Origin of the sequence: Streptomyces caatingaensis (assembly GCF_001187435.1) — a bacterium.
Taxonomy (GTDB): Bacteria; Actinomycetota; Actinomycetes; order Streptomycetales; family Streptomycetaceae; genus Streptomyces; species Streptomyces caatingaensis.
In genome coordinates this window covers 114,070-169,983 of the sequence record NZ_LFXA01000018.1, presented here as the reverse complement: position 1 = coordinate 169,983, position 55,914 = coordinate 114,070, and the positions used below count along the sequence as shown (strand labels likewise).

The following is a 55,914-nucleotide window of genomic DNA, read 5'->3' as shown; positions in this document are numbered from 1 at the left end:
ATCCATGGCAGGCGAGACCGTCATCACGGTCGTCGGCAATCTCGTCGACGACCCCGAGCTGCGCTTCACCCCGTCCGGTGCGGCGGTCGCGAAGTTCCGCGTCGCGTCCACCCCCCGCACCTTCGACCGCCAGACCAACGAGTGGAAGGACGGCGAGAGCCTCTTCCTCACGTGCTCGGTGTGGCGGCAGGCGGCGGAGAACGTCGCCGAGTCGCTCCAGCGCGGCATGCGCGTCATCGTGCAGGGCCGGCTGAAGCAGCGGTCCTACGAGGACCGCGAGGGCGTTAAGCGCACGGTCTACGAGCTCGACGTCGAAGAGGTCGGCGCCAGCCTGAAGAACGCCACGGCGAAGGTCACCAAGACCACCGGTCGCGGTGGCCAGGGTGGCTACGGCGGTGGCGGCGGCGGTAACCAGGGCGGCGGCTGGGGCTCCGGCCCCGGCGGCCAGCAGGGCGGCGGCGGTGCTCCCGCCGACGACCCCTGGGCGACCGGTGCTCCGTCCGGCGGCCAGCAGGGCGGCGGAGGCGGCTGGGGCGGCGGCTCCGGCAACTCCGGCGGCTACTCGGACGAGCCGCCCTTCTAGGCCCTCACGGGCCCGGGCCTTCGGCCCGAGGGCGACAGCAACTTCTTGAAGACATAGGGAGAAAAGACAAATGGCGAAGCCCCCGCCGCGCAAGCCCAAGAAGAAGGTCTGCGCGTTCTGCAAGGACAAGACCGCTTACGTGGACTACAAGGACACGAACATGCTGCGGAAGTTCATTTCCGACCGCGGCAAGATCCGTGCCCGTCGCGTGACCGGCAACTGCACCCAGCACCAGCGCGACGTCGCCACGGCCGTGAAGAACAGCCGTGAGATGGCGCTGCTGCCCTACACCTCGTCCGCGCGCTAAGGGAAGGGTGACCGACTCATGAAGATCATCCTCACCCACGAGGTCTCCGGCCTCGGCACCGCCGGTGACGTCGTCGACGTCAAGGACGGCTACGCCCGCAACTACCTGGTCCCGCGCGGTTTCGCGATCCGCTGGACCAAGGGCGGCGAGAAGGACGTGGAGCAGATCCGTCGCGGCCGCAAGCTGCGCGAGATCGCCACGATCGAGCAGGCCAACGAGGTCAAGGGCCAGCTCGAGGGCGTCAAGGTCCGCCTTGCCGTCCGCGCCGGCGAGGCCGGCCGTCTGTTCGGCTCGGTGACCCAGGCCGACGTCGCGTCCGCGATCAAGGCGTCGGGTGGCCCCGAGGTCGACAAGCGCCGCGTCGAGCTCGGCTCGCCGATCAAGACCCTGGGCGCCCACGAGGTGTCCGTGCGTCTGCACGCCGACGTCGTCGCCAAGCTGGGCGTCGAGGTCATCGCCGCCTGAGCCTTCGCTCATCCGGCATGACGAAGGGCCGCACCCCTCGGGGTGCGGCCCTTCTGTCGTTCCCTCCCCGCTCCGGCCGGTCGCCCCTGGTGCTCGGACGTGGTCGCGGGACGGGGTGCTCAGCCGCGTACGGCGCCGGTGACGAGCCAGCGGCCGGAGCGGGCGCGCAGCCACAGGGTCACCAGCCGTGCCGCCATCATCAGCGCCATGGCCCACCAGAGCGCGGTGAGTCCGCCGCCCAGGACGGGGACGAGCAGGGCGGTGGGCGTGAAGACCGCGAGCACCACCAGCATCGCCCCGGCCAGGTACGGCCCGTCGCCCGCGCCCATCAGGACGCCGTCCAGCACGAAGACGACACCGGCCACCGGCTGGCTGAGCGCGGCGACCAGCAGCGCCGGGAGCAGCGCGTCCTGGACGGTGGCGTCCGAGGTGAACAGGGGGACGAGCAGCGGCCGGGCGGCCACCACCAGCACCCCCAGCGCCACACCGGTGGCGATGCCCCACTGGACCATGCGCCGGCAGGCCGCGCGGGCCCCGTCGGCGTCCTCGGCGCCCAGATGGCGGCCGATGATCGACTGACCGGCGATGGCGATCGCGTCCAGGGCGAAGGCCAGCAGGTTCCACAGGGCCAGCACGACCTGGTGCGCGGCCACCTCCCGGTCGCCCAGGCGGGCCGCGACCGCCGTCGCGATCATCAGCACCGCGCGCAGGGCGAGCGTGCGCACCAGCAGCGGCACCCCGGCGCGGGCGCAGGCGCGGATGCCGGCGGCGTCCGGTCGCAGCGAGGCGCCGTGCCGCCGGGCGCCCCGGACGACGACGGCGAGGTAGACGGCGGCCATGGCGCACTGGGCCGCGACGGTGCCCCACGCCGAGCCGGCGATGCCCCAGCCCGCGCCGTAGACGAGGGCGAGGTTGAGGACGCCGTTCGCGGCGAAGCCGCCGACGGCGACGTACAGCGGTGTGCGGGTGTTCTGCAGACCGCGCAGTACGCCGGTGGCCGCCAGGACGGCGAGCATGGCGGGGATGCCGAGCGCGCTGATCCGCAGGTAGGTGATCGCGTACGGCGCGGAGTCCGGGGAGGCGCCGAAGAGGCGGACGAGGGCGGGGGCGGTGGGCAGGACGGCCAGCGCGAGGACGGTGCCCAGCAGCAGGGCGAGCCAGATGCCGTCCATGCCCTGCCGGATGGCTGACGGGAGGTCTCCGGCGCCGACGCGGCGGGAGACGGCGGCCGTGGTGGCGTAGGCGAGGAAGACGAAGACGCCGACGGCGGTGGTGAGCAGCGGGGCGGCCACCGCGAGGCCGGCTAGCTGCCCGGTTCCGAGGTGGCCCACGATGGCGGTGTCGGCCAGGACGAAGAGGGGCTCGGCGACGAGCGCGCCGAAGGCGGGCAGCGCGAGCGCGAGGATCTCGCGGTCGTGCCGCCGGGGGGCGCGCTGCCGGCGCGCGAGGGCTTCGCTCACAAGTTCCATTCAATCGTCCACAGGTAATGAGTGCAACTGCATTTCGTCGCTTACTGTGGGTGGCTGGGTGTGATCTTCTCTGCGTCGTTTGTCGTGATCTCGGGCCGAGCGGGAAAGTTTTTCTCCTCAACAGCCGGTGGACGGCAAAGCCCCAGGTCAGAGCGGGTGGACAAGACCTCTCCCGGGTTTGTCCACAGCGGTTTCCCCCGGCTCGTGCACAGGATCCGGGGGGTTCTCCACAGGAAGTGCCCCGTCGTCCACACCTCCTGTGGATAACCAGATTGGCTGACGGTGCCCGCGGGCCTACCGTGGACCGGCGCCCGCCGTCCGTTTCCGTCTCGCCAGCAGCTCTTCACCGGCGTCACCACAAGCGGAGTCGGGCGTCCTGTTTGTCGGTGGGGTGCCGTAAACAGGGGGAGCACGGCGAGGTCCGCGACGCGGACGGGAGGAGGTGGCGGTGAGCGTCCACGAGCCCATGGACGAGCCCTGGGGCGACGGACCGGGCGACCGCCTGCCGTTCCCCCGGCGCGGGGGCGGGAGCGGGGGCGGCAAGGGCCGTGAGCAGCGCGACGGCGAGGACGGCGGCTCCTGGCAGGGGTCGCAGGGCGGGGGCTTCGAGCGCGTCCCGCCGCAGGACCTCGACGCCGAGCAGTCGGTCCTGGGCGGCATGCTGCTCTCCAAGGACGCCATCGCCGACGTCGTCGAGATCCTCAAGGGCAACGACTTCTACCGGCCCGCCCACGAGACCGTCTACCAGGCGATCCTCGACCTCTACGCCAAGGGGGAGCCGGCCGACCCGATCACGGTGGCGGCCGAGCTCACCAAGCGCGGCGAGATCGCCCGGGTCGGCGGGGCGGCGTATCTGCACACCCTGGTCCAGACCGTTCCCACGGCGGCCAACGCCGAGTACTACGCGGAGATCGTCCACGAGCGCGCCGTCCTGCGCCGCCTGGTCGAGGCCGGCACGCGCATCACGCAGATGGGATACGCGGCCGACGGCGACGTCGACGACATCGTCAACAACGCCCAGGCCGAGATCTACGCGGTGACCGAGCAGCGCACCACCGAGGACTACCTCCCGCTCGGCGACATCATGGAGGGCGCGCTCGACGAGATCGAGGCGATCGGTTCGCGCAGCGGCCAGATGTCCGGCGTGCCCACGGGCTTCACCGACCTCGACGCCCTGACGAACGGCCTGCACCCGGGCCAGATGATCGTCATCGCCGCCCGTCCGGCGATGGGCAAGTCGACGCTCGCGCTGGACTTCGCCCGGGCCTGCTCCATCAAGCACAACCTGCCGAGCGTCATCTTCTCCCTCGAAATGGGCCGCAACGAGATCGCGATGCGTCTGCTGTCCGCCGAGGCCCGGGTCGCCCTGCACCACATGCGCTCCGGCTCCATGACGGACGAGGACTGGACGCGGCTCGCCCGCCGCATGCCCGACGTGTCGGCCGCGCCGCTCTACATCGACGACTCGCCCAACCTGTCGATGATGGAGATCCGCGCCAAGTGCCGCCGGCTGAAGCAGCGCAACGACCTCAAACTCATCGTCATCGACTACCTCCAGCTGATGCAGTCGGGCGGCGCCCGCCGCCCCGAGAGCCGTCAGCAGGAGGTCTCGGACATGTCCCGTAACCTCAAGCTCCTCGCCAAGGAGCTGGAGGTCCCCGTCATCGCCCTGTCCCAGCTGAACCGAGGCCCGGAGCAGCGTACGGACAAGAAGCCGATGGTCTCCGACCTGCGAGAGTCGGGTTCGATCGAGCAGGACGCCGACATGGTCATCCTGCTGCACCGCGAGGACGCCTACGAGAAGGAGTCCCCGCGCGCGGGCGAGGCCGACCTCATCGTCGCCAAGCACCGTAACGGTCCCACGGCGACGATCACCGTGGCCTTCCAGGGCCACTACTCGCGCTTCGTGGACATGGCGCAGACGTAGCGGACGTCGTTTCGGCTGCTGGGCAACGCTTCCGCTGCGGGCTCGCCGGCCTTGTCGGACGCGGCATGCGGCGACTCACCCTCTGCCCGGCCTCCTACCGGACCTTCCGGACGTGGGTGGTCCCGGCATCGAGGGGGGTGCCGTCGGCGCCGGCCGGGACGATCTCCGGTACAGGAGTGCCGTGTTCGTCGACCAGGGTGGAGTGCGCTTCGCCGGGAGCGAAGGCGTGGCGTTCCCCCCACTGCCGCAAGGTGAGGATGACGGAGAAGAGATCGCGGCCGGCGTCGGTGAGCACGTATTCCTGACGGCGGCCCGTCGGCGCGGTGCGCTGGGCGAGGAGCCCGTGAGCGGTGAGCCTGCGCAGGCGCTCGGCGAGGATGTTCCGGGCGATGCCGGTACGGCGCTGGAACTCGGTGAACGACCGCGCCCCGTCCATCGCGTCGCGGATGACGAGAAGGCTCCACCGGTCGCCGACGAGGTCGAGTGTGCGGGCGACGGGACAGTCGGGGTCGGTCCAGTCGGCCTTCGGGGCGCGCGTGGTGGTGCGCGACATGACGCCTCCCAAAGAGTTGCGAAGTGAAACCAGCATGCCCTACCGTCAAAACGGTTGCAATTCGCTACTGATTGGGGGGTGGGGTGCGATGGACGTGTGGCGGCGGCTTCTGCTCGCGGGGGTGTGCGGCGTCGCGGTAGCCGGCGTCTATGCCGCGCAGCCGGTTCTGGAGCCGATGGGACGGGATCTCGGTGTGCCGGCGGCGCACACGGGTTGGATCGTCGCGACCGGTCAGTTCGGCTACCTGGCAGGGCTGGTGCTGCTGGTGCCGCTTGGCGATGTGGTCGTCACCAGGCGCCGGCTCGTCGCCGTGCACCTGGTGATCACCGCAACGGGCCTGATGCTCACGGCCTCGGCGCCGGTCGCATGGGTGGCGTTCGCGGGGCTCGCGCTGGCCGGGCTGTTCGCGGTCGTCGTACAGACCACGGTGGCCTACGCCGCATCGGTCTCGCCGCCTGCCGAGCGCGGACGCACTATCGGCGTCGTGACCTCGGGAGTTGTGGTCGGCATCCTGGGCGCGCGGGTCGTCACCGGCACGCTCGCCGAGGTGTGGGGCTGGCGGAGCGTCTACGCCGTGCTCGCGGTGCTCTCGCTCGGGCTCGCGGCTCTCGTTCTCGTCGCCCTGCCGCCGGAGGAACGTCCCGGCGGGCCCGCGGGATACAGGCAGGCCGTCGCTTCACTCGGCGGGCTCTTTCGCCGGCGCCTGTTGCTGACGCGGGGGCTCATCGCGTTCTTCCTGTTCGCGTCCTTCGGAACGCTGTGGAGCGGGCTCTCCCTGCCGCTTGCCGACGGACCGTGGCACCTGAGCGAAAGCCGGATCGGACTGTTCGGCATCGCGGGCCTCGCCGGCGCCCTTGGCGCCGCACGCGCGGGGCGGTGGGCGGATGCGGGACGGGCGACTCGGGTCGCCGGCCTCGCGCTCACCCTGCTCGTCCTCTCGTGGGCGGCCATCGCACAGTTGTCGTGGACGCTGGGGCTCCTCGTCGTCGGAATCGTGGCCCTCGACTTCGCGGTCCAGGCCGTGCACGTGAGCAATCAGCACCTGCTCACCACCGCGCATCCGGATCGCACCAGCAGCGTCATCGGCGCCTACATGGTCTTCTACTCGCTCGGCTCCGCCCTCGGCGCCGCCGCCACCACCGCCGTCCTCACCGACTACGGCTGGACGGGCTCCAGTCTCCTCGGGGCGGGATTCGCTGTCTGCGCGCTGGCCGTCTGGGCGATGAACAGGCGATCTGCCCTCGATGACGTTCCCCTCGACGGCGTTCCCCTTGATGCCACCGCAAACGTCCGTCGCCCGGGGAATCAGCGAGCGTGTGCGAGCCGTGAGCGGGCGGGTCGGGCTGGACGGTGAGGGCTCGGGGACGGAGCGGCAACTTGCCGCGATCGGACGACCTTTGGGCAGAATCCGGCCGGTGAACCCCTCCCCGGAGACCCCCGTGCCTCGGGGAGGGGAAGCCGGTCACTGGCGGTTGGCCTCGACCTCCAGGGAGATCGTCACCTTCTCGCCCACGACGCCGCCCGCCGGGCCGGCCGTGACGCCGAAGTCGGAGCGGTTGATCTCGGCGGTGGCGGAGAAGCCGGCGGCGGGCTTGCCGTCGAAGCCGGTGCCGAAACCGTTCACCTCCAGGGCCAGGGTGACCGGCCGGGTGACACCGCGCAGGGTGAGGTCGCCGTCGACCAGGAAACCGTCGTCGCCGGCGCGCACGCCGGTGGAGACGAAGGTCATCTCCGGGAACGTCCGGGTGTCGAGGAAGTCCGCGCCGTGGATGTGCTCGTCGCGCTGGCCGTTGCCGGTGGAGACCGAGTCCGTCCGGACGGTGGCCGTCACCGAGGACTCCAGTGGGTTCTCGGCGAGGACGATCCGTCCCTCGAAGGAGTCGAAGCGGCCGCGGACCTTGGCGATCCCCAAGTGCCGGACGGAGAAGGAGACTTCCGAGTGCGCGGGGTCGACGGCCCACGTGCCGGAGGTGTAGCCGGGGACGGCGGCGAGCAGGTCGGAGACGGACGGCGTGGACGAAGCGGACATCAAGTCCCCCCAGGGAATCTGTGGTTGAGGAATCATCTGCTGAGCGCTCAAGCAACATAGCGCTTCCGTGTTGAGAGCTCAACTACTTGTTAAGGTGAGGGCATGACCGAACACTCACAGACCCGCTGGCTCGACGACCGTGAACAGCGGATCTGGCGCACCTTCATGTCGGCGAGCATCGAGCTCCAGGCCCACCTCGACCGGCAGTTGCGCGTCGACGCCGGAATGCCCGTCGCGTACTACGAGATCCTGGTCATGCTGTCCGAGGCCCCCGGCCGGTCCCTGCGGATGAGCCGGCTGGCCGAGCTCTGCAACTCCTCGCGCAGCCGCCTCTCCCACGCCGTCGCCGCCATGGAGAAGTCCGGCTGGGTCAGCCGCTGCGCGATCGAGGGCGACCGGCGGGGCGCCGTGGCCAAGCTCACCGACGCGGGGTACGAGGTGCTGCGGCAGGCCGCCCCGGGGCACGTCACCGAGGTCCGCGAGACGCTCTTCGAGGCGCTGACCGAGGAGCAGGTCCAGGTGCTGGGGGAGATCGGTGCGGCGCTCAAGGCCCGGCTCAAGGAGCGGGGATGTTCGCGCTACGGGCGTGGTGACACGTGTTGACCTGGGCATAGGAGGACGGCCGGCGGCGTTGCTCCTATGCCCACCGGCCTTATGTCCACCGGCCTTATGTCCACAGGCCATGTCTTGTACCTGAGGTTCAGGAGAGGCGGCGAGCATGGAACTCGGGCTCGAAGGCAAGACCGCTGTCGTCACGGGTGCCAGCCGGGGTATCGGTCTGGCCACCGTCCGAGCACTGGTCGCCGAGGGCGTCCGCGTGGTGGGCGGGGCCCGGACGGTCGGTCCGGAGCTGGCGGGGAGTGGTGCCGTCGCGGTACGGGCCGATCTCGGGACGGCGGAGGGGGTCGAATCCTTCATGGCGCGGGCCCTCGAAGCGCTGGGCGGCGTCGACCTGTTGGTCAACAACGTGGGGGCCGGTGACCACCTCACACTCGACGGGTTCCTGGACGTGGACGACGCGCGGTGGCGGGCGGTCCTCGACCTCAACCTGATGAGCGCGGTCCGGGTCAGCCGGCTCGCCATGCCCAGCCTGATCGAGCGGCGCGGTGCCGTCGTCAACGTGTCGTCCGTCAACGGGCGGATGCCGGGGGCCGGTCCGGTCGCGTACAGCGCGGCGAAGGCGGCGCTCACGGCGTTCGGGAAGTCCCTGGCGGAGGAGTTCGGGCCGCGGGGGGTGCGGGTGAACACGGTGTCGCCGGGGGTGATCCGCAGCTCGATCTGGGACGGGCCGGACAGCTTCGGGCGGCGGGCGGCGGCCGCGGCGGGGGTCGAGGACTACGACGCGTTCCTGCGGGAGCTGCCGGGGCTCTTCGCGATCACTGCGGGGCGGGTGGGGGAGCCGGGGGAGGTGGCGGCGTGATCGCGTTTCTGCTGTCGGAGCGGGTGGCGGGGTATGTGACGGGGGCGGAGTATGTGATCGACGGGGGCACGGTGAAGGTGCTTTGAGGGTGCCTTCCCACCGGGCGCGGGACGCGCTGTTTCACGTGAAACAGCGGTAGCCGCACACGCCGTCAGTGAGGGCCATGGGCTCTGCCACGATGGGGACATGCATCGCGTCGGAGTTCTCGCCCTCGATGGTGTCATCCCCTTCGAGCTGGGCATCCCCTCACGGATCTTCGGGGCGGCGCAGGACTCCGAGGGGCGGCCGCTCTACTCCGTCGCCACGTGCAGCATCGACGGTCGGCCGGTCCGTACGGATGCGGACTTCGAGCTGGCCGTCGGGCACGACGTGGCGCTGCTGGCGGAAGCGGACACGGTGGTGATACCGCCGTCGCACAGGCTCAACGCGATCAAGGAAGACGGCGTGCTGCCCGAGGAGCTGGGGCGGGCGCTGGCGGTCGTGCGGCCTGGGACGCGCATGGTGGCCATCTGCAGCGGGGCCTTCGTCCTGGCGGCGGCTGGGCTGCTCGACGGGCGGCCGGCGACGACGCACTGGAGGGAGACCGAGCGCCTGCGGCGGCTGTTCACGACGGTGCGGGTGGACCCGGACGTGCTGTACGTGGACGACGGCGACGTCCTGACCTCGGCCGGTGCCGCGGCGGGCGTGGACCTGTGCCTGCACATCGTCCGCCGCGACCACGGCAGCGCGGTCGCGGACCGGGTGGCCCGCAGCTGTGTGGTGCCGCCCTGGCGGGACGGCGGCCAGGCGCAGTTCGTACGGAGACCCGTGCCGGACCCCGCCACCGGCGGCACGGCCGCCACCCGCGCCTGGGCGCTGGAGCGGCTCGGGGAGCCGCTCCCCCTGTCGGCACTCGCCGCGCACGCGGGGATGAGCGTGCGCACGCTGACCCGGAAGTTCCGCGACGAGGTGGGGATGAGCCCCGGACAGTGGCTGGCGCGGCAGCGGCTGGACCGCGCCCGGCACCTGCTGGAAACCACGGACTGGCCCGTGGACGTCGTCGCCGGACGCTCCGGCTTCGGCACGGGCGCGTCGCTGCGCGGGCACTTCCACGGGGCCGTCGGCGTCTCGCCGCAGGCGTACCGGAAGACGTTCAGCGGCCGCCGGTGAACCGCGTCCCCGGCTGCCGGGGCCGTCCCGCCTCGCCGAGGAGGCGGTCGGCGGCCCCGTCCGCGTCGCCGGGGACGCCGCCGGGCGGGCGCGCGGCCGGTTGATCTACCGTGCCCGGATGGACAGTGCACACGAGGACTTCGACGGTCTGCTGCCCGCCACGCGCCGGGACCTGCTGCACCGCGTCGCGACCGCCCAGGCCGAAGGGCGGACGCCCTCCCTGGTGGCGGCCGTGGTGCGGGAGGGACGCACGGTGTGGTCGGCGGGGCGGGGCGAGGTGGCCGGCGCAGCACCGGACCCCGCCGGCACGCGGTACCGCATCGGTTCGCTCACCAAGTCCCTGGTCGCCGTGGCCGTCCTGCGGCTGCGCGACGAGGGCCTGCTCGACCTGGGCGACCGGATCGGCACGTACCTCGACACGGCCGAGGGTGCCGACGCCACGGTCGCCCAACTGCTCTCCCACCGCGCGGGACTGGCCGCGGAGGCGCGGGGCCCCTGGTGGGAGCGGACGGACGGCGCCCTGCGCGCCGAGCCCGCCGACCTCTTCGGGGACCACCCGCGGCCGCATCCGGCGGGCCGGACGTTCCACTACTCCAACCCCGGTTACGCCCTGCTCGGCGCCCTGGTCGAGCGGCTGCGCGGCGAGCCCTGGTACGAGGTGCTGCGGCGTGAAGTGCTGCTGCCGCTCGGCATGGAGCGGACCACGTACGGTCCCGAGGCGCCGCACGCCGAAGGGTGGGCCGTCCATCCCTGGGCGGACGCACTGCTGCCCGAACCGGCCGTGGACACCGGCCTGATGGCGCCCGCCGGGCAGCTGTGGTCGACGGCCGGGGACCTCGCCCGCTTCGCGGCGTTCCTCCTGGACGGGGACGAGCGGGTGCTCTCCGCCGGGACGCTGGCCGAGATGTGCCGTCCGGCCGTCGAGCCGCAGGGGCCGGAGTGGACCCTCTCCTACGGGCTGGGCGTGCAGCAACTGCGTCACGGTGGGCGGACGTTGGTCGGGCACACGGGCTCGATGCCCGGCTTCGTCGCGGCGATCTGGGCGAGCCCGGACGACGGGGTGGCCGCCGTCGGCCTCGCCAACCGGACGTCCATGGGCTCGCTGGTGCCGCTCACCGCGGACCTGGTCGGTGCCGTCGCGGAGGCGGAGCCCAGGATCCCGGAGGCGTGGCGGCCCGCCGGGGATCTCACCCCGGAGCTGCTGGAGATCGCCGGTCCCTGGTACTGGGGCGCCCAGCCGTTCGCGCTCCGCGTGCGGAAGGGGAGGGTCCTCGACCTGACGCCACTGGGCGACGGCGGCCGCGCCGCGCGCTTCGCGCCCGGGCCGGAGGACGGGACGTGGACCGGGCTCGACGGCTACTACGCGGGCGAGCGCCTCACCGCCGTCCGGCGCCCGGACGGCCGGGTGGGCCACCTGGACATCGGCACGTTCGTCCTCACCCGCGAACCCTACGAGCGCGGTGGCGCCGTGCCGGGCGGGGTGGACGAGGGCGGCTGGCGCTGAGCGCGCGGCCGGGGGGACGTGGCCCGAGCACGCATGTCCTGGGCGCACGCGTCCTGGGCGGGCGGCGGTGCGCGGGCGCGGCGTAGGGTCGGGGCAGTAACTGGCGGCGCCGGGACGCGGCGCGACACCATCTGGGAAGGCATCGTGACTGCGAACCCCGCACCGGCGACCGACACCACCGCACCGTCCCTGCTCGGCCTCGCGCCCATGAGCGCCGCGCACTTCGCCCGCGTCGAGGACAAGATCGCCGCGCTGATGCGCACCCGGGAGACCGTCGTCGCCATGCAGGGCGAGGCCCTGCTGCCGCTGGAGGCGTGCATCCGCTCGGCCGTGCGCCCCGGCAGCACCGCGCTCAACGTCGTCACCGGCCCGTACGGCGAGACGTTCGGGGGCTGGCTGCGCTCCTGCGGGGCGGACGTGGTCACCGTGACGGCGCCCTTCAGCGGGGCGGTGAGCCCGGGCGAGATCGCCGCCGCCCTGCGGGAGCACCCGGCCATCGACTTCGTCAGCCTCGTCCACGCGGAGGCGGCGACGGGCAACACCAACCCGGTCGCGGAGATCGGACGGGTCGTCCGGGAGCACGGGGCGCTGCTGATGCTGGACGCGGTCGCCTCCGTCGCCGCCGAGCCGCTGCTCACGGACGAGTGGGGCGTGGACCTCTGCGTCATCGGCGGGCAGAAGGCGATGGCCGGCCCCGCCGGGGTGTCCGCCGTGTCCGTCAGCGCCCGCGCCTGGGAACGGATCGCCGCCAACGAGGCGGCGCCGCGCCGCTCCTACCTCTCCCTGCTCGACTGGAAGGAGCGCTGGATCGACGGCGGGCGCGCGGTACTGCCGCACGCGCCCGCGCAGTTGGAGATGCTGGCGCTGGAGCAGGCCGCCGACCGCGTCGCGGCCGTCGGCCTGGACGCCGTGATCACCCGGCACCGGGCGGCGCGCGGTGCCACGCGGGCGGGCGTCCGCGCGCTGGGCGGCCTCACGCCGTACGTCGTGCGTCTGGAGGACGCCGCTCCGGTCGCCACGACGCTGCGGGCGCCGGACGGGACCGACGCCCGCGAGATCGTCGCCGCCGCGCTGGCCTCCGACGCGTCCGTCCCGCTCCAGGCCGGGGGCGGCGCGCTCGCCAAGGAGATGATCCGCGTCAACCACTACGGCACGGCGGCGGACCGGGGTGTCGTCCTGGCTTCCCTCGCGGCGCTGGGGGCGGGGCTGCGGACGCTGGGAGTGTCCGGTGGGGTGGATGTGGACGCGGCTGTGGAGGCGGCGGGGGCGGAGTGGGACGCGGTGACGACGGGATGACGCCGGGGTGACCGGGGGCTGAGGGCTCGGCTTCCGGGCTCTGCTCCTGGGGACCGCGGGCTTCTGGGGACCGCGGCCGGGGTGCTGTGCGTGCGTGGAGCGCGTGCGGTGCGCCGGCCGCGGTCTTTTGTTTGCCCCGGCCGGCGTTTGGGATCAAAGCGCACCCGGATGTGAATAAGCGGGCAAAACGCCCTCCCGCCCCCAGCCCATCCCCGCCCCTAGAATCGGAACACACGTCCCGCTTGCCTCCGCTCGCCCCACCCACCCCCGGAGCCCACCCCCATGCCGCCGACCGACCCCCTCCGCTCCGACGCCCGACGCAACCGTCAGCTCGTCCTCCAGGCGGCCCGATCGGCTTTCGAGGAACGGGGGTTGGCGGTACCGCTGGGGGAGATCGCACGGCGCGCCGGCGTCGGTGCGGGCACCGTCTACCGCCATTTCCCGTCCAAGGAAGCGCTGTTCAGGGCGACCGTCGTGGACCGGGTGCGGCTCTTCACCGACACCGCACGGGAGTTGGCGGAGGCGCCGGAGCCCGGAAGAGTCTTCTTCCGCTACCTCGCCGCCGTCGTCCGCCTCTCCGCCCGCAACAAGGGCCTGTGCGACGCCCTGGAGGCCAGTGCGGAGGGCAGGTTCACCCCCTCGCCCGCCGTCGAGCGCGACTTCCGCGCGGCCCTCGGTGTCCTGCTCGCCAGGGCCCAACGGGCGGGCGCCGTACGGCGGGACGTGACGATCGACGACGTGATGGCTCTCCTGCTCGGCTGCCTGGCGATGGAGCAGCGCGGCCCCGCCCGCGGCACGCCCGGCCGGATGACGGCCCTGGTGTGCGACGGCCTCCGCCCGGGCCGCAACGTGACGAAACTCCCCGCTCCAGCGCCTCCGGGTCGTGACGAAACGCGCGCCAGGCAGGGAGCAGAAGCGCGGGAAAGCAACGAGACGCGCTGTGCCGTGTGCGACGGAGCCCTGCCCGCGGCTTCCCGGACCGGCCGCCCGGCCCGCTACTGCGGCGCGGCCTGCCGCCAGAAGGCGTACCGGGCGCGGCGGACGGCAGGAGTGGTACTCGAACCCGAGGTGACTGACGTCGGGAGCGGTACTTGCACCCGAGGTGTGACGTCAGAAGTGGTACTTGAACCCGAGGTGTGAGGCCTCGAACCCCAGCCGCTCGTAGAACCGGTGGGCGTCCAGCCGGGTCGCGTCCGAGCTGAGCTGGAGGAGTACGCAGTCCAGCCGCCGGGCCTCCTCCAGGGCCCACCGCATCAGCCGGCTGCCCAGCCCCTTGCCGCGCTCGTCGGCGTGCACGCGCACCGCCTCGACGAGCGCCCGCCGGGAGCCGCGCCGCGAGAGGCCGGGGATGACGGTGAGCTGGAGGGTTCCTATGGGGCGGCCGTCGCGCGCGGCGACGATCAGCTGCTGGTGGGGATCGGCGTCGATCGCCGCGAAGGCCGCGCGGTAGGGCGCCAGGTCCTCGGGTGTCTCGCGGCGGGCGCCGAGCGGGTCGTCGGCCAGCATGGCCACGATGGCGGGCAGGTCGTCGGCGGTGGCCCGCCGGAACTCGATGTCGTCCATGATCCGGACCCTATGCGCGGGCCCGGCCGTTCACGAGGTCGGAACGAGAGATTCCACCGCGGCGACGAGCGGCGCCAACTCAGGCCGCGCGGACGCCTCCTGGAGCGCCTCGCGCAGCGCGGCCTCGTTCGTCGGCCGGGCCTCGGCGAGGAGCGCGAGGCCGGCCTCCGTGACGTCGGTGTAGATGCCGCGCCGGTCGGTGTCGCAGAGGTAGCGGGTGAGCAGGCCGCGGTCCTCCAGCCGGTTGACCAGGCGCGTCGTCGCGCTCTGGCTGAGCACGACCGCGTCCGCCACCTCGTTCATCCGCAGGTGGCCGCCCTCGCCGCTGTGCTGGCGGCTCAGCACGTCCAGCACGGAGAACTCGCGCACGCTCAGGCCGTGCCCGGCCTGGAGCGCGCGCTCGATGTGCGACTCGATGCGGCCGTGCAGCGCGGAGAGCGCGCACCAGCCCTGGGCCGGTCCGGTCAGCGCGGGATCCGTGGTGCGGGTGCGGGACATGGGCCCTCCTTCGTGACGTCCGCCGCCACCAGGATAGCCCTCCGCCGCAATAGCCCGCGCTTGCAAGTAAAGCGCGTCTGCAATTATTGTCTACGCCGGTAGGGCTCGTGTGCATCGAAGCATGCGGCCGGACGTTCCCGACATCCAAGGACCCCACCCATGCCCCTCGCCCTCCTGGCGCTCGCCATCGGCGCCTTCGGTATCGGCACCACCGAATTCGTCACCTCGGGCCTGCTCCCGGAGGTGGCGGAGGAGTTCGGTGTCTCCGTTCCCACCGCCGGCTACCTGACCACCGGGTACGCGCTCGGCGTCGTCGTCGGCGCGCCGATCCTCGCGATCGTCGGCAGCCGGGTCTCCCGCAAGAAGATGCTGATCTCCCTGATGGGCCTGTTCACGGCGGGCAACGCGCTCTCCGCCGCGGCGCCCGTCTTCGGCGTGATGCTCGCCGGGCGGATCGTCGCCTCGCTCGCGCACGGCGCGTTCTTCGGCATCGGCGCGATCGTCGCGGCGGGGCTGGTCGCCCCGCGGAAGAAGGCGGCGGCCATCTCGATGATGTTCACCGGGCTGACCGTCTCCAACATCGTCGGCGTGCCCTTCGGCACCATGCTCGGCCAGGGCGCCGGCTGGCGCGTCACCTTCGGCGTCATCGCCGGCCTCGGGCTGCTCGCCATGCTGGGCATCGCCGTGCTCGTGCCGCGGCTGCCGATGCCCGAACGCACCCGCGTGAGCGGGGAGATGGCCGCCTTCCGCAACCCGCAGGTGCTGCTCGCGATGGCCATGACCGTCCTCGGCTTCGGCGGCGTCTTCACCCTGAGCACCTACATGGCCCCGCTGATGACCGACGTCGTCGGGTTCGCGCCGTCCTCCGTGACGTGGGTGCTCGTGCTGTTCGGCGCCGGCATGTTCGCCGGCAACCTCGTCGGCGGGCGGTTCGCCGACCGCGCCCTGATGCCGATGCTGCTCACGGCGCTCACCGGGCTCACCGCGGCCCTGGCCCTGATGCCGGTCGCGACCCACAGCAAGATCGCCACGGCGATCGCCGTCCCGCTGATCGGCGCCTTCGGCTTCGCCACCGTTCCGCCGCTGCAGAAGCGGGTGCTCGACCAGACCTCCGACGCGCCGACCCTCGCCTCGGCGGTCAACATCGGCGCCTTCAACCTGGGCAACGCGATCGCCGCCTGGCTCGGCGGCCTGGTGATCTCCGCCGGCCTCGGCTACCGCGTGCCCAACCTGGTCGGCGCGGCCATGGCGGCCGCCGCCCTCGTCCTGGCCCTGGTCTCCGCCGGGCTCGAACGGCGCACGGGCGGCGCGGCGCCGCGCGGCGGACGCGTCGCCGCCCGCTCCGCGGCCCCGGCCGGACGCGACGCGGTGGCCGCCGGACGGTGACGGCGTCCGCGGTACGGGGCGGTGGGGCGCGTTCCTCGGCGGACGCGCCCCACCGCCTACGCTCGTCGCCATGAGCAGACTGCACTTGTTCGACCTGGACGGCACGCTGATCCACGGCTCCGCGGCGGCCATCGAGATATCCCGGCAGCTCGGCATGGAAGCCCAAATCCACGAACTGGAACGGGACTTCGCGGCGGGCCGGCTCGACCCCGTCGGCTTCGCCACGGCCGCCTGCGCGCTGTGGGGCGAGGCCCTGACGGAGGCCGTCGTGACCGCGGCCTTCGACGGCGCGCCCTGGCTGGACGGCGTCCGCGACGTCTGGGCCGACATCGCCGCGCGCAGCGAGCGGTGCGCGGTCATCTCGCTCTCCCCGCACTTCTTCGTGGAGCGCCTGCTCGCCTGGGGCGCCGACGCCGCGCACGGGTCGCGCTGGCCGGAAGTGCCGCTGCGGGGCGCGGTGGACCCCGCGGGCATCCTCGACGCCGCGGCCAAGGTCCGTATCGCGGACGAACTCTGCGCCGGCTACGGGCTGGAGCGCGCGGACTGCGTCGCGTACGGGGACTCCATGTCCGACGCCCTCCTCTTCGCCGCCGTCCCGGTGTCGGTCGCGGTCAACGCCGACCACCACGTACGGGACATCGCCTCCCTCTCCTACACCGGCCGCGACCTCAGGGAGGCGTACGCGCTGGTGGGGGCGCGCGTCCACTGATCCGCGCGCCGCGCAGGTGTCGTACGGCGTCTCGTTCGAGTCGGTCAGCCTAGCCGTAACCCCCCTTCCCGCGGGTGGAGTTCGCCGAATATGCCGGAGGCCCCCGGCCGAGTGGCAAGCTACGCGCACCGGAACGCGGGTACCGCCCGACTCCGCCGGACCACGCACTCCCCCGGCCCCGGAGCCCGCCGACCGCGAGGACCACGGAACGAGCACCGGCGAGCACCGACGAGACGTTCGAGGCGAGTGACGATGAACGGCGGCACCCACGGCAAAGCCACCGACCGGCCCCCGTCCACCCGGACCGCTGCGGCCGCCCCGGCCACCGGGCCCTCGGCCCGCTCCTGCGCGGACGAGGACGCGGACGAGGGCGCGGGCGGGGGCGCGGGCGGGGGTCTCCGTCCGGGTGGGGGCGCCGGCTCCGCTCCGCGCGCGGTCCCCGTACAGGGCCCCGCCCCGGAACGGCCGTTCCGCGGCCACCCCGCACCAGCGCCGGACCACGCTGCACCGACCCCGGACCATCCCGCACCAACACCGGACCACCGGGAGCCGGTCGCCGGAACATCGGTACCCGGCGACCCGCTCCCGGGAAGCCCCGGTGCGGGCGTGGACGCCGGGCCCCCGGGCTTCGCGCGCCGAGGCCCGGAGCCGGGCGCGGGCGCGACGCCCCGGCCGGTGCCCGGCCTCCCGCCGGGCACCGGCGCCCCGTCCCCCGACACCGTGCTCATCCGGCGCACGATGGCCGAGCTGGAGCCCGTCGCCGACAAGGCCGTTTCGTACTTCTACGCGCTGCTCTTCCTCCACCACCCCGATCTGCGGGAGCTGTTCCCGCCGGCCATGGACGTCCAGCGGGACCGGTTGTTCAAGGCGCTGTTGACGGCCGCGCGCCACGCCGACGACGCCGGGAGGCTCACCTCGTACCTCTCCGCGCTGGGCCGCGCGCACCGCAAGTACGGGACGATGGCCGGGCACTACCCGGCCGTGGGCGAGGCCCTCATCGGGGCGCTCGCCCGCCACGCCCCCCTGACCTGGGGCGAGGCGACGCAGGCGGCCTGGGTGCGGGTGTACACGGTGATCTCGCAGATCATGATCGACGCGGCGGCCGAGGACGAACGCACCTCCCCTCCCTGGTGGTCGGCCGAGATCGTGGGGCACGAACTGTGCGGACCCGACGCCGCCGTCGTCACCCTGCGCCCCGACCAGCCGTACCCCTTCCTCGCCGGCCAGTACGCCGGCGTCGAAACCCCCTGGTGGCCGCGTGTCTGGCGGCACTACTCCTTCTCCTCCGCCCCTCGCCCGGACGGTCTGCTCTCCTTCCATGTGAAGGCCGTGCCCGCCGGCTGGGTCTCCGGCGCCCTCGTCCACCGCGCGCGCCCGGGCGCGGTGCTGCGGCTCGGTCCGCCCACCGGTTCCATGATTGTGGACCACAGCACTGACAACGGCCTGCTGTGCCTGGGCGGCGGCACGGGCATCGCCCCGATCAAGGCGCTCGTGGAGGACGTGGCGGCGCACGGCGTCCCGCGCCCGGTCGAGGTGTTCTACGGGGCCCGGCGCCACGGCGAGTTCCACGTGATGGACGCCCTGCGGGGGCTGGAGCGGGAGCACCCCTGGCTGTCCGTCCGGCCGCTGGTCTCCGACGGCCCGGACCGCGCCCTCCGCGGTCAACTGTCCACCGTCGTCCGCGCGTACGGTCCGTGGAAGGACTGCGACGCCTATCTGTCCGGACCGCCGGAGATGATCCGCAGCGGCGTGGACACCCTGGTCGGCGTCGGCATACCGTCCCACCGCATACGCCACGACTCCCTTCACGAGCTCCTGGCGGTGACCTGATGACCGACGTCACGGCGGACCGGATGACGCCCGGGGACGGGGAGCGCGCCCTCCGGCTCCGCCACGGCACCGCCGGGCGCGCCGCCCGCTTCCGCGACGAGCAGACGCTGACCCATGTCAACGCCAGGATGCGGGAGTTCGTCGAGCGCCAGGAGATGTTCTTCCTGGCGACCGCCGACCGGCACGGCGCGTGCGACAACACCTTCCGGGCCGGGCCGCCCGGCTTCCTGCGGGTGCTGGACGAGCACACGCTCGCCTACCCCGAGTACCGGGGCAACGGCGTCCTGGCCAGCCTGGGCAACATCGAGGAGAACCCGCACGTCGCCGTCCTGCTGGTCGACTTCCTGCGGGACGGGATCGGGCTGCACGTCAACGGACGGGCCCGCCTGGTGGAGGACGCCGTCATGCGAACCGCCGTACCCGGCCTGCCGGTTGACGCGGTTCCGGGGCGACGCCCCGTCCTCTGGGTGGAGATCACGGTGGAGGAGGCGTACGTCCACTGCGCCAAGCACATCCCCCGCCTGCGGAAGGCGTCGCGGGACGGGGAGCCCGACGGGCGGGCGTGGGGCACGGACGACGCCCGCCGCAAGGGCGGCGACTACTTCGGGGTGCGCGCGGACCGCCGCCGAGGGGGCGCGGACCGCGGCTGACGGGCGTCAGCCCAGGTCGTCGGCGAGCAGCGCCCGGACGCCCTCGATGTTCTCCGCGAGGTAGGAGCGCAGCGAGGGCGGCACGACCTCGACGGAGGCGATGCCCTCGCGGGTGAAGGGCACGCGGACGACCTCGTAGGTGCCGGTGGGCTCGTCCACCTCGGGACCGTGGCGGCGGGAGAGGTCCATGGAGGCCAGCCGGCAGACGAAGAAGTGCTGGACCTTGACGCCGTGCGCCGCGTGGTGGGCGGAGTGGGGGACGGTGTCGACGAAGGCGGGGACGACGTCGGTGACCTTGCCGCCCAGCTCCTCGTCCACCTCCCGGTGGAGGGCGGCGACGACCGTCCCGTCCTCCGGCTCCATCCCGCCGCCGGGAGTGATCCAGTAGGGCTCCTGGCCGGGCTTGGTGCGTTTGATCAGGATCATCTCCAGCTCGTCGGAGCCGGGTTCACCGGTGAGCAGGATGGCGCGGGCCGTGCGTTTGACCACGGGGCGTACGGTCATAACCGACATCTGCCGCGTGCGGGGCGGGGTGAAACCCCTTTCCCGGCGGAACCCGGCTTCCCGGCGGCTCCCGGGTTTCCCGGGGGAAGCGGATGTCCCGGCGGAGCCCGCGGGACGCCCCCGGCGCACGGGGCTCACCAGGAAACCGCGGCCCGCAGCAGCCACTCGTGGGCCCGCGCGAGGTGCGGGTGGGCGAGCGCGCCCGCGCGGGCGACGAGGAAGTAGGTGCGCAGCGGCGGGACCGGCGGGTTGAGGAGGGCGACGACCTCGCCGGTGTCCAGGGCGTCGGCGCACAGGTAGCGCGGCAGCACGCCGATGCCCGCCCCGGCGGCCACGCAGGACAGCACGGCCCGCAGGTCGGGGGCGATGACCGCTCCCGTCGCCACGGGCTTGCTGTCGAAGACGGCGGCCCAGTAGCGGGTGACGAACGGCAGGCTCTCGTCGACCTCGACCACCGGCAGGTGTTCCAGGACGCCGACGCCCTTGTCGCGGACGACGGCCGCGCCGCCGAGCCGGGCGGCCCACCGCGGGGCGCCGACCAGGACGTGCTCCTCGTCGCAGAGCGGGGTGGCGGTCAGCAGCCGGCCGCGCGGCCGCGCGGTGGTGACGGCCAGCTCGTGGTGGCCCTGGGCCAGGCCCTCGAAGAGCTCCTCGGACATGCCGTGGGCGGCGCGCACGGCGAGCCCCTGGGTGATCAGCGGGCCGAGCGCGGGCAGGACGCGCAGGGCGGTGAACTCCGGCGGGCCGGCGAGGTGCAGGGTGCGGTGCGGCCACTGCTCGTCGAGCCCGGATTCGGCGATCTCCACCAGGGCGTCGAGGTGCGGGGCGACGCGGTGGGCGAGTTCGTCGCCCGCCGTGGTGGGGGTGACACCGCGGGCCCGGCGGAGGAACAGGGGGCGGCCGAGCCGGCGCTCCAGGGTCCGTATCTGGCCGGTCACCGCGGGCTGGGAGAGGCCGAGGAGGGCGGCGGCCCGGGTGAAGGAACCCGCCCGGTGCACGGTGACGAACGTACGCAAGAGGGTCAGATCCATGCCGTCTCCCCGGCTCGTCCGCCACCGACCGTGGAGGAACTATAAATAAGTCGATAGGGCTGTGTCGCCAGGGTGATTGGACACTGACGCAGAGTCAACTAGCCTTGTGCGCACGGCCCTTCCTTCGCGCGGGACCGCGGCGGCTCAAGTCATGAGGGGGGAGACTTGAGCCGTCCTCGCGCTGCCCGGACGCCGGAAGCCGTGGCAGTCTGGGAGGCATGGAAGAGCACTCCGGGGGCGGGCTGCCCGCCGTCCCCCCGCACAGTCTGCGGTCCCCGGCCCTGCCGGGTGAGCCGCCGTACTACACCACGGACACGTGCGCCGGCTGCGGGGCCATCGTGCATGGCATCCACGGGCGTTGGACCTGTGCCGCCTGCGGGACGTGCAGCCCGTACCAGGAGCCGCCGGAGGGCTGGGCCTCGGAGATCACCCCGGAGGAGCTGGCCACCAACACGGTCGGCTACGACGTCCCGCCGGACCCCCGGGGCTGACGGATCCCGGACGGTCAGTCCTTCTCGTCCGGCAGGATCATGTGCATCGCCCAGGCGACGATGGAGACGATCACGCCGCCCACCAGCGCCGAGCCGAAGCCCGCGACGTGGAAGGCCAGGTCCAGCCGGTCCGCCAGCCAGCTCGTCAGCAGCAGCATCAACGCGTTGATCACCAGGGTGATCAGGCCGAGCGTCAGGACGAAGAGCGGGAACGACAGCAGTTTGACGACCGGCTTCACCACAAAGTTGACCAGGCCGAAGACGAGCGCCACCCCGAGCAGCGTGAGAGCCTTCGCGGCGGTCGTGTCGCCGCGCAGGGTGATGCCCTTGAGCAGCCAGATCGCCGCCGCCAGGGCCGCCGCGTTGGCGATCGTCTTGACTACGAAATTCTTCATACGTGAGATCGTGGCAGACGGGACCGACAGGTGGGATCGGCGTTCGGCGGCACGGCCGGCGCCCGGAGGAGGAGACGGCGGATGAAGGCGTTCCGGCTGGACGAGCTGGAGGCGGAGCGGGCCGCGAACGAAGGGGCGTACCTGCAGTTCCTGCGGGAGCGGAACATGTCCGCCGGGCTCTACGCGCTGGACGCGGGGGACGCGGATCCGCAGGGCCCGCACGAGCAGGACGAGATCTACTTCGTGGTGAGCGGCCGGGCGTCGATCACCGTGGGGGACGAGACGACGGAGGTCGGGCGCGGCAGCGTGGTCTACGTCCCGGCGCGCACGGTCCACCGTTTCCACCACATCAGCGAGGACCTCAGGGTCCTGGTGGTCTTCTCTCCGCCGGAGAGCTGAGGGCGGGTCCCGCTTCCCGTAGGGGGAGGTTCAGGGGCGTACGGGGGCCGTGGGGCCCCCGCGGGCGCCCCGGCCCGACCTAGCATCGGACCAGGCCCGGGGCGACCGCTCCGGACGACGACGACGCGCTAAGCGGAGAGCAGGGAACGACATGGCTCAGAAGGGGATACTCGCGGGACTGCCGTGGTGGGTGAAGTGGATCGCCATCCCGGTCCTCGTGTGCGTGGTGTTCGGCAGCTTGATCGTCAGTGTGCTCGGGGTCGTCATCGACGTGCTTTTCAAGGCGCTGCTGCTGGTGGCCCTCATCGGTGGTCTCGTCTTCGTCGTCAAGAAGTTCACGGGCTCGTCGTCGAAGGGCGGCGACTGGTAGGCCGGCCGCCCCGGCGAATTCGCCGGCTCAACTTCGTCAACTCAACGAAGCGGGACGCGGGGAGTAACTTCTTCCGTCAGCCGGTACCGCTCGTTCACCCCGGCACCGCGTGTGCGAGGAGGGGCGTGAAGTACGCCCCTCCTGCCCGTCCTCCGGTGATTCCAACCGGTTTGCGCGGGGCAGGAGTAGGCCCGTAGAAGCCCCTGTCCCGGCGTCGCGCCGCAGCGCACCGCCCTCTTCGCCGCCCTCGCCGCAGCCCCGCGACGGGCGGCGCCACTTTGGCCAGTTCTCGGATTGTGCCCGCCCGGAATCCGGCGGAACGACTCCGCCCCGTAGTCGAGTCGCTACGCTCCAGAGTCGAAGAGCCGTAAGCTCCCACTCGATCTCTATCGGTAACTGAAAAATCACTCCTTGTGATCCGCGGGACGTTGTTGTCAGACTATGGCGTCATGAGTAGGGCCATGAGGATCCAATCCCGGCCAAACCGACAAAGACGGGGCATTGGGCGATGCGCGACACAGTTCAGGCAGAAGTGATCATGACGTTCCTCGTCTCCGAGGAGCTGTCCTTCCGTATCCCGGTGGAGCTGGCCTATGACAGCAGCGATCCCTATGCGGTGAAGTTCACCTTTCACCTGCCCGGTGACGCCCCGGTGACCTGGGCGTTCGCAAGGGAGTTGCTGCTCGACGGGCTGAGCCAGCCCTCCGGCGAGGGCGATGTGCACATCGCCCCCGCCTCCGCGCAGCACCTCTCGGACGTCTTCATCCGCCTGCAAGTCGGCGGCGAGGGCGCCCTGTTCCGGGCCGGCGCGGCACCGCTGGTCGCCTTCCTCGACCGGACCGACCGCGTCGCCCCCCTCGGCGAGGAGCGCTCGGTCGCCGACTTCGACTACGACCTGGCGGCGGCGCTCGACAGCATCCTCGCCGGCAACACCGAGGGGCAGAACGCCGGTTAACGGCCCGGACCGGCACCGCCCTCCCCGGGCACCGGCCCGGCGGGCCCGTCGACCGGCACCCGCCGGGTGCGCGGGCCCGGGCCCCGGTCCGGGGCGTCGTCCCCGCCGCCGGACCGCCCGTCCGCCGCTCCCCGGCCGTCCGCCGTCCGCCGCCCGTCCGAGCCGCCGCCGTCGTTCATGGCCGCCAGCAGCTGCCGCGCCAGCCCCAGACCCGTCCCGCCCATCGTCAGCGCCTTGGCGAACAGCTCCGACATACCGTCGGCGCCGTTCAGCAGCACCATGTGGTCCACGCTTCCGAACGCCTGGGCCCCCGCGCGGACGATCTCGGGCCAGTTCTCCGCGAGTTGCTGGGCGACCACCGCGTCCTGGTTCTCCGCCAGGGCCGCCGCGCGGGCCTTGATGGCCTCGGCCTCCGCCAGCCCCAGGGCCCGGGCCGCCTCCGCGTCGGCCAGGCCCCTCGCCCGCGCGGCCTCGGCCTCGGCGATGCCCAGGGCCTTCGCCGCCTCCGCGTCGGCCACCCCCCGCGCCCGGCTCGCCGCGGCCGTCGCCTCACCGGTCGCCCGGGTCGCCTCCGCGTCCGCGGCGGCCGCCGTCTTCACCCGCGTCGCCTCGGCGGCGGCCGCCAGCTCCGTCTCCCTGGCCTGCGCCTGCGCCGCCGATATCCGGGCGTCCCGCTCGGCCTCCGCCAGCGTCCGCTTCTCGTACGCCGCCGCGTCGGCCGGCTTGCGGACGTCCGCCTGGAGCTGCTGCTCGCGGCGCTGGGCGGCCAGCTCCGCCACCCGGGTCTCCTGGACCACGACCTCCTGCCGCGCCGCCGCCTCCGCCAGCGGACCGGCCTGCCGGGCCTTCGCGGCCGCGCTGTCGCGCTCCGCCTGGTAGCCGGCCTGGAGGATCTCGCTGTCCCGCGTGGCCTCGGCCATCCGGGCCGCCGCCTGCTGCTCCGCCTCCGTCGCCGCCCGGTCCGCCGCCGCCTGGGCGATGCGGGCGTCCCGCTGGACGGCCGCGGCGTGCGGCGCGGAGAGGTTCTTGATGTAGCCGGTGGGGTCCTGGATCTCGTGGATCTGGAGCGAGTCGATGATCAGGCCCAGCTTCTCCATCTCCGTGCCGGAGGCTGCCCGGGTCTCGCCCGTCAGCCGCTCCCGGTCGCGGATCATGTCCTCCACGGTCAGCCCGCCGACGATCGAGCGCAGATGTCCGGCGAACACGTTGTGCACCCGTTCCGCCATGTGCTTCTGCTGGTCGAGGAAGCGGCGGGCCGCGTTGGCGATGGAGACGAAGTCGTCACCGACCTTGAATATCACCACGCCGTGCACCTTGAGCGGAATGCCCTGGTTCGTCACGCAATCCACGTGCAGCTCCGCCTCGTTGAGGTCGAGCGACAGCTTGCGGACCACCTGCACGCCGGGCAGCACCAGCGTGCCGCGCCCGGTGACGATCCGGAAGCCCATCCCCTCGCCCAGGCCCTCCGTGCGGTGCTTGGAACCGGAGATGACGAGCGCCTCGTTCGGCTCGGCGACCCGCCACATCAGCTTGAACAGACCCACCACGACGGCGACGGCCACGACCACGGCCCCCGCCAGGATTCCGATGAACACGTTCCCGTTCCCCCCTCTGCCCCGGGACGTCCGTCCCAAGGGCCCCCGGCCCGGGGACCTTTGCCGCCCCGGACCTCCGTCCGCGGGGACCGCCGCGCGGTCCCCGCGGTTCCCCGTCAGCGATAGGCCGCCGACACGTACACCGTGCGTGGCGGCTGGTACTCCACGACCACCACGAGGGTGCCCCGCGGCAGACGCTCCCCCTCCTCCGCCGCGTACGCCAGGAACGCCTCGGCGCCGCCCCGCACCCGCAGCATCACCTCGCCGACCAGCCCGGGGCCGACCTCCCCCGTCACCCTGCCCAGCTCACCGACCACCGACTGCCCCCCGTCCTCATCGCCGCGCGCGGCGGCGCCGTCCTCCCCCGGCCCGCGCACGGCCCCCCGCCGCGGTCCGGGGACCCGTACCGGCAGTCTGCCGGTCGGCACTGACAACGAGCGCCGCCAGCACGGTCGTCACCGGCACCGAGAGCACCAGACCGATGCTCCCGACCAGCGTCCGCACGATCTCCTCGGCCACCACCTCGCTGGTGGCCACCGTGCCCACCCCGCTGTCCGCGATCGAGAACAACAGGAGCAACGGCAGTGACGCACCGGCGTACGCCATCACCAGAGTGTTGACGACAGAGGCGATATGATCCCGCCCGATGCGCATCGCCGCACCGTACAGTTTCCGCCAACTCGCGTGCGGATCGGCCTCCTTCAGCTCCCACACCGCCGACGTCTGCGTCACCGTCACGTCGTCCAGCACGCCCAGCGAACCGATGATGATCCCCGCGAGCAGCAGGCCCTTGATCTCGATCCCGGGGTAGAGGCCGTGCACCAGGCCCGTCTGGTCGTCCGTGTTGCCGGTCAGGTGGGCCCAGTCGATGAAGCCCGCCCCCAGCAGGCCGATGGCCGCCAGCGACGTCAGCGTCCCCAGAACGGCGACGGACGTACGGGCGTTGACGCCGTGGCACAGGTAGAGCGCGATCAGCATGATCGCACCGCCCCCGACCACGGCGACCAGCAACGGGTCCGAGCCCTGGAGGATCGCCGGCAGGATGAACAGCGTCAGCACCCCGAAACTGATGGCGAGGGCCACCAGCGCGAAGACCCCGCGCAGCCGGCCGATGACCACCACCGCCAGCGCGAACACCCCGGCCAGCAGGGCCATCGGCACGTCCCGGTCCACATCCGTGACCGAATAGCGCAGATTCTCCGGCGCCTTGGGTGCGTACGCGAGCACGACACCCTGCCCCACCGCGTACTGCCGCGGCGCGTCGGGGTGCACGACCTCGGTGAACGAACGCCCCTGGTCCGGACCGGACGTGACCTCGACGACCGCCGACCGGCAGGGGCCCTGCTTCCCGTCGGCCGGACCCGGCGCCCCCTGCTGTCCCTGCGGTCCCGCCCGCCCCGCACCGGACTTGGCGCAATCCGTCTCCTCCACCTTCACCACCCGCCCCGACTCCGTGTGCTGATCCAGGCCGACACCGGTGTGGTGGTGCGGCGGCGCGCCCCCCGGCCAGAGCACGACCAGCCCGGCCGCGACCGCGGCGGCGAAGGGGATCAGCACGGCCGCGATCACCTTGCGCAGATGGGCGGAGACGGGCGCGACGGGCCCGTGCCCGTGTCCGTGCGCATGACCGTGGCCATGCCCGTGACCGTGTCCGTGGTCGTGCCCATGGCCGTGACCGTGGCCGTTCCCGCGACCGCGGCGGTGTCCGGGAGCGGTGGAGGGCTGCCGAGGGGGCGGCAGCGGGTCGCTGGTGCTCATCGCCCGATCATCGCAACCCCCTCTGGCCCTCCGGCGCGGGAAGGCGCTAGCGTTGTGGCACCTTTGCAATCGCGGGAGCTCGGAGCACCGGGCTGAGAGGGCGCTGACCTCCGTACGAACGGTACGGGAACCGCTGCGTCGACCGCCGAACCTGTTACCGGGTAATGCCGGCGTAGGGAGTTACGGTCTCATGACCACGCAGGACGCACGCACGTCTGCCGACCTGTCCACCGACGGCACGGTGGGGGAGCGGAACGGGCAGACCGGACAGATCGGCTGGCACAAGGACTACGTCACCGGTTCCCGCCCGGATCTGAGGGTTCCCGTCCGCCGGGTCCACCTCACCAACGGCCGGGACGTCCGCCTGTACGACACGTCCGGTCCGTACACCGACCCGGCCGTCGACACGGACGTCCGCCGGGGCCTCGCACCGCTGCGCGAGAACTGGATCATCGGGCGCGGCGACACCGAGGAGTACGCGGGACGCCCCGTGCGCCCCGAGGACGACGGCATCAAGCACACCTCGCCGCGCGGTGGCCTCAGGAACCTCGACGCGGTCTTCCCGGGCCGCCCCCGGCTGCCGCGCCGGGGCCGTTCCGGCACCGCCGTGACCCAACTCGCCTACGCCAGGCGGGGGGAGATCACCGAGGAGATGGAGTTCGTCGCGCTCCGGGAGAACGTCTCCCCGGAGACCGTGCGCGAGGAGATCGCCGCCGGCCGCGCCGTGCTGCCGGCCAATGTGAACCACCCCGAGTCCGAGCCGATGATCATCGGCAAGAAGTTCCTCGTCAAGGTGAACGCCAACATCGGCAACTCGGCCGTCACCTCCTCCATCGAGGAGGAGGTCGAGAAGATGACCTGGGCCACCCGCTGGGGCGCGGACACGGTGATGGACCTGTCCACCGGCCGCAACATCCACACCACCCGGGAGTGGGTGCTGCGCAACTCCCCCGTCCCCATCGGCACCGTGCCGCTCTACCAGGCGCTGGAGAAGGTGGACGGCAAGGCCGAGGAACTCACCTGGGAGATCTACAAGGACACGGTCATCGAGCAGGCCGAACAGGGCGTGGACTACATGACCGTCCACGCCGGTGTCCTGCTCCGCTACGTCCCGCTGACCGCCCGCCGCAAGACCGGCATCGTCTCGCGCGGCGGCTCGATCATGGCCGCGTGGTGCCTCGCGCACCACAAGGAGTCGTTCCTCTACGAGAACTTCGAGGAGCTCTGCGAGATCCTCGCGGCCTACGACGTGACGTACTCGCTCGGCGACGGCCTGCGCCCCGGCTCGATCGCGGACGCGAACGACGAGGCCCAGTTCGCCGAACTGCGCACGCTGGGCGAGCTCAACGCGATCGCCAAGCGGCACAACGTCCAGACGATGATCGAGGGCCCGGGCCACGTCCCGATGCACAAGATCAAGGAGAACATCGACCTCCAGCAGGAGATCTGCGAGGAGGCCCCGTTCTACACCCTGGGCCCGCTGACCACGGACGTCGCCCCGGCCTACGACCACATCACCTCCGGCATCGGCGCCGCGATGATCGCCTGGTGGGGCACGGCGATGCTCTGCTACGTCACGCCCAAGGAGCACCTGGGCCTGCCGGACCGCGACGACGTGAAGACCGGCGTCATCACCTACAAGATCGCGGCACACGCCGCGGACCTGGCCAAGGGCCACCCCGGCGCCCAGGAATGGGACGACGCCCTCTCCGACGCCCGTTTCGAATTCCGCTGGGAGGACCAGTTCAATCTGGCCCTGGACCCCGACACGGCCCGCGCCTTCCACGACGAGACGCTCCCGGCGGAGCCGGCGAAGACGGCGCATTTCTGCTCGATGTGCGGTCCGAAGTTCTGCTCGATGAAGATCTCCCAGGACATTCGCCGGACGCACGGCGGAGACATGGGAGCCGCCGAGATCGAGGCCGGAATGGCGGAGAAATCACGGGAGTTCGCGGAAGCGGGCGGCAGGGTCTACCTGCCGATCGCCGACTAGGCCCGGCACCGGGGAACTCGGCGTTTCCGCAGGCGGTGGGGCCGAGAACCGCTGGCGTCCGGACGGGCCCGACGCCGCAACGTGGGTTTGCGGCTTCGGGCCCGACGCGCGTCCTCCCGCCGTGCGGCCCACTGCACGGCAGAACTGGAAACCTGGGACGTCGGGTTGTTCCAACCGGCGGCGCGCAAAGGGACGTTCGCCGGCGGATTCGCCGTGGGCGGCGCGCGTTCCTCAATCCCTCCGGCGCTCCTGCCCGCCGAACTCCGGACCCGTGAAATCCGGGCTCGTGAAACTCGGCCGGGTGTGCGGGCTCGGGCTGTCCTCGTGGCTGGAGAAGCCGGGCGGTGTGTAGCCGAGCCGGCTGTGGCTCTCGTCCGGCTCGCGGCCGTACGAAGTGGCGGGCCGGTCCGGCGCGTTGGCCAGCGTACGGCGCAGGAACGGCAGCACGCCCTGACGCAGCAGCGCCTCGCGCCAGACCTCGCGGGCGCGGTCGGCCTCCGCGGCGAGGGCGTCGCCCTCCGCCACCGCGCCGTCCGTCCCGCCGTGGCCGTTGCGCAGCGCCGTGAACAGCAGCGCCCCCATGGCGACCAGCGCCGTCGCGGCGGTCAGGCCGGCGAACCACCAGCCGGCGGTGACCATCGGGCCGGCCACGGGCTCGTCCGTGCCGACGGCCTTCAGGGCGTAGCCGATGACGAGGAAGAGGAGCGCGGCTATGCCCGCGAGGACCGGCGCCAGCACGGTGAGCATGGCGGCGGCACCCGCGCCCCCGGAGTCGTGGCGGGGCGCGGTGGAACGGCCGCGCAGGCCGTCCCGCAGCCGGACGTAATCCCGGTATTCCGTCATGGCGCAGGCGGAAATGGCGGCCATGGCCTCGATGGCCATGAGGCGCAGCTGTTCGACGTCGAGGCGCTGTCCGGTCGCGGAGAGCAGGGCCTCGATCTCCGGGTCGCGGTCGGCCGAACGCAGCGCCAGGTCCAGGACGCGCTCGAATTCCGGGCGGTCCTCGGCGGGCAGGTGCGGAGCGCTGTTCATGGTGCATCCCCCGATGCTCCGTAGGGCCCTTGGCGCGGGCGGCGCCGGCGGTGGGCGGAAACGGAGGAGAGCCTGCTACGGATAAGCCGATGGTAGAGCCGCACCGGTGCGGGGTGACAGTGCGTTTCGCGAATTCCCCCGCGGCGGTGGAGTTCTCCGGGAACCCCACCCCTGCCCGCGGAGGGCGCGGCGAATCCTCAGCCGGCCAGTGGGAGTTGCACGACCAGCAGCTTTCCGGCCATCGTGACCCCGCCGTCCATGGCGAGGGCGAGGCCGTCCGCGTAGAGGTGCGGGCCGTCCACGACGGGCGCGCTCTCCTCGCCGTCCGCCTCCTCGCCGGGCACCTCGCCGAGGAGGTACGGGATGGGGCTGTGGCCGTGGACGACGCGGCTGCCGCCGTAGGTGTCGAGCAGCTCGCGCGCCGCCAGGCCGCCCGACTCGTCGCGGAAGGCGAAGCGCTTGGTGAACTTGCGGAACAGCTCCCAGCACTCGTCCGGGTCGTTGCGCTGCAGCGCCTCGGTCACCGCGTCGTTGACGGCCTCGATGGAGTCGCCGTAGTCGAGGTAGGCGGTGGTGTCGGAGTGGACGAGCAGGTGGCCGTCCTCCTGCGCCATGGCGTCGAGCCGGGACATCCACTGGAGGTGGTGGTCCTCCAGGCGCTCCATGTCCGTGCGCTGGCCGCCGTTGAGCAGCCAGGCGGCCTGGAAGGAGGCCGTGCCGGCGCCGGAGTTCACCGGGGTGTCGCCGAACCGCTTGGCGCCGATGAGCAGCAGCTCGTGGTTGCCCATCAGGGCCTTGCAGTAGCCGCCGGCCGCGGCGGCCTCGGCGGAGAGGCGCATGACGAGGTCGATCACGCCGACCCCGTCGGGGCCGCGGTCGGTGAAGTCGCCGAGGAACCAGAGCCGGGTGTTGCCCGCGGCCCAGTGGCCGTTCGCGTCGACGATGCCCTCGGCGGCGAGCGCCGCGTACAGCTCGTCGAGGTAGCCGTGGACGTCGCCGACGACGTAGAGCGGGCCGGGGCCGCTCGGCAGCGGCTGGGCCTGGGGGGCGGTGATGGGCGTCAGCTCGACGGTGGGGACGTCGTGCGGGTCGGCGGCGTAGGGCTGCCGCTCGATGACCGGCAGGTCGCGGGCGGTGGGTGTGTAGCCGCCGAGGTGCGGGTCCTCGGCGCCGAGGTGCGCCGGGGGCAGGGGATGGGTGTATCCCTGCAGGGGAGGATGAGCGGCGTACCCCGGGTACGGCGTCATCGCCTCCGTGGTCCCTGCCACAGGTCCTTGTCCGGCCCCCTGAGCCATCGACCCCTCCACCGTCGCGCCGCAGTGCACCTTGTGGACCCTGCCTGGTCGTGGCGGCCCGTGGTGTCGTGCGCCCATCATAGGAATGACCGTCGCGGCTTGTGACGCACCAGGGGCCGTCAATCGGGGCGGGGGCCCGGGTTCACCTGTCTTTTCTCCCGTATTGTCCGTTTCCTTGGCGTCGGGCGAGGCGTTCCTGTGTGGTGACCCATAGGGTGCGCGCGGTTGACGGCCGTCCGGCGGCGGCCGGTCAGCCGGATGCCGGACCGCGCGGGGGACCGACCGCGGTGCGCGGCGGACGGCGCTCGGAGGAGGTCCGGACGATCAGCTCCGTGGGTATGACCTGCTCCACCGGCCGCCCGTTGTCCAGGCCCTCGATGGCGTCGATGAGGAGCTGGACGACCGCCGTCCCGATGCGCCGCGGCTTGAGGGAGAGCGTGGTGATGGGCGGCTCGGTGGCGGCGTAGACGGCGGACTCGCTGCAGCAGACGAGCAGCAGGTCCTCCGGGACGCGCAGGCTGTAGCGGCGGGCGGCGGCCAGCAGGTCGGTGCCGTTGGGGTCGAAGAGGCCGTAGACGGCGTCGGGACGGTCGGCACGGGCGAGCAGCCGGTCGGCGGCGACGGCGCCGGCGCAGGGGTCGTGGGCCGGGTACTCCTCGTACACCGGGTCCTGGCCGATCCGCTCGCACCAGTGCAGATAGGCGTCGGTGGACAGGCGGGTGTACGTGTCGGTGCTGGTGCCGGTGAGCAGCCCGATGCGGCGGGCGCCGGCGGCGGCGAGGTGGTCGAGGATGCCCAGGACGGCGGCCTCGTGGTCGTTGTCCACCCAGGCGGTGACCGGGAGGGTGCCGGCCGGGCGGCCGTCGGAGACCACCGGGATGCCCTGGCGCACCAGGTCCGAGACGACCGGGTCGTGGTCCGAGGGGTCGATCACGACGGTGCCGTCCAGGGCGACGTTGGACCAGACGTCGTGCCGGGAGGTCGCGGGCAGGATGACCAGGGCGTAGCCGCGGGCGAGGGCGGCGGAGGTGGCGGCCCGGGCCATCTCGGCGAAGTAGGCGAACTCGGTGAAGGTGAAAGGTTCATCCCCGTACGTGGTCACGGTCAGGCCGATGAGGCCCGACTTTCCCGTGCGGAGGGTGCGGGCGGCGGCGGACGGGCGGTAGCCCAGCCGGTCGGCGACCTCGCGGACGTGGCGGCGGGTCGCGTCCGGCAGCCGCCCCTTGCCGTTGAGGGCGTCGGAGACGGTCGTGATCGAGACGCCCGCGGCGGCGGCGACGTCCCGGATGCCCGCCCGTCCCTGCCGGGTGCCTCGCCGGGCGGGATCCGTCCGGCTCACTTGGTGCTTCCCTGCTGCTGTCATGGCGAGCCGATAGTAGGGCTCGGGGGGGCGTCCGGAAGGGCGCCTTATTTTGGAGTTGACAGGCACGTTTCTGCACGAGAATTCCCGACCAATGACCTTGGAATTGCAGGCAGTTAGGGAGGGAAACGGTAAACCGTTGGCCCCTGGCATATCTACGTCCGCTGACGGCACGGGGGTGCGGGGAGCTCTCAACTCACCTTCACGGGGGATGCGCGCCACGGCGCCCGCCAGGGCGCGCGCCAGGGCGGCTGGCGCGGCCGCACATCTGGACGCCACCCGGGGCAATCCTCTTAAGGTGTGCAGTATTCAGGGATGCGAGGAGGACCCGCGGTGACCGAGAAGACCCCGAAGCTGCGCCCCGTGCTGGACAGTGTTCCGTCCTACAAGCCCGGCCGGCCGGCCGCCGCCGACGGGCCGGCCGCCTACAAGCTGTCCTCCAACGAGAACCCGTACCCGCCGCTGCCCGGCGTCATGGAGCGCGCGGTCGCCGCGGCGGCCGAGTTCAACCGGTACCCCGACCTGTCGTGCGCCGGCCTGCTGGCCGAGCTCGCGGACCGGTTCGACGTACCGCTCTCCCACCTCGCGACCGGCACCGGTTCGGTGGGCATCGCCCAGCAGCTCGTCCAGTCCACCTCGGGTCCGGGCGACGAAGTGATCTTCGCCTGGCGGTCGTTCGAGGCCTACCCGATCGTCACGCAGATCGCGGGTGCCACTCCCGTCATGGTCCCGCTGACCGAGGACGAGGTGCACGATCTGGACGCGATGGCCGCCGCGATCACGGACCGCACGCGGCTCATTTTCGTCTGCAACCCGAACAACCCCACCGGCACGGTGGTGCGCCGCGCCGAGCTGGAGGCCTTCCTGGACCGGGTCCCCTCCGACGTCCTGGTCGTCCTGGACGAGGCGTACCGCGAGTTCATCCGGGACGAGGACGTGCCCGACGGCATCGACCTCTACCGGGACCGCCCCAACGTCTGTGTGCTGCGGACCTTCTCCAAGGCGTACGGGCTGGCCGGGCTGCGGGTGGGTTTCGCGATCGCGCACGAGCCGGTCGCCGCGGCGCTGCGCAAGACCGCCGTGCCGTTCGGCGTGACGCAGATCTCCCAGGAGGCCGCCATCGCCTCGCTGCGCAGCGAGGAGGCGCTCGCCGAGCGGGTGGAAGCGCTGGTGAAGGAGCGCGCGCGGGTGGTCGAGGGGCTGGAGGGCCAGGGCTGGACGGTGCCCGAGAGCCACGCCAACTTCGTCTGGCTGCGGCTGGGGGAGCGGACGGCCGACTTCGCGGCGGCGTGTGAGCGCGGCGGTGTGATCGTCCGGCCGTTCGCGCCGGAGGGCGTGCGGATCACGATCGGGGAGCCGGAGGCGAACACCCTCTTCCTGAAGGCCGCGGAGGAGTTCCGCAAGCAGCTCTAGCCGGGACCGCACCGGACGGGCGCCGCACCCGGGGACGGGGTGCGGCGCCCTTCGCATGCCCGGGTCCGGGTGCGGCGCAGCGGCCTCCGGCCCCCGCAAGGGCCCAAGGGGGTACCCCGGATACATGACCGAAAAGGGGGTGCGTCATAATGCTTGTGAATGTGAACGCGTTCACAAGCGCTTCCCTTATGTTCCGCTTTCACCGGGACAAAGGGGGCAAAGTGCTGGCTAAACACCGCCGGCGAAGCACCGGTACGAGACACCGGTGACGCACGACGCAAGGAGGGACCGCGGTGAACCTGGCCCTGGCGCCGGAGACCCTGGCGCGCTGGCAGTTCGGCATCACCACCGTCTACCACTTCCTCTTCGTCCCCCTCACCATCAGTCTCGCGGCGATCACCGCCGGTCTGGAGACGGCCTGGGTGCGCACGGGCAAGGAGAAGTACTTCCACGCCACGAAGTTCTGGGGGAAGCTCTTCCTCATCAACATCGCGATGGGGGTGGTCACCGGCATCGTGCAGGAGTTCCAGTTCGGCATGAACTGGTCGGACTACTCCCGCTTCGTCGGTGATGTCTTCGGGGCGCCGCTCGCGATGGAGGCCCTGCTGGCCTTCTTCTTCGAGTCCACCTTCATCGGACTGTGGATCTTCGGCTGGGACAAGCTGCCCAAGAAGATCCACTGCGCGTGCATCTGGATCGTGTCCCTGGGCACCGTGCTGTCCTCCTACTTCATCCTCGCCGCCAACTCGTGGATGCAGCACCCGACCGGCTACACGGTCGACAAGGCGACGGGCAAGGCCCAGCTCACCGACATCTGGGCGGTCCTCACCCAGAACACCACCCTGGTCGTGGTCTTCCACACCCTCACCGCCGCCTTCCTCACCGGCGCGGCGTTCATCGTCGGCATCTCCTCGCTCCACCTGTGGCGCGCCAAGCGCAAGCAGCTGAGGGGCGAGGAGCTCGACGAGAAGCAGCGCAGGCAACTGCCCGCCATGCTGGCCTCGCTCCGCGTCGGCCTGGTCGTCGCGGTGATCGCCGGGCTGGGCACGGCGATCAGCGGTGACTCGCTGGGCAAGGTCATGTTCGAGCAGCAGCCCATGAAGATGGCCGCCGCCGAGGCCCTGTGGGAGACGCAGGCACCCGCGCCCTTCTCGGTCTTCGCGGTCGGCGACGTCGGCAAGGGCCACAACAGCGTCGAGATCGAGATACCCGGTCTCCTCTCCTTCCTCGCGCACAACAACTTCACCGAGTCCGTCCCCGGCATCAACGACATCGCGGCCAAGGAGGCCGCCCAGTACGGCGGCAAGCCGGACGACTACATCCCCAGCATCTTCATGACCTTCTGGGGCTTCCGCCTCATGATCGGCTTCGGGATGACCTCGTTCGTCGCCGGTGCCATCGGACTGTGGACCACCCGGCGGAAGTTCTGGCTGGCGCCCGAACACCGCAGGGGCGAGGACGAGATCCCGCGGCTCATGCTCACCAAGTCCCGGGAGATGGGCCCCTTCCTGACCAAGTGGTCCTGGCGCATCGGCATCCTCACCATGGGATTCCCGCTGATCGCCAACTCCTTCGGCTGGATCTTCACCGAGATGGGCCGCCAGCCGTGGGCCGTCTACGGCCTGATGAAGACCGGTGACGCGGTCTCCCCGGGCGTCAGCCAGGGCGAAGTCCTCACCTCCCTCGGGGTGTTCACCGCGCTGTACGCGGTCCTCGCGGTCGTCGAGGTCAGGCTGCTGGCCAAGTACGCCAAGGCAGGCCCCGACACGGACGAGAAGCCCCCGGCCAAGGACCCCCGGCTGCGCCTGCCCTCCGGCGGCTCCGGCGAGGACCGGCCCGCCGAGGACGCCGACAAGCCGCTGACCTTCGCCTACTGACGCGACGGCGGAACGGAGAACCGACCATGCACCTCCACGACTTCTGGTTCCTGCTGATAGCCGTCCTGTGGACGGGCTACTTCTTCCTCGAGGGCTTCGACTTCGGCATCGGCGTGCTCACCAAGGCGCTCGCCAAGGACCGCACCGAACGCCGGGTGCTGATCAACACGATCGGCCCCGTCTGGGACGCCAACGAGGTCTGGCTCATCACCGCCGCCGGTGCCACCTTCGCCGCCTTTCCCGACTGGTACGCCACCCTCTTCAGCGGCTTCTACCTGCCGCTGCTCGCCGTCCTGGTCTGCCTGATCGTCCGCGGCGTCGCCTTCGAGTACCGGCACAAGCGCAGCGGCGAGCGCTGGCAGCGCAACTGGGAACACGCCATCTTCTGGTGCTCGTTGATCCCCGCCTTCCTCTGGGGCGTCGCCTTCGCCAACATCGTGCGCGGGGTGCCGATCGGGCCGGACAAGAACTTCAACGGCGGTCTCGCCGACCTGCTGAGCCCCTACGCCCTGCTGGGCGGCCTCCTCACGCTCGTCCTCTTCACCTTCCACGGCGCCGTCTTCGCCGCCCTCAAGACCGTCGGCGACATCCGGTACCGGGCCAGGGCCTTCGCCGCCCGGTCCGGCGTGGTCGCCGGGGTCCTGACCGTCGCCTTCCTCGCCTGGACCCAGGCCGAGGCGGGCAACGGGCGCAGCCTGCCGGCCCTGGCCGTCGCCGTGGCGGCGCTGGCCGGCGCCCTGGTCATGAACCAACGGGGCCGGGAGGGCTGGGCGTTCGCCCTGTCGGGGCTCACCGTCGTGGCCGCCTTCGCGATGCTCTTCCTCGCGCTCTTCCCCGACGTCATGCCCTCCTCCAGCAACGCCGAGTGGAGCCTGACCGTCACCAACGCGGCGTCCAGCCCCTACACGTTGAAGATCATGACCTGGATCGCGGGCTTCATGACGCCCGTGGTCCTCGCCTACCAGGCATGGACGTACTGGGTCTTCCGGCAGCGGATCGGCACCCGGCACATCCCGGCCGCGCACTGAGCGGACGCGCGGTGTGCGGACGTGCCGGGCGAGCGTGCGACGCGCGGACGCGCCGAGCGAGCGGTGTGCGAACGCGCCGGGCGAACGTGCAGTGAGTAAACGCACTGAGCGAACGCACGGAGTGCACGCGCACTGAGCCACCGCACTGCGAGACCACACCGCGAGACCCGCACCAGAGAATCCACTGAAGGAGGATGAGCGGATGAAGCCCGTGGATCCCCGACTCCTCCGGTACGCCTCCGCGACCCGGTTCTTCCTGGCCGCGTCCGTCCTGCTGGGGCTGGCCGGGGCCGGACTGGTCATCGCCCAGGCGATGCTGATCGCCGAGACGGTGACCGGCGCCTTCCAGCGCGGCCGCACGGCCGGCGACCTGGCCGTCCCCCTGGCCCTGCTGGCCGCGACCGCGGCCGGCAGGGCCCTGGTCTCCTGGCTCACCGAGCTCGCCGCGCACCGGGCGAGCGCCGCGGTCAAGTCCGAACTGCGCGGCCGGCTGCTGGCGCACACCGCCCGGCTCGGCCCGGGCGCGGTGAACACCGGCGAGCTGACCGCTCTGGCCACCCGCGGCGTCGACGCGCTCGACGACTACTTCGCCCGCTACCTGCCCCAGCTTGGTCTGGCGGTCGTGGTGCCCGTCGCCGTCCTCGCCCGTATCGTCTCCGCCGACTGGGTCTCGGCGCTGGTCATCGTCCTCACCCTCCCCCTGATTCCGCTGTTCATGGCGCTCATCGGCTGGGTCACCCAGTCCCGCATGGACCGCCAGTGGCATCTGCTGTCCCGGCTCTCCGGGCATTTCCTCGACGTCGTCGCCGGGCTGCCGACGCTCAAGGTCTTCGGCCGGGCCAAGGCCCAGGCCGCGTCCATCCGCGCCATCACCGACGACTACCGGCGCGCCACCCTGCGCACCCTGCGCATCGCCTTCCTCTCCTCCTTCGCCCTGGAGCTGCTCTCGACCCTGTCGGTCGCCCTGGTCGCGGTGGGCATCGGCATGCGCCTCGTCCACGGCGAACTCGATCTCCAGACCGGACTGTTGGTGCTCGTGCTGGCGCCCGAGGCGTATCTGCCGCTGCGGCAGGTGGGCGCCCAGTACCACGCGGCGGCGGAGGGGCTGGCCGCCGCCGACCGGGTCTTCGCCGTCCTGGAGACCGAACCGCCGGCCGAGGGCAGCCGTCCCGCGCCCGACGCGCGGGACGCCGTGCTCCGTGTGGAGCGGCTGGTGGTCCGCCACCCGGGACGGGACCGGGCCTCTCTGCCCGAGACCTCGTTCGAGGTGCGGCCCGGTGAGACGGTCGCCCTGACCGGAGCCAGTGGCTCCGGCAAGTCGACCCTGCTGAACGTCCTCCTCGGTCTCCAACGCCCCGCGAGCGGGCGGGTGTCCGTGGACGGCGTCGATCTGTCATCGCTCTCCCCCGAAAGCTGGCGGGCCCAGGTCGCCTGGGTCCCGCAACGGCCTCATCTCTTCGCCGGCACCGTCGCCGAGAACGTACGGCTGGCACGGCCGGACGCCACCGACGCACAGCTGCGCGACGCGCTCCGCGCGGCGGGTGCGCTCGATTTCGTCTCCATGATGGAGCAGGGCACTGACACTCGCCTCGGCGACGACGGGGCCGGTCTGTCGGCCGGTCAGCGCCAACGCCTGGCCCTGGCACGGGCGTTCCTCGCCGACCGGCCCGTGCTGCTCCTGGACGAGCCGACGGCGAACCTGGACGGCGAGACCGAGGCGGCGGTCGTCGAGGCGGTGCGACGGCTCGCCGAGGGCCGGACGGTGCTGCTGGTCGTGCACCGCCCGGCCCTGCTGGCCGTGGCGGACCGGGTGGTGCGGCTCGGGGAGCCGGGAGAAGTCCGGCCGTCCGGTGCCGTGCCGGGAGGCGCCGGTCGCGCCGGTGCCGCCGCGTCCGGCGGTCCTGCGTCCGGCGGTCCCGCCTCCGTGGGCGCGGACGGTACCGGCCCTGGTGGTGCCGCCCTTCCAGCTGGCGCGCCGGCTCCGGAAGGGCCGGCTCCGCAAGTACCGGCTCGGGAAGTGCCGGCTCCGGACGGGGCGGGATCACACCTGCCGGCCCAGGGCGTGCGGACTCCGGACGCGCCGGCGGGCGGCGCTCCGGGCGCCGGGGCCCCCGCGCCCGAGCCCCCCACATCCGCCCCCCTGGCCCGTGTGCGCGCCGAAGGCCGCCCCTACCGCGGCAGGTTCTGGCTGGCGCTGCTGCTCGGCAGCCTGGCGCTGGCCAGTGCGACCGGCCTGATGGCCGTCTCCGGATGGCTGATCTCCCGCGCCTCCCAACAGCCGCCCGTCCTCTACCTGATGGTGGCCGTCACGGCGACACGCGCCTTCGGCATCGGACGTTCCGTCTTCCGCTACGCCGAGCGCCTCGTCTCGCACGACGCGGTGCTGCGCGCGCTGGCCGGGATGCGGGTCTCCGTCTACCGGCGGCTGGAGCGGCTGGCCCCCGCCGGGCTGCGCGACACCCGCCGCGGCGACCTGCTGTCCCGGCTGGTCACCGACGTGGACGCGCTCCAGGACTACTTCCTGCGCTGGCTGCTGCCGCTGGGCTCGGCCGTCCTCGTGGGCGGGGCGGCCGTCGGGTTCACCGCCTGGCTGCTCCCCGAGGCCGGGGCGATCCTGGCGGCCGGCCTGCTGACGGCGGGCGCGGTGGTGCCCGTCCTGTCGGCCGCCGTCGCCCGGCGGGCCGAGCGGCGACTGGCGCCCGCGCGCGGCGAGTTGTCGGACGGTGTGGTCGGCCTGCTGTCCGGCCTCGCCGAACTCACCGTCGCCGGCGCGCTGCCCGCCCGGCTCGCGGGGTTGCGGCGGGTGGACGCCGCCCTGACCCGGATCGCCCGCCGGGCCGCCGCGGCCACCGCCCTCGGCGCCGGACTGACGTCCCTGGCCTGCGGGTTGACCGTCGCGGCGGCCGCCTGGGCCGGTGTGGGGGCGGTCCACGACGGGCGGCTCGGCGGCGTGTGGCTCGCCGTCGTGGTGCTGTTGCCGCTGGCCGCGTTCGAGGCGGTGACCGGGCTGCCCGCGGCGGTCCAGCACCGGCAGCGGATGCGCCGCTCCGCGGAGCGGGTGTACGAGGTGCTGGACGCTCCGGAGCCGGTGCGCGACGGGACGGGGCCCGCGCCGTCGTCCCCGTTCCCCCTGCGGCTGACGGGGCTGACCGCGCGCTACCCGGGCCGTGCGGAACCGGCGTTGTGCGACGTCGGCCTGGAGCTGACGGCGGGGCGCAGGGTCGCGGTCGTCGGGCGGTCCGGCGCGGGCAAGACGACGCTCGCGCAGGTGCTGCTGCGCTTCCTGGACGCCGGGACGGGGGCGTACGCCCTCGGTGGCCGGGACGCGGCGGGGATGGACGGTGACGCCGTGCGCCGTCTCGTGGGCCTGTGCGCCCAGGACGCGCATCTCTTCGACAGTTCGCTGCGCGAGAACCTGCGGCTCGCCCGCCCGGACGCGGACGACGAGCGGCTGCGCGAGGCGCTGCGCGCCGCCCGGCTGCTGGACTGGGTCGAGGCGCTGCCCCAGGGGCTCGACACGATGGTCGGGGAGCACGGCGCGCGCCTGTCCGGGGGCCAGCGGCAGCGGCTGGCGCTCGCCCGCGCGCTGCTGGCGGACTTCCCGGTGCTGGTGCTGGACGAGCCCGCGGAACACCTGGACGTGGCGACCGCGGACGCGCTGACCGCCGATCTGCTGGCGGTCACCGAGGGCCGGACCACGGTGCTGATCACCCACCGGCTGGCCGGGCTCGACGCGGTCGACGAGATCGTCGTGCTGGACGCCGGCCGCATCGTGGAACGCGGGACGTACCGGGAACTGGCGGCGGCGGACGGAACGTTCCGGCAGATGCTGGAGCGGGAGCGTGCGGAGGCCGACCTGGAGCATTCCGCGCTTTCGGCTCATCAGCCGCTTTCCATGGCAAAAGGTACTTATTAATCTCTGGGTATGCCCGCCACGGAAAACCCCTCCGGTCCCCAGGACACCGCCCCGCCCGGAGGGCCGCTGGACCCGCTGGCCGCCGCCACGGAGGCCACCCGGAGCCTCCAGGGCATGTCGACGGAGCTGACCGCGCGGATCCCTCAACTGCTGGAGGCCATGCGCTCGGTCGGCACCGGTCCGGAGCTGCACGGCACGCTCGACCGGATCGCCGGGACCGCCGCCGAGCTCGCCGACGCCCGCTACGCCGCCATCGCCGTCAGCCAGGCGGCCGACCCCGCCGGCGAGGGGCTCGCCGACTTCGTCACCTACGGGATCCCCGAGGAGGAACACCGCCGCATCGGCGCGGACGACGGCGGCTGGGGACTGCTGGGCGCCCTGCTGAGCCACAGCACGCCCCCCGGTGCTCCCGGTGACTTCCTCGCCGTCCCCATCCGCGTCGACGGCGAGATCTTCGGGAACCTCTACCTCACGGGCAAGCGCGGCGGCGGCGAGTTCGGCGTCGCGGACCTGCACATGGTGAAGATCCTCGCCACCGAGGCGGGCATCGCGATCGGCAACGCCCGGGTGTACGAGGAGGGCCGCCAGCGCATGCGCTGGATCGACGGCTCGGTGGCGGTCACCACGGCGCTGCTGTCCGGCAGCGACGCGGAGGACGCGCTGTCCGTCGTCGCCGAGCAGGCGCGCAGGCTCGCGGACTCGGCCGCCGGGATCGTCCTGCTGCCGGACGACGAGGGCGGGCTGGAGATGGTGGCCGTCGCCGCCGACGACCCGACGGACCTGCTGGGGACGGTGATACCGCCGCACAGCCCGGTCGTCGACCGGCTCCTCGCCGGCGAGCCGGTGTTCGTCGAGGACTCGGCCACCGACCCCCGCATGGTCACGGGCGTGGCCCCGCGCTTCGGGCCCAGCATGCTGCTGCCGCTCAAGAGCGGCGGACGGGTGCTGGGCACGCTCGCCATCCCCCGCGACCGGGGCGCCCGTCCGTACACCGCCGCCGAGCGCACCCTGGCGGGCCAGTTCGCCGCCCAGGCCGCGCTCGCGCTCGTCCTGGCCGAGGCGCAGCGCGACCGCGAGCGGCTCGCCGTCTACGAGGACCGCGACCGCATCGCGCGGGACCTGCACGACCTCGTCATCCAGCGGCTGTTCGCGACCGGTCTGCTGCTGGAGAGCGCCCAGCGCAAGGCGGTGGTGCCGGAGGTGCGCACCACGGTCGGCCAGGCCGTGGACGAGCTGGACGTGACCATCCAGGAGATCCGCACCGCGATCTTCGCCCTCCAGCAGGGGCCCGCCGAGGCGCCCGCCGGGCTGCGCACGCGCGTCCTGCGGGAGATCGGGACCGCGGCCGTGCCGCTCGGTTTCCAGCCCTCGGCGACGTTCGTCGGGGCCGTGGACGCCAAGGTCGGCGAGCGGACCGGGAAGAACCTGGTCGCGGCCTTGCGCGAGGCGCTGTCCAACGCCTTCCGGCACGCCCGGGCGTCGCGGATCGAGGTCGTCGTCGACGCCACGGCGCACCTGCCGGACGGCCGGGAGGCGGTGCGGCTCACCGTCGCGGACGACGGCGTCGGCATCCCGGAGGGCGGCCGGCGCAGCGGGCTGCGGAACCTCGCCAAGCGGGCCGAGTCGCTGGGCGGCTCCAGCACGTACGGGCCGGGGCTGGACGGGCGCGGGACGCGTGTGGTGTGGGAGGCGCCGCTCTAGCGGACACCCCCGGGGGGCGCGGGCCGGATCCTCCGAACGGTCCTCTGCGGAAGCGCGCCCCCGCGCTCCGCGTCACGATCACGTCCATGTGGCGACCGCGTCCCCATCGTCCACGCGTGGCGCGCCCGTGCCGGTCCCGCCGGCACGCGGTGGGCGCCTTCTGCGCCCTGTGCGCCGTGGTGTATCCGGTGCTCGCCTCCGGGCCCTCGGCCGCCGTGCGGGCTCCCGACCGGCTCGCCCGGGCCGGTGCCGACGTCTACCGGCTGGCCCGGGAGGAGGCGCTGATCAGGGAGCGCTACGACAGGGCCCTGCCCGCCGCGCGGGAGCGCAGGGCGGAGGCCGAGCGGCTGGCGCAGCGGCTCAGCGGGCAGCGGTTCGTGTCGTCGGTGCTGCGCGAGGACGCGGGCGCCGCCGCCCGGGCGCAGTACCGGACCGGCGGCTTCACCGCTCCGGACAGCCCGCGCTTCTCGGACGACCCCTTCGAGCTGCTGGCCCTCCAGGAGACCGACGCCGAACGCCGGGAGCGGCTGGCCCGCAGGCTGAGCGACGCCGACGACCGGGGCCGGGCCCTGGAGCGGGAGGAACGGGCGACGGTGTCCTCCTGGCGGGCGCTTGACCGGGACACGACGCTGCTGCGCAGGGCGCTGGGCGGAGCCTCCGGCCGGCTGGAGGCGGCGCGCGAGGAGCTCGACCGCACGGCCGCCGCCACGGTCGACGGCGGCCGCTGCTCCCCGGTGGACCGCGACGTGCTGGACACGGACGACGACGACCTGCGTCCGGAGGGGGAGCGGGGCGGGCGCCGCTGGACGCGCCCGGTGGTCTCGTACCGGCTCTCGGCCGGGTACGGCGGCTCCGGCGCGAACTGGTCCGGCACGCACACCGGACAGGACTTCGCCGTGCCCACCGGTACGCCGGTGCGCTCGGTCGGGCCGGGCACGGTGGTCGACGCGGGCTGCGGCGGGGCGTTCGGCATCAGCCTGGTCGTCCGGCACCCGGGCGGCTGGTACTCGCAGTACGCGCACCTGTCCGCGGCGCTGGTGGCGCCGGGGCGGCGGGTGCGGCCCGGGGAGTGGATCGGGCTCTCCGGGACCACCGGCAACTCCACCGGGCCCCACCTGCACTTCGAGGTCCGTACGAGCCCGGAGTTCGGCTCCTCGGTCGATCCGGTGGAGTGGTTGCGCAGGCGCGGTGTGGGCCTGTGAGGCCGCGCCGCCGGGTCGGTGAGGCCGTGTGCGCCTGCCGGGTGCGTTGCCGTGTTCGTCCTGCCGCGTTTCGCCTTGCCGCGTTCGTCTGCCGTGTTCGTTCCACGCGGCGGGCCGTGGCGGGGGCCATGGGGGGCTGTGGGGGGGGCTGTGGTCAGGAGCGGCCGTGCAGAATCCTTTCGATGACCTCCGCGACGCCGTCGTCGTTGTTGCCGGCGGTGCGGTGCGTGGTGGCGGCCAGGACGTCGGGATGGGCGTTGGCCATCGCGTACGAGACACCGGCCCAGCCGAGCATCTCCAGGTCGTTGGGCATGTCCCCGAACGCCACGACGTCCTCGGACGCGATGCCGTGCTCGGCGCAGTACCGGGCCAGCGTGCTGGCCTTGCTGACGCCGGGGCCGCTGATCTCCAGCAGCGCGGTCGGGCTGGACCGGGTGAACGAGCCATGGGCGCCGGCCGCCGCGCGGGCGCGGGTGAGGAAGTCGTCGGGCGCGAGCGCGGGGTGGTGGGCGAGCAGCTTGAGGACGGGGCCGCAGGGGCCGCCGTCGTACGCGCGGGCGTCCTCGGCGAGGAACTCCTCGGCGGTGGCCGCGACCGCGTCCTCGCTGAGCATGAACGGCGGGTACTCCGGCTCGTAGTGGAAGCCCGTGGTGCGTTCGACGGCGAAGGTCGTGCCGGGGACGGCGGCACGCACCATGTGGACGACGGCCAGGGCGTCGGCCCGCTCCAGCGGCCGGACCTCGACGAACCGGCCGCCGTCGCGCAGGTCCACGACGGCGGCGCCGTTCGCGCAGATGGCGAGCCCGTGCCCGTGGACGTGGTCGCTGGCCACGTCCATCCAGCGGGTGGGGCGGCCGGTGACGAAGAAGACCTCGATCCCGGCGGCCTCGGCGGCGGCCAGCGCGGCGACCGTGCGGTCCGAGACCGTCTTGTCGTCCCGCAGCAGGGTGCCGTCGAGGTCGGTGGCGATCAGCCGGGGTATCGGCTGTCTCCGGCGGCCGGCGGGGGTCTCGGGCTGCTCGGTAGCTGAAGTCACGCTCCCATTCTCGGCCACACGGTGCGGCGGGGCGCACGGGTGCGTGGGCGGTCGGTCGCGCCCCCGGACCGGGGACGCGACCCGGCGCGGGCTCAGCGGCCCAGCTTGTCGAGCGCCTCGGTGGCGATCCTTTCGAAGACCTGCTGGTCGGCGGCGAAGTCCGAGCCGGGAATGGGCCAGTGGACGACGATCTCCGTGAAGCCCAGGGCGTAGTGCTCGCCCGCGAAGTCGACGAACGCGTCCAGGGACTCCAGGGGACGGCCGCGGTCGGGGGTGAAGCCGGTGAGCAGGATCTTGTCCAGCTCGGCGACGTCCCGGCCGGCCTCCTCGCAGGCCGCGCCCAGCCTGGCCAGCTGGGTGCGGAGGGCCGCGCGGGACTGCTCCGGCGTGCCGCTCTCGAAGAGCTTGGGGTCGCCGGTGGTCACCCACGCCTGGCCGTGGCGGGCCGCCAGCCGCAGCCCGCGCGGGCCGGTGGCGGCGACGGCGAACGGCAGGCGCGGCCGCTGGACGCAGCCGGGGATGTTGCGGGCCTCGTCCGCCGAGTAGAACGTGCCGCCGTGGCTGACGGCCCCCTCGGTCAGCAGCCGGTCGAGCAGCGGGACGAACTCCGCGAAGCGGTCGGCGCGCTCCCGGGGCGACCACGCCTCCTGCCCGAGGGCCGTCGCGTCGAAGCCGGAGCCTCCCGCTCCTATGCCCAGGGTGACGCGGCCGCCGGAGATGTCGTCCAGCGAGATCAGCTCCTTGGCCAGGGTCACCGGGTGCCGGAAGTTCGGCGAGGTGACCAGGGTGCCCAGGCGCATCCGGGAGGTGGCCGTGGCCGCGGCCGTCAGGGTGGGAACGGCGCCGAACCACGGGCCGTCGCGGAAACTCCGCCAGGACAGGTGGTCGTAGGTGTACGCGGTGTGGAAACCGAGCTCCTCGGCGCGCAGCCACTGGTCGCGGCCGCCCTCGTGCCAGCGGCGGACGGGGAGGATCACGGTGCTCAGGCGATGGGGCGAGGTCATGCCCCGAGCCTACGGCGACGGTCGGACAGGGCCTTCGTCGAGGGCGGTGGCCACCGGTGGGGACCGGGGGGACCGGGGGCCTCCGGCGAGGGCGGAGGAGAGGGAGAATCGGGACAGGGAACCCGGCAGGACGTGCCCCCGCCGCCGCGGAGTCTGGGAGGTCACCGTGCGCGAGACCCGTTTCACCCCCGACCGCGGGCTGACCACCCGCATGGTCACCACGATGTTCTTCATCGGCCTGCTCTACGTGGTGTTCGTCGGCGTGCTGGTCGCGCTGCTGCGCGGCGCCTGGCCCATCGTGCTGCTGCTGGCGGGCGGTGTGTTCGTCGCGCAGTTCTGGTTCAGCGACCGCATCGCTGCGTACGGGATGGGCGCGCGGGAGGTCACCCCGCAGGAGGCGCCGGAACTGCACGGCGCGGTGGACCGGTTGTGCGCGCTGGCGGACATGCCCAAGCCGCGGGTGGCGATCGCCGACACCGATGTGCCCAATGCCTTCGCCACCGGGCGCAATCAGAAGAACGCCCTGGTCTGTGCGACGACGGGGCTGCTGCGCCGGCTGGAGCCGGAGGAGCTGGAGGGCGTGCTGGCGCACGAGCTCTCGCACGTGGCGCACCGGGATGTGGCGGTGATGACCATCGCGTCGTTCCTCGGCGTCCTGGCCGGGATCATCACCCGGATCGGGCTGTGGGGAGGGCTGCGCCGGGCCGGTGGACGAGATGCCAACACCGCCGTGCTGATGGTGGTGATTCCGCTGGTCAGCGCCGTGGTGTACGTCATCAGCTTCCTGCTGACACGGCTGCTGTCCCGCTACCGGGAGCTGTCCGCCGACCGGGCGGCCGCGCTGCTGACGGGACGGCCGTCGGCGCTTGCGTCGGCCCTCACCAAGGTCACCGGGGAGATGGCCAGGATCCCGACCCGCGACCTGCGGCAGGCCGAGCCGTTCAACGCCTTCTGGTTCGCCCCGGCCTTCTCCAAGGAGACGCTGAGCAGTCTGCTCTCCTCGCACCCCACGCTGGAGCAGCGGCTGGACCAGCTCGCCAGGATCTCGGTCCGGCTCGGGCGGGCCTGACGGGACACCGGCCGCGGGGCCGCGGGGCGGGCGGGCGGCAGGGTCGCGCGAGGCGCGGCCGGGTGGCAAACGCATGAGATGCGGGGCGGTCGGGGGAGGGCGGGACGGGGTACGGGCAGACAGGAGGAGGCGGGCAGCCACGAGGGGGCGGAGACCGCCGGAAGGAGCCGTGCAGCCGTGGGATTCCTGGATGTCATCCTCGGGCGCAGCAAGCCCGTCCGCCCGGATCTCGACCAGCTCTTCGGCCTGCCCTCCGCGGCCGTGACCCTCAAGGCCGGCGCCGGGCTGGACCCGACCGGGCTGGGGTCGGTGTGCTTCGCCAGTGTGGAGGGCGGGGCCTTCGACAGCGTGCGGCAGGAGGTGCGGGAGCTGCTGGACGCGGACGCGCACACGGGCGCGGCGCGTGCCGGGGCGCCCGTGGAGTTCAGCCGGGACGCCTACGGCTACACCTGGCTGCTCGCCCGCCACTCCCCGGAGGACACGGCGGGCCTGGTCAACGATCTCCATGCGGTCAACACACTCCTTCAGGAGGGCGGTTTCGGACCCCAGTTGCTGTGCTCCCTGATGACCTTCCACGACGCCCGGCAGCGGTCGCTGGGCCTCGTCTACCTCTACAAGCGCGGCACGTTCTATCCCTTCGCCCCGGTGCGGGGAGGAGGGGAGCGGCGCGACCACGAACTGGAGATCCAGGTGCGGGCGTTGCTGGAGGACGACCTGCGGATCGAGGGGGACCTGAGCCGCTGGTTCCCGGTGTGGGGCGCGCCGGGTCTGTGAGGCGCGCACCGCCGCGGGCGGCCGGGCGGCTGCCCTCTCCGCTCATCCCTGGTGCCGGGGCGCCCCCGCGGTCTTCCGAACGTCCTCCCTGTCGTCGCCCGCCGGGCCGGACGACGAGGCGCCGGCCGACTCCTCGCGAGGGGCTCCCCCTCGGGCCCGCCGGTACTCCTCGGCCGCCCAGCGGGCCCACTCCTCCCGCATGGCGGTGAAGCGCAGGCCGTATTCGAGGCTGAGGCGGCCGTTGGTCGACAGCGGGCCGTCGTCCCAGTCGATCTTCCGCTCCAGCTCCTCGAGCTCCCGGTGCTGGCGGGCCGCGCGCTCGGCCTCGCCGAGGAGGTAGGCGACGGCCTCGACCGGGGTGAGCCGGTCGAGGAAGAACACCCTCAGCAGGGCCTCGCTGCGCACCTTGCGCGACTCCTCCTGCAGCAGCCAACGGCGCAGTTCCGCCAGGCCGCTGTCGGTGATCGCGTACTCCTTGCGCCCGCGGGGGCCTTCGGAGGCCGCTTCCAGCAGGCCCTCCTTCGTCAGCTTCGCCAGCTCGCCGTAGACCTGACTCTGCGTGGCGGGCCAGACGTTGGCGAGGGACGTCTCGAACGTCCGCATCAGGTCGTAGCCGCTGGCGGGGCGGTCGGCCAGCAGGCCCAGCATCGCGTGTCTCAGGCTCATGCCCTCACCCTACCTTCCAGCATTGACACGTCAAGGATGGACGTTCTAAATTCGACGTGTCACAGTTGGAACGTCGGCGAGCGGCCGACCGGACCCGGACCCGATCGGCTGAGGAGACTCCCATGGACTACTTGCGCGGCTTCATCGCCTGGATCGCCTTCGCGATCGCGTCCTCGTTCGGCTTGCAGTGGGGCGCGGCGGCCGGGCTGGTCTTCGCCGTCGGGGTCCTGGTCAACGAACTGCGTTCCGGCACGCCTGCCGAAGCGCTCATCCTGGACAGCAGCGCGGCCCTCTTCTTCGTCATCCTCAACGTCCTGGCCTTCGCCGTACCCGCCGGTCCCCTCGGGGAGTACGCCGGTGCCCTCTCCCTGGGCTGGCTGGCCCTCACCGCCTGGGGCACGATCGCGATCGGCCGCCCCTTCACCACCGGAATAGCCAAGCGGCAGGCCCCGCCCGCCGTATGGGAGACGCCCGTCTTCCGCCGGATCAACGTCGTGATCACCAGTGCCTGGGCCACCTCCTTCACCGTGACCGCCGCCTCCGTGGCCGCGATCCACGCGGCCGGCCTCGGCGGTGTGGCCGCTCAGCTGGTGCAGATAGTCGGCTTCGTCCTTCCGGTGGCGTTCACCCGCCACTACGTCAAGAACGCCCGGGCCCACGGCGCCGCCGCCCGCGTGGTGACGCCTTCGGTGCGGTGACACCGGCCGGGCGGCCGACGCGCCCGGCACCTATCCCTCCTCAAGAGCCTCGTGAGCACCCCTGAAGGAGCGCAGCATGACAACGGCCCCCGCCCACCTCGCGGGCAACTTCGCACCGGTCACCGAAGAGCTGACCGCCCACGACCTCCCCGTCACCGGGGCGATCCCGCCCGAGCTCAGCGGCTGGTATCTGCGCAACGGCCCCAACCCGCACGACGCGGCCTCCGGCCACTGGTTCTTCGGCGACGGCATGATCCACGGAGTCCGCCTGGAGGGCGGACGGGCCACCTCCTACCGCAACCGCTGGGTGCGCACCTCCACCTTCACCCACGGCGCCCGGATCCACGACGGGCGCGGCGGCATGGATCTCACGGCGGGCGTCGCCAACACCCATGTGGTGCGGCACGCGGGACGCACCCTCGCCCTGGTGGAGTCCTCCTTCCCCTACGAGGTGGACTGCCGCCCGGGGCGCGAGCTGGAGACCATAGGCGTCTACGACTTCGGCGGACGCCTGGTCACACCGATGACCGCCCACCCCAAGACCTGCCCCGTCACGGGAGAGCTCCACTTCTTCGGCTACGGCATGGTGAAGGCTCCCTTCCTCACCTATCACCGGGCAGGGCGGAGCGGCGAGTTGGAGATCAGCAGGCCCGTGGACGTCCAGGGCCCCACGATGATGCACGACTTCCATCTCACCGCCGGCCACGTCGTCTTCATGGACCTGCCCGTGGTCTTCGACGAACAGCGGGCCCGCGGGGCGGGCGGCGGCATGCCCTACAGCTGGGATCCGGCCTATGGCGCGAGGCTCGGGGTGCTGCGCCGGGACGACCCTCATGGCGAGGTGCGCTGGCTGCCGATCGATCCCTGCTACGTCTTCCACGCGCTCAACGCCCACGACGAGGCCGGCGCCGACGGTGAGCGGATCGTCCTGCACGTCATCCGCTATCCGCACTTCGCGGCCCCTGACCTGGGACCCGCCCACGGCACGCTCTGGCGGTGGACGCTCGATCTGTCGAGGGGGACGGTGACCGAGGAGCAACTCGACGACCAGCGATGCGAGTTCCCGCGCATCGACGACCGGCTCGCCGGGCAGTCGGCCCGGTACGGTCACGTCACGGTGGCCGAAAGCCCCTCATCCGCCGTTCCCCGGGGCGAGCTGCTGCGCTACGACCTGCGGACGGGTTCCGTGGCCCGCCACATATTCGGTCCGGGCCGCACTCCGGCCGAGGCGTCGTTCGCGCCGGCGGACGACCGGCCGGGCGGCCCCGGGTGGCTGATCACCTACGTCCACGACGCGGCGAGCGACACCAGCGACCTGGTGATCCTCGACGCCGAGGACCTGGCCGCTCCGCCGGTCGCCGTCGTCCACCTGCCGCAGCGCGTGCCCTACGGATTCCATGGCAACTGGCTGCCGGACCGCTGACGTTGCCGGCGCGGCGCGGCGAGGGCGTCCATGGCCCGGCTCCGAACCTCGCGTTCGGCGGCGGCGGCGATGAAGGCACTCGTGGCCTCCTCCCCGGTACCCACCAGGGCCTGGACCTCCCGGACGGTGGCAGGGGGCAGGCGGACTACGGTCCACCCGTCGTGGAGGGCGCGCCCGTCGCCGGGGTCACCGGGGGCACCGGGATTGCGGAGGTCGGGGGGCTCGGTGGCGGGGGCGCCGCGGGAGACGGTCGCGTCCGGGCGGACGGGTCCGCACGGCGTGCCTGGCCCGCCCGATCCGCCCGGCGAACCCGATCCGGACGGCCCGCCCGGCTCACCCGGGCCTTCCAGCTCCGCCGAGTCCTCCAGGCTGTCCACATGGCCCACGTCGTCCCGACCGGTCAGGCCGTCCAGGCCGTCCAAGCTGTGCAGGCCGTTCACGCCCTTCACGCCCTTCATGCCGTCCAGGGCATCCGGTGCGTCGGGGTCTGCGGAGGAGGACTCGGCCAAGTGGTGGCGGAGGTGGCGGACGGCGAACGTCCGCATCGCGCGGGCGAGTTCGGCGTCCACCGTCTGGCGGGCGAGGGGGCGCAGCCGGCGCACCAGGTCGGCGGCCTGGGCGGCGACGTCGTCGCTCGGCGGATGATCGAGATAGGGGCGGAAGACATGTTCGGTGGTGAAGTCCAGGAAACGGGCCGCGATGTGCTCGACCTGGGAGCGCAGTTCGCGCAGGTGGGCGGAGACCGCGGTCAACGGGACGCCCGCAGCGTGCAGTTCGGATGCCACGGCCAGCAGCCGGGGGCTGGGGGCGAGGAAGACGTCCGGGGTGTCCGGGAGCCGTTCGAGGACGCCCAGTTCCACGGCCTCCTCCAGGGCGCTCTCGTCCGGGCCGCCGAAGGTCTCGGTCAGGTCGGCGCGGTCGACGCGGACGGGGCGTTCGTCGGTCCAGGGGCCGTCCACCTCGGCGACCAGCCCGAGGACGCCGCCCAGTCCCCGGCCGGTGTCCCAGGCGTCCAGCAGCTCCTTGATGCTGGCCAGGGTGTAGCCGCGGTCGAGCAGACCGCCGATCTGGCGGAGCCGCGCGAGGTGGTTCTCCCCGTAGACGTTGGCCCGGCCCCGGCGTTCGGGCTTCGGCAGCAGCCCCCGGTCCAGGTAGGCGCGGATGGTGCGGACGGTGGCACCGCTGCGGTGGGCCAGGTCCTCGATCCGGTACACCGGCTGTTCGGTCACGCGTCGCTCCTCGTCCATCACCGTGGGCCCCGGCGGGAGACCGGGGGCGGCCTAGGAGGCGGCCGCGCCCTTCGGGCCGCCGCCCGCGCCCCGGGCCGCGGGCGAGACCGCCAGGTAGTCGACCGCCCTGCTCAACGACCCTTCCTGCGAGGGATGGTACGAGCGCCGGAGGTAGCGCGGGATCGCGGCGCCCAGCTCGCGCCAGGTGGGCAACAGCCCTTTCTCGATGGCCCTCTTGTGGTGCCGGAGGGTGTACCGCAGCCGCCCCGCGAGCCTGGGGTCGTGGCGGATCAGGTAGGACGCCCCGGCCGCCCACATGTAGGTCAGCACCGGAGCGGTGATCGCCATGCCCAGCAGCCGGCGGGCGTAGCGGGCGGGTTCCTCGCCGCCGCAGTGCTGGAACATGTCGAAGGCGACCGAGCGGTGCTCCACCTCCTCCGCCCCGTGCCAGCGCAGCAGGTCGAGCATCACCGGGTCCGGCTCGGCGCGGTCGAGGGCGTCGGCCCGCAGCACCCAGTCGCCGAGCACCGCGGTGAACTGCTCCGTCGCCGCCACCACCGACAGCCTGAACCGCAGCCAGGCCCGGTCGGAGACGCGCAGGCCGAACGGGGGCCGCTCACCCAGCAGCACGTCGAAGAGGTATTCCACGTGACGGGTGTAGGCGGTGGTGTCCAGGCCCTGGTGGGCGAGGTGGTCGAGCACGTAGGAGTGCTGGACGCTGTGGGTGGCCTCCTGGCCCATGAAGCCCTTGACGTCCTTGAGCAGTTCCTCGTCGCGCACCAGCGGAAGGGCCTCCTTGAAGACCTTGACGAACCACCGTTCGCCGGCGGGCAGCAGCAGGTGCAGGACGTTGATGACGTGGGTGGCGGTCGGCTCGTCCGGTATCCAGTGGAGCGGCGTCTCGCGCCAGTCGAAGCTCACGCGCCGGGGCGCGATGCGGTAGCCGTCGGTCATGTGCGGGTTCCTCCTGCGAAGGTCCGGCGGGGTCCCGTCCCGCCGTGGCGCGGGCCGGGGTGGTCAGAACCGGGGGTCGAGCCGGGCGACGGAGCGCCGCAGCCGGGGGGCGAAACGGGCGAGGAGGCGCAGGCCATGGGCCTCCGGCGCCACCGGCACGACGGCCCGGTCCTCGTACACCGCCCTGAGGACGGCGTCGGCGACCCGCTCCGGCGGGTAGTTCCGCCGGCCGTAGAGCCGGGTCACCCGCTCGCGCAGCCGGCGCTGCTCCTCCTCGGGGACGCCGGTGAAGAGGGTGGTGCTCGTGATCCCCGTGGCCACGACGCCGGGGCAGACGGCGGTAACTCCTATGTCGAGGCCGGCCAGTTCGGCGCGCAGGCATTCGCTCAGCATCAGCACCGCCGCCTTGGAGGTGCCGTAGGCCGAGAGGGTGCGGGAGGGCTGGAAGGCGGCCGCGGAGGCGGTGTTGACGATATGGCCCCCCTCGCCGCGCTCGGCCATCTGCCGGCCGAAGACGCGGCAGCCATGGATCACACCCCAGAGATTGACGTCCAGGACCTTGCGCCAGACGTCCTCCGGGGTCTCCAGGAAGGGTCCGGAGACGCCGATGCCCGCGTTGTTGACCAGGATGTCCACCACCCCGTACTCGGCGGCGGTGCGCGCCGCGAGCTTCTCCATGGCCTGCCCGTCCGAGACGTCGGCGCACTCGGCCCACGCCTCCGGGGCCCCGGTCAGCCGTGCCAGCTCGGCCGTCCGCGCGGCGCCCTCCGCGTCCACGTCGACCGCCACGACCCGCGCCCCGGCCTCGGCGAAGGCGAAGGCGGTGGCCCGGCCGATGCCGCTCGCCGCCCCCGTCACCAGCACCAGGCGGCCCGCGAAGCGCTCGGCGTAGCGGTCGCGCGGGGGCCGGCGGCGTGCCGGGGAGGCCGTGCCGTCCTGGTGGGCCGAGGCGAACGAGGCGATCCACTCGGCCAGTTGGCCGGGCCGGGTGCGCGGTACCCAGTGGCCGGCCCGGAGGGTGCGCCGCTCCAGGCCGGGGGCCCAGCGTTCCAGGCCGTCGTAGAGCCGCTCCGACAGGAAGGCGTCACCGGTCGGCGTGATCAGCTGCACGGGGGCGTGCGCGTAGGCGTCCTCGCGCGGACGGCGCAGTCTCGGGCGGACGTTGTCGCGGTAGAGCCAGGCGCCGTGCGCCGCGTCCGAGGGGAGCGACGGGGTGGGGTAGGGCCCCCGGGGCACCTTCTCGAGCCGCTCCAGCAGGGCCGGCCAGCGCTTCCCCAGTGGCCCCCGCCAGGCCGCCTCGGGAAGGAGCGGGGTGTGCAGGGCGTAGACGTACCAGGACTTGGCGCCCTGCCGCAGGAGATGGGCGGCCCGCCGCGGGGTGGGCCGGGCGGCACGCTCCTTGATCCAGTGCCCGAAGTGGTCCAGCGACGGCCCGGAGACGGAGGTGAAGGACGCGATCCGGCCCTGGGCACGGGCGGCGGTGACGAACTCCCAGCCCTGCACCGACCCCCAGTCGTGCCCGGCCAGGTGCACGGGGGCGTCCGGGCTCAGCGCGTCCACCACCGCGAGGAAGTCGTCGGTGAGCCTCTCCAGGGTGAAACCGCCGCGCAGCGGCCGGGGAGCGGTGGAGCGGCCGCAGCCGCGCACGTCGTAGAGGACGACGTGGAAGCGGTCCCGCAGCCGTGCGGCGACCTCGGACCACACCTCCTTGCTGTCGGGGTAGCCGTGCACCAGCACGACCGTCGGGTCGGCCGGGTCGCCCAGTTCGGCGACGCACAGCTCGACCTCCCCGGAGCGCACCCAGCGCTCCCTCGCCCCCTCGATCCCCCTGCCGCCGCCGGTCATCGTCCGGTCCTCCCCTCTCCACGCCGCACATGCGGCAGGTCGTCGTCGAGCCAGAAGGCGCTCTCCTCCGGGTCGCGGGAATCGGTGACCACGAGCAGCTCCTCGAACTTGGCGCCGGTGCCCCGGAATCCGAGATGCGGCTCGACCGCCCACAGCCCCGGCACGGGCGGATGGTCCGATCGCCGGTGCGGGCTCCACAGCGGTGACCAGCCCTCCCGGTGGCCGTGGGCCAGGTCGGCGGCGAGCCCCTTGAGGGCCTGTGCGCCGAACCCGAGGACGTGCGGCGACCAGCGGCGCTCCGCGACCCGGCCGACCTTGTGCGCGATCACTCCGAAGGGATACGCGCGATGACGGTTCACGTAGCCCTGCCGCATCATGAGACGGTCCACGTCCTCGTAGATCTCGCGCAGCGTGCGCCGTTCGCGCACCTCGCGGAGCACCAGGTCACGATGGTCGCGCAGGTCGTCCAGGAGCCGTGTGTGCAGCGGGTTCGGCCCGAGCGACCCGGAGTAGCCGACGTCGGCGGTGAAGCCGTGGTGGACGGGGGCCAGGTCCAGGATGAAGGGCATCCCCGGCTCCAGCCGGCGTCCGGTCGGGAAGAACTGCGCGGGCACCCGGAAACCGGCGAAGGCGGTGCGGTCGCCGAACCATGCGAAGGGCAGGTGGAACCAGTCGCGGACCCCGCGCAGGCGCAGCCACTGCCGCAGCATCCGGGCCGCGTCGCGTTCGGTCGTCCCCGGCCGGAGCCGGGCCGCGACGGCCTCGGCGCAGTCGTAGGCCAGGCGCTGCACGTTCCGGAAGCCGGGCAGGTCGAGTCCGCCGCTGTCCATCTCCAACCACCCGTTCGCGGAAGGGAAGTTGCCACTGATGAATGTGACAATGCACGGGGGCCGAGTCAAGGGGCGGTGCCTGTCCTCCTCGTCCTTCCGGCCCCGACCCCTACGGGTGGGTCAGACCCGAGGAGTACGCGCAAGCCCTCATCCGGGCTGACGTCTCCCGGGGCCCGCGCCACTACCGTCGAGGACGTGACTGTGATCGCCACCGAAAGCCTCAGCAAGCGGTTCCCCCGGGTGACCGCGCTGGACCGGCTCTCCGTTGACATCGCTCCCGGAGTGACCGGGCTGGTGGGCGCCAACGGTGCGGGCAAGTCCACGCTGATCAAGATCCTGCTGGGGCTCTCCCCGGCCACCGAGGGCCGTGCCGAGGTGCTCGGCCTGGACGTCGCCGCCGAGGGTGCGGCCATCCGGGAGCGCGTGGGGTACATGCCGGAGCACGACTGCCTGCCGCCGGACGTGTCGGCGACGGAGTTCGTCGTGCACATGGCACGGATGTCCGGGCTGCCGCTCACCGCCGCCCGGGAGCGCACCGCCGACACCCTGCGCCACGTCGGCCTCTACGAGGAGCGCTACCGCCCGATGGGCGGCTACTCCACGGGCATGAAGCAGCGGGTCAAGCTGGCCCAGGCGCTCGTCCACGACCCCCGCCTGGTCCTGCTGGACGAGCCGACCAACGGCCTCGACCCCGTCGGCCGTGACGAGATGCTGGCCCTGATCCGCCGCGTCC

50 protein-coding genes and 2 pseudogenes (1 of these 52 only partly in view) are annotated in these 55,914 nt (G+C 72.8%); 31 read left to right on the top strand and 21 right to left on the bottom strand.

Going from position 1 to position 55,914, the window contains the following annotated elements; translation table 11 throughout:
• Positions 1-4 precede the first annotated feature (4 nt).
• The 3 genes from AC230_RS27440 to rplI all read left to right on the top strand — a co-directional run bounded on the left by AC230_RS27440 (position 5) and on the right by rplI (position 1,355).
• Entirely contained in the window at positions 5-583 is a 579-nt protein-coding gene (locus AC230_RS27440; RefSeq protein ID WP_049719051.1) for a single-stranded DNA-binding protein, read from the top strand.
• Positions 584-653: 70 nt separating this feature from the next.
• Positions 654-890 carry a 30S ribosomal protein S18 gene (rpsR, locus tag AC230_RS27435; protein ID WP_004950692.1) on the top strand — a complete coding sequence of 79 codons (237 nt, stop codon included), beginning with the start codon at positions 654-656 and terminating at the stop codon, positions 888-890.
• An 18-nt stretch (positions 891-908) separates the two neighbouring features.
• Complete coding sequence (rplI, locus tag AC230_RS27430; protein WP_049719050.1) at positions 909-1,355, top strand: 50S ribosomal protein L9; 447 nt, start codon at positions 909-911, stop codon at positions 1,353-1,355.
• 119 nt (positions 1,356-1,474) lie between these two features.
• Here the strand turns inward: rplI and AC230_RS27425 are convergent, their stop codons facing one another.
• The gene (locus AC230_RS27425; RefSeq protein WP_049719049.1) at positions 1,475-2,815 is read right to left on the bottom strand and encodes an MATE family efflux transporter; all 1,341 of its coding nucleotides are present in this window, start codon (positions 2,813-2,815) and stop codon (positions 1,475-1,477) included.
• A 457-nt stretch (positions 2,816-3,272) separates the two neighbouring features.
• Here AC230_RS27425 and dnaB point away from each other — a divergent pair, with 457 nt between their 5' ends.
• Entirely contained in the window at positions 3,273-4,751 is a 1,479-nt protein-coding gene (gene dnaB / locus AC230_RS27420; RefSeq protein WP_049719048.1) for a replicative DNA helicase, read from the top strand.
• Positions 4,752-4,845: 94 nt separating this feature from the next.
• Here dnaB and AC230_RS27415 read toward each other — a convergent pair whose 3' ends face one another.
• A complete protein-coding gene (locus AC230_RS27415) occupies positions 4,846-5,304 on the bottom strand; it encodes a winged helix-turn-helix transcriptional regulator (protein WP_049719047.1) in 459 nt (152 codons plus the stop codon).
• An 88-nt stretch (positions 5,305-5,392) separates the two neighbouring features.
• On the opposite strand from AC230_RS27415, the gene AC230_RS27410 reads away from it, so the two are divergent.
• Complete coding sequence (locus AC230_RS27410; protein ID WP_049719046.1) at positions 5,393-6,658, top strand: MFS transporter; 1,266 nt, start codon at positions 5,393-5,395, stop codon at positions 6,656-6,658.
• A 108-nt stretch (positions 6,659-6,766) separates the two neighbouring features.
• Here the strand turns inward: AC230_RS27410 and AC230_RS27405 are convergent, their stop codons facing one another.
• Positions 6,767-7,333: a YceI family protein gene (locus AC230_RS27405; protein ID WP_049719045.1), complete on the bottom strand. Its 567-nt coding sequence runs from the start codon at positions 7,331-7,333 to the stop codon at positions 6,767-6,769.
• 102 nt (positions 7,334-7,435) lie between these two features.
• Here AC230_RS27405 and AC230_RS27400 point away from each other — a divergent pair, with 102 nt between their 5' ends.
• The 6 genes and pseudogenes from AC230_RS27400 to AC230_RS27375 all read left to right on the top strand — a co-directional run bounded on the left by AC230_RS27400 (position 7,436) and on the right by AC230_RS27375 (position 13,842).
• Positions 7,436-7,936 (top strand): MarR family winged helix-turn-helix transcriptional regulator, encoded by a 501-nt coding sequence (locus tag AC230_RS27400; protein ID WP_049719044.1) that lies wholly within the window; start codon positions 7,436-7,438, stop codon positions 7,934-7,936.
• 115 nt (positions 7,937-8,051) lie between these two features.
• Positions 8,052-8,839, top strand: a pseudogene (locus AC230_RS27395) (oxidoreductase).
• Positions 8,840-8,939: 100 nt separating this feature from the next.
• Positions 8,940-9,902 (top strand): GlxA family transcriptional regulator, encoded by a 963-nt coding sequence (locus tag AC230_RS27390; RefSeq protein ID WP_049719043.1) that lies wholly within the window; start codon positions 8,940-8,942, stop codon positions 9,900-9,902.
• A 118-nt stretch (positions 9,903-10,020) separates the two neighbouring features.
• Positions 10,021-11,406, top strand: coding sequence for a serine hydrolase domain-containing protein (locus tag AC230_RS27385; protein ID WP_198535626.1), 1,386 nt, complete (start codon positions 10,021-10,023; stop codon positions 11,404-11,406).
• Positions 11,407-11,613: 207 nt separating this feature from the next.
• Positions 11,614-12,702 carry a pyridoxal-phosphate-dependent aminotransferase family protein gene (locus AC230_RS27380; RefSeq protein WP_049719507.1) on the top strand — a complete coding sequence of 363 codons (1,089 nt, stop codon included), beginning with the start codon at positions 11,614-11,616 and terminating at the stop codon, positions 12,700-12,702.
• A 372-nt stretch (positions 12,703-13,074) separates the two neighbouring features.
• Positions 13,075-13,842 carry a TetR/AcrR family transcriptional regulator gene (locus AC230_RS27375; protein WP_241833387.1) on the top strand — a complete coding sequence of 256 codons (768 nt, stop codon included), beginning with the start codon at positions 13,075-13,077 and terminating at the stop codon, positions 13,840-13,842.
• Here AC230_RS27375 and AC230_RS27370 read toward each other — a convergent pair.
• Positions 13,813-14,265, bottom strand: a complete 453-nt coding sequence (locus AC230_RS27370) for a GNAT family N-acetyltransferase (protein WP_049719042.1) — start codon at positions 14,263-14,265, stop codon at positions 13,813-13,815. The genes AC230_RS27375 and AC230_RS27370 overlap by 30 nt on opposite strands.
• 30 nt (positions 14,266-14,295) lie before the next feature.
• Positions 14,296-14,763: a MarR family winged helix-turn-helix transcriptional regulator gene (locus AC230_RS27365; protein ID WP_049719041.1), complete on the bottom strand. Its 468-nt coding sequence runs from the start codon at positions 14,761-14,763 to the stop codon at positions 14,296-14,298.
• A 159-nt stretch (positions 14,764-14,922) separates the two neighbouring features.
• Between AC230_RS27365 and AC230_RS27360 the strand changes: the two genes are divergently transcribed.
• The 4 genes from AC230_RS27360 (at position 14,923) to AC230_RS27345 (ending at position 19,338) form a co-directional block, all read left to right on the top strand.
• Entirely contained in the window at positions 14,923-16,149 is a 1,227-nt protein-coding gene (locus tag AC230_RS27360) for an MFS transporter (protein ID WP_049719040.1), read from the top strand.
• Positions 16,150-16,219: 70 nt separating this feature from the next.
• Positions 16,220-16,858: an HAD family hydrolase gene (locus tag AC230_RS27355; RefSeq protein ID WP_049719039.1), complete on the top strand. Its 639-nt coding sequence runs from the start codon at positions 16,220-16,222 to the stop codon at positions 16,856-16,858.
• A 606-nt stretch (positions 16,859-17,464) separates the two neighbouring features.
• Positions 17,465-18,688, top strand: coding sequence for a globin domain-containing protein (locus tag AC230_RS27350; protein ID WP_422125645.1), 1,224 nt, complete (start codon positions 17,465-17,467; stop codon positions 18,686-18,688).
• On the top strand, positions 18,688-19,338 hold the full coding sequence (locus AC230_RS27345; RefSeq protein ID WP_078871618.1) for a pyridoxamine 5'-phosphate oxidase family protein: 651 nt from the start codon (positions 18,688-18,690) through the stop codon (positions 19,336-19,338). The genes AC230_RS27350 and AC230_RS27345 overlap by 1 nt, the downstream gene beginning before the upstream one ends.
• Positions 19,339-19,344: 6 nt before the next feature.
• On the opposite strand, the gene AC230_RS27340 is transcribed toward AC230_RS27345, so the two are convergent.
• Positions 19,345-19,842 (bottom strand): NUDIX domain-containing protein, encoded by a 498-nt coding sequence (locus AC230_RS27340; RefSeq protein ID WP_049719038.1) that lies wholly within the window; start codon positions 19,840-19,842, stop codon positions 19,345-19,347.
• Between the two features lie 134 nt (positions 19,843-19,976).
• The gene (locus AC230_RS27335; RefSeq protein ID WP_049719037.1) at positions 19,977-20,873 is read right to left on the bottom strand and encodes a LysR family transcriptional regulator; all 897 of its coding nucleotides are present in this window, start codon (positions 20,871-20,873) and stop codon (positions 19,977-19,979) included.
• A 218-nt stretch (positions 20,874-21,091) separates the two neighbouring features.
• Here AC230_RS27335 and AC230_RS27330 point away from each other — a divergent pair, with 218 nt between their 5' ends.
• Positions 21,092-21,364 (top strand): hypothetical protein, encoded by a 273-nt coding sequence (locus AC230_RS27330; RefSeq protein ID WP_049719036.1) that lies wholly within the window; start codon positions 21,092-21,094, stop codon positions 21,362-21,364.
• 14 nt (positions 21,365-21,378) lie between these two features.
• On the opposite strand, the gene AC230_RS27325 is transcribed toward AC230_RS27330, so the two are convergent.
• On the bottom strand, positions 21,379-21,759 hold the full coding sequence (locus AC230_RS27325; protein WP_049719035.1) for a phage holin family protein: 381 nt from the start codon (positions 21,757-21,759) through the stop codon (positions 21,379-21,381).
• 81 nt (positions 21,760-21,840) lie between these two features.
• Between AC230_RS27325 and AC230_RS27320 the strand changes: the two genes are divergently transcribed.
• The 3 genes from AC230_RS27320 to AC230_RS27310 all read left to right on the top strand — a co-directional run bounded on the left by AC230_RS27320 (position 21,841) and on the right by AC230_RS27310 (position 23,483).
• Positions 21,841-22,158, top strand: a complete 318-nt coding sequence (locus AC230_RS27320) for a cupin domain-containing protein (RefSeq protein ID WP_049719034.1) — start codon at positions 21,841-21,843, stop codon at positions 22,156-22,158.
• Between the two features lie 151 nt (positions 22,159-22,309).
• Positions 22,310-22,528 (top strand): DUF5326 family protein, encoded by a 219-nt coding sequence (locus AC230_RS27315; protein WP_049719033.1) that lies wholly within the window; start codon positions 22,310-22,312, stop codon positions 22,526-22,528.
• Between the two features lie 508 nt (positions 22,529-23,036).
• Complete coding sequence (locus AC230_RS27310; protein ID WP_049719032.1) at positions 23,037-23,483, top strand: SsgA family sporulation/cell division regulator; 447 nt, start codon at positions 23,037-23,039, stop codon at positions 23,481-23,483.
• On the opposite strand, the gene AC230_RS27305 is transcribed toward AC230_RS27310, so the two are convergent.
• The 3 genes from AC230_RS27305 to AC230_RS27295 all read right to left on the bottom strand — a co-directional run bounded on the left by AC230_RS27305 (position 23,480) and on the right by AC230_RS27295 (position 26,836).
• On the bottom strand, positions 23,480-25,078 hold the full coding sequence (locus tag AC230_RS27305) for an SPFH domain-containing protein (protein WP_049719031.1): 1,599 nt from the start codon (positions 25,076-25,078) through the stop codon (positions 23,480-23,482). The two genes, AC230_RS27310 and AC230_RS27305, sit on opposite strands and share 4 nt — an antisense overlap.
• Before the next feature lie 116 nt (positions 25,079-25,194).
• Positions 25,195-25,395, bottom strand: a complete 201-nt coding sequence (locus AC230_RS27300) for a hypothetical protein (RefSeq protein WP_198535625.1) — start codon at positions 25,393-25,395, stop codon at positions 25,195-25,197.
• A gap of 16 nt (positions 25,396-25,411) precedes the next feature.
• Positions 25,412-26,836, bottom strand: a complete 1,425-nt coding sequence (locus AC230_RS27295; protein ID WP_078871617.1) for a YibE/F family protein — start codon at positions 26,834-26,836, stop codon at positions 25,412-25,414.
• Between the two features lie 190 nt (positions 26,837-27,026).
• On the opposite strand from AC230_RS27295, the gene thiC reads away from it, so the two are divergent.
• On the top strand, positions 27,027-28,829 hold the full coding sequence (thiC, locus tag AC230_RS27290; protein ID WP_049719028.1) for a phosphomethylpyrimidine synthase ThiC: 1,803 nt from the start codon (positions 27,027-27,029) through the stop codon (positions 28,827-28,829).
• Between the two features lie 231 nt (positions 28,830-29,060).
• Here the strand turns inward: thiC and AC230_RS27285 are convergent, their stop codons facing one another.
• From AC230_RS27285 to AC230_RS27275, 3 genes are all read right to left on the bottom strand, one after another.
• Positions 29,061-29,861 (bottom strand): hypothetical protein, encoded by an 801-nt coding sequence (locus tag AC230_RS27285; protein WP_049719027.1) that lies wholly within the window; start codon positions 29,859-29,861, stop codon positions 29,061-29,063.
• A 197-nt stretch (positions 29,862-30,058) separates the two neighbouring features.
• On the bottom strand, positions 30,059-31,156 hold the full coding sequence (locus AC230_RS27280; RefSeq protein WP_049719026.1) for a metallophosphoesterase: 1,098 nt from the start codon (positions 31,154-31,156) through the stop codon (positions 30,059-30,061).
• Between the two features lie 250 nt (positions 31,157-31,406).
• Complete coding sequence (locus AC230_RS27275) at positions 31,407-32,519, bottom strand: LacI family DNA-binding transcriptional regulator (protein ID WP_049719025.1); 1,113 nt, start codon at positions 32,517-32,519, stop codon at positions 31,407-31,409.
• 330 nt (positions 32,520-32,849) lie between these two features.
• Between AC230_RS27275 and hisC the strand changes: the two genes are divergently transcribed.
• The 6 genes from hisC (at position 32,850) to AC230_RS34420 (ending at position 43,653) form a co-directional block, all read left to right on the top strand.
• Positions 32,850-33,929 (top strand): histidinol-phosphate transaminase, encoded by a 1,080-nt coding sequence (gene hisC, locus AC230_RS27270; protein ID WP_049719024.1) that lies wholly within the window; start codon positions 32,850-32,852, stop codon positions 33,927-33,929.
• A gap of 293 nt (positions 33,930-34,222) precedes the next feature.
• Positions 34,223-35,806, top strand: a complete 1,584-nt coding sequence (locus AC230_RS27265; protein WP_049719023.1) for a cytochrome ubiquinol oxidase subunit I — start codon at positions 34,223-34,225, stop codon at positions 35,804-35,806.
• A gap of 26 nt (positions 35,807-35,832) precedes the next feature.
• The gene (gene cydB / locus AC230_RS27260; protein WP_049719022.1) at positions 35,833-36,834 is read left to right on the top strand and encodes a cytochrome d ubiquinol oxidase subunit II; all 1,002 of its coding nucleotides are present in this window, start codon (positions 35,833-35,835) and stop codon (positions 36,832-36,834) included.
• 202 nt (positions 36,835-37,036) lie between these two features.
• Positions 37,037-40,750: a thiol reductant ABC exporter subunit CydD gene (gene cydD, locus AC230_RS27255; protein WP_049719021.1), complete on the top strand. Its 3,714-nt coding sequence runs from the start codon at positions 37,037-37,039 to the stop codon at positions 40,748-40,750.
• Between the two features lie 9 nt (positions 40,751-40,759).
• Positions 40,760-42,451 carry a GAF domain-containing sensor histidine kinase gene (locus tag AC230_RS27250; RefSeq protein WP_078871616.1) on the top strand — a complete coding sequence of 564 codons (1,692 nt, stop codon included), beginning with the start codon at positions 40,760-40,762 and terminating at the stop codon, positions 42,449-42,451.
• 116 nt (positions 42,452-42,567) lie between these two features.
• Positions 42,568-43,653 carry a M23 family metallopeptidase gene (locus tag AC230_RS34420; protein ID WP_049719020.1) on the top strand — a complete coding sequence of 362 codons (1,086 nt, stop codon included), beginning with the start codon at positions 42,568-42,570 and terminating at the stop codon, positions 43,651-43,653.
• A 154-nt stretch (positions 43,654-43,807) separates the two neighbouring features.
• Here the strand turns inward: AC230_RS34420 and AC230_RS27240 are convergent, their stop codons facing one another.
• Complete coding sequence (locus AC230_RS27240) at positions 43,808-44,689, bottom strand: HAD family hydrolase (protein ID WP_049719019.1); 882 nt, start codon at positions 44,687-44,689, stop codon at positions 43,808-43,810.
• Between the two features lie 92 nt (positions 44,690-44,781).
• Entirely contained in the window at positions 44,782-45,693 is a 912-nt protein-coding gene (locus AC230_RS27235) for an LLM class flavin-dependent oxidoreductase (protein WP_049719018.1), read from the bottom strand.
• 166 nt (positions 45,694-45,859) lie between these two features.
• Between AC230_RS27235 and htpX the strand changes: the two genes are divergently transcribed.
• Both htpX and pspAB read left to right on the top strand, forming a co-directional pair.
• On the top strand, positions 45,860-46,762 hold the full coding sequence (gene htpX / locus AC230_RS27230) for a zinc metalloprotease HtpX (RefSeq protein WP_049719017.1): 903 nt from the start codon (positions 45,860-45,862) through the stop codon (positions 46,760-46,762).
• A gap of 177 nt (positions 46,763-46,939) precedes the next feature.
• Complete coding sequence (gene pspAB, locus AC230_RS27225) at positions 46,940-47,536, top strand: PspA-associated protein PspAB (protein WP_049719016.1); 597 nt, start codon at positions 46,940-46,942, stop codon at positions 47,534-47,536.
• A gap of 42 nt (positions 47,537-47,578) precedes the next feature.
• Here the strand turns inward: pspAB and AC230_RS27220 are convergent, their stop codons facing one another.
• The gene (locus tag AC230_RS27220; RefSeq protein WP_078871614.1) at positions 47,579-48,202 is read right to left on the bottom strand and encodes a PadR family transcriptional regulator; all 624 of its coding nucleotides are present in this window, start codon (positions 48,200-48,202) and stop codon (positions 47,579-47,581) included.
• 122 nt (positions 48,203-48,324) lie between these two features.
• On the opposite strand from AC230_RS27220, the gene AC230_RS27215 reads away from it, so the two are divergent.
• A complete protein-coding gene (locus AC230_RS27215) occupies positions 48,325-48,900 on the top strand; it encodes a hypothetical protein (protein ID WP_049719015.1) in 576 nt (191 codons plus the stop codon).
• A gap of 76 nt (positions 48,901-48,976) precedes the next feature.
• The gene (locus tag AC230_RS27210) at positions 48,977-50,323 is read left to right on the top strand and encodes a carotenoid oxygenase family protein (protein WP_049719014.1); all 1,347 of its coding nucleotides are present in this window, start codon (positions 48,977-48,979) and stop codon (positions 50,321-50,323) included.
• Positions 50,324-50,802: 479 nt separating this feature from the next.
• Here the strand turns inward: AC230_RS27210 and AC230_RS34775 are convergent.
• The 4 genes and pseudogenes from AC230_RS34775 to AC230_RS27190 all read right to left on the bottom strand — a co-directional run.
• A pseudogene (locus tag AC230_RS34775) lies at positions 50,803-51,570 on the bottom strand (MerR family transcriptional regulator); the annotation flags it as partial.
• A gap of 33 nt (positions 51,571-51,603) precedes the next feature.
• Entirely contained in the window at positions 51,604-52,506 is a 903-nt protein-coding gene (locus AC230_RS27200; protein WP_049719012.1) for a metal-dependent hydrolase, read from the bottom strand.
• 63 nt (positions 52,507-52,569) lie between these two features.
• Entirely contained in the window at positions 52,570-54,351 is a 1,782-nt protein-coding gene (locus AC230_RS27195) for an SDR family oxidoreductase (RefSeq protein ID WP_049719011.1), read from the bottom strand.
• The gene (locus AC230_RS27190; RefSeq protein WP_049719010.1) at positions 54,348-55,181 is read right to left on the bottom strand and encodes a M24 family metallopeptidase; all 834 of its coding nucleotides are present in this window, start codon (positions 55,179-55,181) and stop codon (positions 54,348-54,350) included. Before AC230_RS27190 ends, AC230_RS27195 begins: the two co-directional genes overlap by 4 nt.
• 201 nt (positions 55,182-55,382) lie before the next feature.
• Between AC230_RS27190 and AC230_RS27185 the strand changes: the two genes are divergently transcribed.
• Positions 55,383-55,914 carry the 5' portion of an ABC transporter ATP-binding protein gene (locus tag AC230_RS27185; protein ID WP_049719009.1) on the top strand. The gene runs 461 nt beyond the window's last position, so the window shows 532 of its 993 coding nt (coding positions 1-532); its start codon is at positions 55,383-55,385; its stop codon lies off the right edge, out of view.

What these genes read in the sequence shown, in the direction of transcription:
- AC230_RS27440 (WP_049719051.1), top strand. Translation starts at nt 5, where the DNA reads ATGGCAGGCGAGACCGTCATCACGGTCGTCGGCAATCTCGTCGACGAC.
- rpsR (WP_004950692.1), top strand. Translation starts at nt 654, where the DNA reads ATGGCGAAGCCCCCGCCGCGCAAGCCCAAGAAGAAGGTCTGCGCGTTC.
- rplI (WP_049719050.1), top strand. Translation starts at nt 909, where the DNA reads ATGAAGATCATCCTCACCCACGAGGTCTCCGGCCTCGGCACCGCCGGT.
- AC230_RS27415 (WP_049719047.1), bottom strand. Translation starts at nt 5,304, where the DNA reads ATGTCGCGCACCACCACGCGCGCCCCGAAGGCCGACTGGACCGACCCC.
- AC230_RS27410 (WP_049719046.1), top strand. Translation starts at nt 5,393, where the DNA reads ATGGACGTGTGGCGGCGGCTTCTGCTCGCGGGGGTGTGCGGCGTCGCG.
- AC230_RS27405 (WP_049719045.1), bottom strand. Translation starts at nt 7,333, where the DNA reads ATGTCCGCTTCGTCCACGCCGTCCGTCTCCGACCTGCTCGCCGCCGTC.
- AC230_RS27400 (WP_049719044.1), top strand. Translation starts at nt 7,436, where the DNA reads ATGACCGAACACTCACAGACCCGCTGGCTCGACGACCGTGAACAGCGG.
- AC230_RS27390 (WP_049719043.1), top strand. Translation starts at nt 8,940, where the DNA reads ATGCATCGCGTCGGAGTTCTCGCCCTCGATGGTGTCATCCCCTTCGAG.
- AC230_RS27385 (WP_198535626.1), top strand. Translation starts at nt 10,021, where the DNA reads ATGGACAGTGCACACGAGGACTTCGACGGTCTGCTGCCCGCCACGCGC.
- AC230_RS27380 (WP_049719507.1), top strand. Translation starts at nt 11,614, where the DNA reads ATGAGCGCCGCGCACTTCGCCCGCGTCGAGGACAAGATCGCCGCGCTG.
- AC230_RS27370 (WP_049719042.1), bottom strand. Translation starts at nt 14,265, where the DNA reads ATGGACGACATCGAGTTCCGGCGGGCCACCGCCGACGACCTGCCCGCC.
- AC230_RS27365 (WP_049719041.1), bottom strand. Translation starts at nt 14,763, where the DNA reads ATGTCCCGCACCCGCACCACGGATCCCGCGCTGACCGGACCGGCCCAG.
- AC230_RS27360 (WP_049719040.1), top strand. Translation starts at nt 14,923, where the DNA reads ATGCCCCTCGCCCTCCTGGCGCTCGCCATCGGCGCCTTCGGTATCGGC.
- AC230_RS27355 (WP_049719039.1), top strand. Translation starts at nt 16,220, where the DNA reads ATGAGCAGACTGCACTTGTTCGACCTGGACGGCACGCTGATCCACGGC.
- AC230_RS27345 (WP_078871618.1), top strand. Translation starts at nt 18,688, where the DNA reads ATGACCGACGTCACGGCGGACCGGATGACGCCCGGGGACGGGGAGCGC.
- AC230_RS27340 (WP_049719038.1), bottom strand. Translation starts at nt 19,842, where the DNA reads ATGACCGTACGCCCCGTGGTCAAACGCACGGCCCGCGCCATCCTGCTC.
- AC230_RS27335 (WP_049719037.1), bottom strand. Translation starts at nt 20,873, where the DNA reads ATGGATCTGACCCTCTTGCGTACGTTCGTCACCGTGCACCGGGCGGGT.
- AC230_RS27330 (WP_049719036.1), top strand. Translation starts at nt 21,092, where the DNA reads ATGGAAGAGCACTCCGGGGGCGGGCTGCCCGCCGTCCCCCCGCACAGT.
- AC230_RS27325 (WP_049719035.1), bottom strand. Translation starts at nt 21,759, where the DNA reads ATGAAGAATTTCGTAGTCAAGACGATCGCCAACGCGGCGGCCCTGGCG.
- AC230_RS27320 (WP_049719034.1), top strand. Translation starts at nt 21,841, where the DNA reads ATGAAGGCGTTCCGGCTGGACGAGCTGGAGGCGGAGCGGGCCGCGAAC.
- AC230_RS27315 (WP_049719033.1), top strand. Translation starts at nt 22,310, where the DNA reads ATGGCTCAGAAGGGGATACTCGCGGGACTGCCGTGGTGGGTGAAGTGG.
- AC230_RS27310 (WP_049719032.1), top strand. Translation starts at nt 23,037, where the DNA reads ATGCGCGACACAGTTCAGGCAGAAGTGATCATGACGTTCCTCGTCTCC.
- AC230_RS27295 (WP_078871617.1), bottom strand. Translation starts at nt 26,836, where the DNA reads ATGAGCACCAGCGACCCGCTGCCGCCCCCTCGGCAGCCCTCCACCGCT.
- thiC (WP_049719028.1), top strand. Translation starts at nt 27,027, where the DNA reads ATGACCACGCAGGACGCACGCACGTCTGCCGACCTGTCCACCGACGGC.
- AC230_RS27285 (WP_049719027.1), bottom strand. Translation starts at nt 29,861, where the DNA reads ATGAACAGCGCTCCGCACCTGCCCGCCGAGGACCGCCCGGAATTCGAG.
- AC230_RS27280 (WP_049719026.1), bottom strand. Translation starts at nt 31,156, where the DNA reads ATGGCTCAGGGGGCCGGACAAGGACCTGTGGCAGGGACCACGGAGGCG.
- AC230_RS27275 (WP_049719025.1), bottom strand. Translation starts at nt 32,519, where the DNA reads ATGACAGCAGCAGGGAAGCACCAAGTGAGCCGGACGGATCCCGCCCGG.
- cydB (WP_049719022.1), top strand. Translation starts at nt 35,833, where the DNA reads ATGCACCTCCACGACTTCTGGTTCCTGCTGATAGCCGTCCTGTGGACG.
- cydD (WP_049719021.1), top strand. Translation starts at nt 37,037, where the DNA reads ATGAAGCCCGTGGATCCCCGACTCCTCCGGTACGCCTCCGCGACCCGG.
- AC230_RS27250 (WP_078871616.1), top strand. Translation starts at nt 40,760, where the DNA reads ATGCCCGCCACGGAAAACCCCTCCGGTCCCCAGGACACCGCCCCGCCC.
- AC230_RS27235 (WP_049719018.1), bottom strand. Translation starts at nt 45,693, where the DNA reads ATGACCTCGCCCCATCGCCTGAGCACCGTGATCCTCCCCGTCCGCCGC.
- AC230_RS27220 (WP_078871614.1), bottom strand. Translation starts at nt 48,202, where the DNA reads ATGAGCCTGAGACACGCGATGCTGGGCCTGCTGGCCGACCGCCCCGCC.
- AC230_RS27215 (WP_049719015.1), top strand. Translation starts at nt 48,325, where the DNA reads ATGGACTACTTGCGCGGCTTCATCGCCTGGATCGCCTTCGCGATCGCG.
- AC230_RS27210 (WP_049719014.1), top strand. Translation starts at nt 48,977, where the DNA reads ATGACAACGGCCCCCGCCCACCTCGCGGGCAACTTCGCACCGGTCACC.
- AC230_RS27200 (WP_049719012.1), bottom strand. Translation starts at nt 52,506, where the DNA reads ATGACCGACGGCTACCGCATCGCGCCCCGGCGCGTGAGCTTCGACTGG.
- AC230_RS27195 (WP_049719011.1), bottom strand. Translation starts at nt 54,351, where the DNA reads ATGACCGGCGGCGGCAGGGGGATCGAGGGGGCGAGGGAGCGCTGGGTG.
- AC230_RS27190 (WP_049719010.1), bottom strand. Translation starts at nt 55,181, where the DNA reads ATGGACAGCGGCGGACTCGACCTGCCCGGCTTCCGGAACGTGCAGCGC.